Origin of the sequence: Chryseobacterium sp. AG363 (genome assembly GCF_003610675.1) — a bacterium.
Classification (GTDB): domain Bacteria; phylum Bacteroidota; class Bacteroidia; order Flavobacteriales; family Weeksellaceae; genus Chryseobacterium; species Chryseobacterium cucumeris.
The window spans coordinates 2,344,585-2,402,255 of sequence record NZ_RAQF01000002.1 but is presented as its reverse complement, the minus strand read 5'-3'; the positions used below and the strand labels follow the sequence as shown (position 1 = coordinate 2,402,255).

Below are 57,671 nucleotides of genomic sequence, written 5' to 3'. Positions count from 1 at the left end.
CTACATAGCTTAGGTTTCTTTCTCTCACAAATGAGTCAAAAAAGTCTTTGCCTTCCTTGTCTTTTAATTTATCGTATAATTTATTTACTTCGTTTATTTTAGCAATGCTCATCACAGCAGATGCTACCGGGTTCTTGAGAAACCCAATTTTATTTAAGCCGGAAGCTTTGATCAGATCGTTTTTCGAAATTAAACTCATGTGTGTTTAGTCGCAATTAATATTATTGTGTTACCATTTGAAGAGTATTCTTGGAGATTTGTTCCAATAATACATTTTTTTCATGGTAAAATTTATCAATGTGATCCTTCTTCGCATTTCTTACTGTGAATAAAGATACATTTTTAATTGCTTCGGTTTTAAAAATTTTTTGAAGCTCTTCGTTGAGCTCATCAATATGATTAAATTTATCCTCAAGGCACAGTGCCAGAGAGATTGCAGAATTCTGCATCAGGGAAACTTTAATTTTGTACTTAGACAAGTATCCAAAAATCAGGCTCATATGATCTTCTGCAATAAAAGAGAAGTCTCTGGTAGAGATTTTCAAAAGATCCTGGTTTTCTTTCAGAATATAAGATTCTTCCTGTTGGTTTTTGTCGGAAGTACCTACTTTTGTTCCTTCTTTGGTAGGGTCTAAGAAAGATTTTACATAAAAAGGAATGTTTTTTTGCTGTAGCGGCTGTAATGTTTTTGGGTGAATAACACTTGCTCCATAATAAGCCATTTCAATTGCTTCTTCATAAGAAATGTTGGAAAGAAGAGTTACATCGTTGAATTTTCTCGGATCTCCGGTCATTACTCCCGGTACATCTTTCCAGATCGTCATTGCTTCTGCATTTAAGCAGTATGCAAAAATAGCAGCAGAGTAGTCAGAACCCTCTCTTCCTAACGTTACGGTAAAATTATTGTCGTCAGATCCAATAAATCCTTGTGTTACATAGCAGATTTCAGGATTTAGATGGGAAATAAACTCTTCTGTTCTTGCCCAGTCTACCGTGCCTTCTCTGTAAGAATTATCAGTTTTTACATAATCTCTGGCATCCAGCCATTGATTCGTAAATTGAATTTCATTCAGATACTCACTCACAATTTTAGTAGAGATCATTTCTCCGCAACTTACCACCTGATCGTATACGAAGTTGTAGTTAGGAGATTTATTTCTTCTTAAAAAAGAATCAATATCATCAAAGAAGAGATTAATTTCAGCAAAAACCGCATGATTTTCAGGAAAAAGTCCTTCCGCAATCTCCATGTGTTTTCGTTTTATCTTTTCGATCTCAGTTTGATAGTTATCTTTTTTGAAATAAAGTTCTACAACTTTTTCCAACTCATTTGTAGTCTTGCCCATTGCTGAAATTACCAGCAAGCATTTGGCAAATCCCTGGCTTTTTAGAACCATGGACACATTTTTTACACTGTCAGCATCTTTTACGGATGCTCCACCAAACTTGAAAATTTTCATTAAATTGTTAAAAATAAAATTGTTAGATAAAAAATTACATGAGTTTTTTACGGACGTCAAAATTATAAATTTACAACGAGATATGAAATAGCCTGGCGCAGAGATAGAATTAAGATTTCCTTAAAATCAACAAATAATGAAATAATTTATTTTTTTGTGGGTTTTAGCAAACAAATTTGGAGGTGTAATTTTTAATAATGACCAGGTGTTATGTTATGTTTTATTTGTATTGTGCTGAAATACAGCACTTAATCTCTTTTTTAATTAAATTTTCTTAATGCAATAAATTTTCCGAAATTTGGGCAAAACGTAAAAAGAAAAATATGTCAAATCAACCATTACAGACTTTAGGAGAATTTCTTATAGATAAACAGGACGATTTTCAGTATTCTACAGGTGAATTCTCTCGTCTTCTAAGTGCAATAAGATTGGCTTCGAAAGTGGTAAACAGAGAAGTAAATAAAGCCGGAATTGTAGATATTACAGGGGCTGCAGGAAACCAAAACGTTCAGGGAGAAGAGCAGCAGAAATTAGACGTTATCGCTAACGAAATTTTTATTACGGCTTTGTCTCAGAGAGAGGTTGTTTGTGGTATTGCTTCTGAAGAAAATGATGACTTTATTGATATTAAATGTGGTGAAAACGGACATTTGAGTAAATATGTTGTATTAATTGATCCTTTGGACGGATCTTCCAATATTGACGTAAATGTTTCCGTAGGAACTATTTTCTCGATCTACAGGAGAGTTACAGAACCTGGAACACCGGTACAGTTGGAAGACTTTTTACAGAAAGGAATCAACCAGATTGCTGCAGGATATGTTATTTACGGTTCATCTACCATGATTGTTTACACAACAGGAAATGGAGTAAACGGATTTACATTAGATCCATCTTTAGGAACATATTATCTTTCTCATCCTAACATGACTTTCCCAAAAACGGGTAAAATCTATTCTATTAACGAAGGTAACTATATCAAATTTCCTCAGGGTGTAAAAAACTACCTTAAATACTGCCAGATGGAAGAAGGTGACCGCCCATATACTTCAAGATATATCGGTTCTTTGGTAGCAGACTTCCACAGAAACATGCTGAAAGGAGGTATTTATATTTATCCTTCTTATTCACAAGCTCCGAATGGTAAATTAAGACTTTTATACGAATGTAATCCAATGGCCTTCCTGGCAGAGCAGGCAGGAGCAAAAGCAACTGATGGATTCAGAAGAATTCTTGAAATAGAGCCTACAGAACTTCACCAAAGAATTCCTTTCTTCTGCGGAAGTATTGAAATGGTAGAAAAAGCTGAAGAATTTATGCGTATCGACAGCGTGAAATAAATGGAAGCAACATACTTACAATATTTATTACAATTTAAACGCCCGAGTGGAACATCTCGCGGCGTTTTGCTTGATAAAGAGACTTTTATTCTGACCATTTCCGAAGATGGAAGAAAAGGAGTAGGGGAATGCGCTATCTTCAGAGGACTGAGTTTTGATGACAGACCCGATTATGAAGAAAAACTGAAGTGGCTTTGTGAGAATATCAATCAGGATACCGACTTTTTGAAAGGAGAACTGAAAGAATTTCCTTCCATCTGGTTTGGATATGAGCAGGCCATTCAGAATTTAAGATATGGAGGCAGCCTATATTTTCCAAGTGAATTTACCGAAGGAAAGTCTGCCATTACCATCAACGGTCTGATATGGATGGGCGACGCAGCGTATATGGAAGAACAGATTCAGGAAAAACTGGAAAAAGGCTTTCACTGTATCAAATTAAAAATTGGTGTCGACTGGAAATCTGAGCATGTTATTCTTCAGAAATTAAGAGAAAAGTTCTCCAAAGAACAACTGGAACTTCGTGTGGATGCCAATGGGGGATTCAGTAAAGAGGAAGCGGTTACTGTTTTACAACAACTTGCTGATCTTCATATTCATTCCATTGAACAGCCTATCAAGGCTGGAAATTGGGATGATATGGCTGAGCTATGTGCAAAAACACCTACTCCGATTGCATTGGATGAAGAACTGATCGGAATTATTGATCCTGAAAAAAAGAAACAACTTTTAGAAAGGATAAATCCTCAATATATTATTCTGAAACCTGCCTTAGTAGGAGGATTTTCTGGTTCAGATGAATGGATTTCTCTGGCAGAAAATCAGAATATAGGTTGGTGGATTACTTCAGCTTTGGAAAGTAATATCGGCTTGAACGCCATTGCTCAGTATACATTTACCAAAAAAAATCCAATGCCTCAAGGTTTAGGCACTGGAGCTTTATTTGTCAATAATTTTGAATCCGATTTAGAACTCAGAAATGAGCTGCTGTGGTTCAAAATATAACTGTTAAAAATTAATTAGCATAATGGTGGAGGAGAATCCGGGCAGGTAGTTTGTCCACAATAGTCAGGAGCCCATGATCTGCAGCACATGGCAACCGGATTCCAACTGTTGCATCCAAGAGGTGGTCTTCCTCCTTTGATGGTTTTTAATTCTCCTCTTTTGATTTTCTTTAGATTTTTCATGTTATTGATTTTATTTGATTGGTAAGTAAATGTCGATAACTATTTTGAATTATACAACATGTGGGGAATTATTTAATATTATTTAACAATTTCCCTGAAATATTTAGATAGTGTTGAATGAATTTGGTTGGTTTCAGTTTTTCACCTGCAATCCCTTCCTGTTCAGAATATTTGAATTTTTTTTAATCCGGTCTGTAGGAGGACCTGGCAGTTATAGATCGAATATTTTGTTGATTTAGAGGTTGTTACTCAATTAAATCACATCTTTTACGAAAATGGCTTTCTTTATATAGTTTAATATATCAGAAAACCTTTTTTTAATCTGTCCCATAATTAAAAATTGTAATTCCCTAACAAATGAATTAGCAATCATTGTGCCATACTGATATTTCTTAGCTGATTTTTAACTTATAATTCATTTTTTGGAGATTATTTTAATTATTTGTTAAGAAAAAATTGTGAAAATGTTTTCATTATCTTTGGATCTGTTGGAAATAAGATTTCTGTCAATTCCATATAAATTTTGGAAAATATCATGCTGTACCTGCGAGCTTGAAAGGTATCCCCAATGATTTCCTACTTCATATTTAAGACTATTGAGAAGATCATCTTTTACAAAGGTACAGTCGATGACAGACACAATATCTTTATATTGATCAATACCGCTCGGACCATTTTTACCCAGCCTTGGAGTGAGAATATTTTTCGTGAACTGAGAAGCCGCCAGAATAATATCCTGTCTGTTTAAGTAAATAGAAATCCTGTTAGCCAGTAAGGGCAGCTTATTAAATGAATCCTCAGCATCTTCAAATACTTTATAGCTCACGTCAGCATTTAACAGGATGACCTGGTCGATAACACGAAGGACATTTTCCCTTTTAAGGCTGTATAACATACTTTGAAGCACTCTGTTTCCCATAGAGTGAGCCACAAGATGTATTCTTTGATTACAGGGAGCAAGATCCCGGTTGGAAAAAATATCTTTTAAAAACTGAGTATAGAAATAGAACAATCTCATCAAAGATGTTCCCGAATTGATGCTGGAAGCTTTATCATCAAAATAACTCAATGGGATTATACTGCCGGAGGCGGGCCAGCTTACAAATAAAATATGCTCCACAGGAGAGGCTGGATTATCAATAAATATTTTTTTCAGATCAAGTATGGCTTTTAATTCATCATCAAAATCATATAAATAACCATGGATGAATATCATGACATCGCTTCTGTCTTTTGTAGAAGACATGTTTTTGTACAATTCATAAAACATTCTTTGGGTGCCACCAAGATTATTGGCTGTAAGAGGGGAGTTTTTAATTCCTTTTTCGCTCAACAGAACGTCTAAAACCTCTTCATACCCCTGTTTTTCAGGCTCAGAAAAAAGTTTGTAATCTAAAATGTTTCTGTTGGTATAGTCTTTTTTCTTTTTGGCCTGTGCAGTAGGTTCCTTATAATTGTCAAAATTGCATTTGGCGATCCTGAAATTGGGAATCGAGTATTCTTCATTGGAAAAAGAGTCTACTCTTTCACCTTTATGCCGGATAATTTTCCGGTTGCTTAAGATATAAACAGCCATAACGGTTAATGGTTAAAATGGTATTAGCTTTCCGAAATTAGTGAAAAATATTGAAATACAACAGGTAAGGCATTTAAATTACCACTTTTACAAAAGCTTATTTTTCCGTAACTTTGTGAAACTTTTTTTGCAAAAAAATAAAAGCTACTTTAATGGAAGAAGAAAAAAAATCACTCAATTTTATTGAGCAAATTATAGAAGATGATCTGGCAAACGGTTTAAGAAGAGATCAGATCCGTTTCCGTTTTCCACCTGAACCCAATGGTTATCTGCATGTAGGGCATACAAAAGCCATCTGCATCAACTTTGGGCTTGGTGAAAAATACAATGCTCCGGTAAACCTTCGTTTCGACGATACGAACCCTGAGAAAGAAGAACAGGAATTCGTAGATTCTATTATGAAAGATGTAGAATGGTTAGGTTTCAAATGGGATAAAGTTTTGTATGCATCCGATTACTTCCAGCAGCTTTATGATTGGGCAGTTCGGTTAATTAAAGAAGGAAAAGCTTACGTAGATGAGCAGCCGTCTGAAGTGATTACTGAGCAAAGAAAAAATCCTGCAGAGCCGGGAATTGAATCCCCATACAGAAATCGTCCTGTTGAAGAGTCTTTAGATTTATTCGAAAGGATGAAAAACGGAGAATTTGAAAGTGGTTCAATGTCTCTTCGTGCAAAAATTGACATGGTTTCGCCTAACATGAATATGCGTGACCCTGTGATGTACAGAATTTTGAATAAACCTCACCACAGAACCGGTACAGCTTGGAAAATTTATCCTATGTACGACTGGGCTCATGGTGAATCCGATTATATAGAACAGGTTTCACATTCCCTTTGTTCTTTGGAGTTTGAAAATCACAGACCTTTGTATAACTGGTATTTAGATCAGGTTTATGAAGAAGGAAATGTTAAAAATAAGCAGAGAGAATTTGCAAGGATGAATGTTTCCTATATGATTACTTCCAAAAGAAAGCTGCAAAGATTGGTAGCTGAAGGAGTAGTAACCGGATGGGATGATCCTAGAATGCCTACTATCTCTGGGATGAGAAGAAAAGGATTTACTCCTACTTCTATCAGAAACTTTATTGAAAAAGTAGGGGTAGCGAAAAGAGAAAACCTTATCGAAATTCAGTTACTGGATTTCTGCGTGCGTGAAGACCTGAATAAGGTTGCCAAGCGTGTAATGGCAGTAGTAGATCCAGTGAAATTAGTGATTGAAAACTATCCGGAAGATAAGGAAGAATGGTTAGAAACTGAGAATAATCCTGAACAGGAAAATGCAGGAACAAGAGAAGTTCCATTCTCAAGAGAAATCTATATTGAACGTGAAGATTTCAAAGAAGAAGCTAACAATAAATTCTTCAGACTCAAATTAGGAGGAGAAGTTCGTTTGAAGTCTGCTTACATCATCAAAGCCGAAAGGGTGGAGAAGGATGAAAATGGTGAGATTACAACGATCTACGCTACGTATGATGAGAAGAGTAAGTCAGGAAGCGGAACAGAGGAAAGTTTAAGAAAAGTAAAGGGAACTTTACATTGGGTATCTGCAAAACATGCTATTCCTGTAGAAGTAAGAATCTACAACCAACTGTTTACAGTGGAACAGCCTGATGCGGAAAAAGATGTAGATTTCTTAAATTTCATCAATCCTGAGTCTGTAACTACAGTGAAAGGATTTGCTGAACCGAGCCTGAAAGAAGTTGCTGTGGGAGAACCATTACAGTTTCAGAGAATCGGATATTTTACGAAAGATCAGGATTCTACAGATGATACATTGGTATTTAACAGAACAGTAACATTGAAAGATTCTTATAAACCTGAATAATTTTAAGGAATAGATCATAAAAACAAAAAGCAGGACTTCAAATGAAGTCCTGCTTTTTGTTGTTTTTGTTGGAATACGCAACGGCGCAAAGAAATTCATTCATTCTGAATATTTTTAAGACGCGAGGAAATCGAAGATTTCCGGCATGTGTTATACTAATTAATTGATAAATGTTCTAAGCTCCAGGGATCAACAAATATCAATTTTATCGTAGATAAAATCTTTGCGTCTTAAAAACGGGTTAAAAAATAAACTTGCGCCTGCGAATTCCAACAGACAAAATTAAATCAGAATTAATCTTAAGAATAATTGATAAGAAAAAATCAGGACTTCAATGCAAGTCCTGATTTATTTTAATAGCTAAAAATCTGAAATTTAAGATTCTACTTCAGAAAATCCTTGTCCTGATAGGCGGGATTTGGATATTTATAAAATCCCTCCCCGGTCAATACTCCCAGTTTTCCTTTATCAATATATTCTTTTTTTAATTTTTCTACAGCTTTTATCTTTAACGGATCCTGAGTTTCTTCAGCTTCCATCTTATTGATATTATAAGCCGTCGTAATTCCTACAATATCCAGAATACCAAAAGGCCCTGCAGGTGCTCCTGTAGCTACCATCCATGTCTTATCAATGGTTTCTATATCTGATACTTCATCAACCCAGAGATTGACTGCAGCGCCAAGCGGCGGAACCAATAATGAATTGACAATATACCCGGGTTGTTCCTTCTGGATAGGTAGTGCTACCATTCCAATCGCTTTCGCAAATCTGATTACAGAATCAAATACCTCCTGAGAAGTTCCCGGATGCCGCATTACCTCTCCGGTATTGTGCTTCCAGATTTCATTGGCAAAATGGAGGGCTACAAATTTCTCCGGTCTTCCTGTATCCTCAGCAAACTGACTTGGAAGAAGAGTAGAAGAATTCGTCGCAAATACTGTTTTTTCCGGGGCAACCTTAGCCAGCTTATGGTAGAATTCTGTTTTAATTGCTGGATCTTCTGGAACTGCTTCTATCAGAAGATCGGCATCTTTAACTGCTTCAGCAAGGTCTGATGAATAATTGATATTTTTAAATGTGGCATCAAGTTGTTCCTTCGTTGCGCCCAGATCTTTTTTGTAAGCTTCACTTAAAGCGGTGAATTTACCTTTGGCTTTTTCCAATACTTCATCATTGATATCATATACGGTAACGTTGAAACCGTGATAGGCCGTCTGGAAAGCGATCTGATATCCTAATACGCCGCTTCCCGCTATCGTTATATTTTTAAAATCCATGAGATTTATTTTTAGTCTTTTACTCCTTTTACCCATTCCTGAAATCTGGTTAAGAAAGATTCATGTTCTTCTTTTTCTTCTGGACGGTTTACCAGAATATGTTCAAAATAACTTCCTTTTAATATTTTTCTTAAAATCCCTTCTCCTAAGAAAGGTTTATAGTCATTCAAAGCCTGGGTAGCTTTTAATAAATGTCGGATGTCATATTGTAACGGATTGATATCCGGCACTTGTTTATTAAGGTTAAGAAGATTGTAAACAGCTATTCTCGCAGTTCTTACAGAGCTTTCCATAGTGAAGACAACATCGTTATTGGTTTCTACAAACTGTCCTACAAGACCTAAGTTGGTACATCCTTCAGGAACCACTCTCGGACGGTCTCCCATCGCTCTCGGCATAAACATAGACGTGATATAAGGCATGAATGCGGTACGTACAATGGTATTTTCTGTGACATTATCCAGCTGATCTGTTATTCCAAGATGGTAGCACAGCTCAGCAAGAATCTCGTTTCCGGTACACTGAGGCATTGTTTTTTTGATATAATTACCTTCTTTATCCATCAGTAAAGCATATACCCAAACTACAAGGATGTCATCCGGCTGAGTAGGGAAGTGCGGTTGCCTGTTGCAGGTAAAGCTCATTACCCAATTAGAATCTGTAATGGTAATAATACCTCCTGTGGCTGTTCTTCCTGAATAAGGATCATTTACACACAGTTCTTTGAGTTTCTCTGTGAAAGCAGAAGGACGGCAGGTTAAGGTAGCAGACTCCCATGAAGATTTTTCAATGTGGCTACAGAATTTTTCAGGTTTTCCGAATACTTCAGATTTTGCAGCAAGATTTTTCCAAAGCTTCCATCCTGCACTGCTGTTGTCTATCGTAACCTCAGGAACGGTATTGTTGTCACCGTAGAACGTACTTTCTGTCATAGATCCGGTAGTTACAATAACGTAGTCGTCTTTACCAACCGGTATTCTTACTTCTTCGCCATTTTGTTCAGTGATAATTCCTTCTACAGTTTTTCCTTCCGTATTAATATGAATATCAAGATCTTTTACCAAAGTATTAAACTGGATCTGCACCCCTTTTTCCACCAGGAAGTTTTTTAATGGAGTTACATACGTGTCGTACTGGTTATATTTGGGGAATACCAGACATGAGAAGTCTTTCATTCCGTCAATGGCGTGAAGGAATCTGTGCATATACAGTTTCAGTTCCAGTAAGCTGTGCCAGTTTTCGAAGGCAAACATAGAACGCCAGAAGAACCAGAAATTACTGTTGAGGAAAGATGGAGAAAAATAATCTTCAATTGTAAGATCATCCAGTTCTTCTTTTTTCTTAAGCAATAGTTTTACAATCGCCAGCTGATCTTTTTTCTCAAGTCCGAATTTGCTAAAATCCTTGATCTGTCCTTGATTGTGGATCAATCTTGCTTTAGAGTAATTCGGGTCGTTGTCATTAACAAGACGGTATTCATCCAATACACTATAAGGAGCAGGCAGTTCCAAAGCCGGAATATCCTGGAACATATCCCATAGATTTTCATAAGTCATATCCATTTCTCTACCTCCACGGATGATGTAACCGTCTTTTGCGTTACCAGCTCCATCCAAAGATCCGCCTTCCACATTCAGCTGGTCGAGGAAAATAATATTTTTGCCGGGTACACGGCCATCACGGATAAAATAATACGCTGCCGACATGCCGGCAATTCCGCTTCCAACAATATAGATTTTACTGTTTTCGTAAGATTGTAAAGGGATGCCTTTATTACGCTGGTAGTTTCCGATCTGGTCGGAAAAAGGCATCGTCTTTTCAGGAGTGTTAATCTGAACTTCTTTGCTTGAATCCGGTTCGTGGTTTACATTTCCAAACTGCTCAGAGGCATTTAAAACTTTATCGAATTTTGAATTGATCGTACTCATCTTTTATTGTTTTTAATTAACAGTATAAAGGTACCTCTATTCAGAAAGCGATATATATCCCCAAGTTCAGAATTATTATCCCCAAATTCTCATGACTGAATATTTTCTTTAGTTCTGTACTCCGAAGGGGAAAGTGCCGTATGTTTTTTAAAGAAACGGCCGAAAGCTGATGCTGAGTTAAACTGAAGCTCAAAGGCGATCTCCGATATGGTGATCTCAGGATTTCCAAGCATGACATACGCTTCCTTCAGTAATGCTTCATCAATCACTTCATGAGGTGTTTTTCCGCTTGACTTCTTAATGATTTCGATGAGGTATTTATTGGAAACATGAAGTTGATCCGCATAAAACTGAACCGTTCTTTCCCGGGTGATGTTTTCACGGATCAGTTTACTGAATTTGAGATAAAGATCTTTTTTTCCTTCTTCTTTTTCCGGATTTGCAGCATTTTCCTGTTCCATAATCTCAGCAGTCTCCAGCAGAAGATTGAAAATAATGGTACGGATAATCTCCTCTGTAAATTTTCCCTGCTTTTTCGATTTTTTATCGAGGTAATCCAGAAGATTTTGCAGAAGTGAAGAATTGGTTGCCGTAGTTTTTACGATGCTGTATGAACCTTTGGAGAAAAGATTCATTTTCTCAATGATAAAAGGATTGGAAATATTTTTAATCAGAAAGTTCTTGTCGAAGAACAGCAGTTTCATCGTAAAATCATCACTGGTTTTTCCAAATTTCACAATGGTAGAAGGTGCTGCAATAAGAAAGCTGTCAGCATCTACTTTGTATTTCTGACGGTCTATTTCAATATTGATTTCTCCGGCAGTACAGATACATAGTGCATAATAATCCATTCTGAAAGGAGCTTTTGGAAATTCAAAAATGGGTTTTCCGGAAGAAATGTAATAGGATTGGCAGCAGTCAATACTGTAAAAAGATAGCGTATCATGTAAATTTTCGTAGGTTATCATTCTTCAGTATTGGTTAAAATTTTATTATGTTTCTAAGTGAATTCAGTATAAAAGCATCTGTTTTTACTGCAATTTACGATTTTTATAAAAGTTTATTGTTTTTATATAGCAGATAAAACTGTTTTTTCAGATTAAAGTTGATTGTCTGTTGAAGGTTATTGATAAAAATAGGGTTTAAACAAAGACTTTTGGGTTATTTTTATCTAATTTTGCACTGTCAAATTTCCCCAAAATATTATTGTGAGATTAATTAACGTATATACGAGTTCTTTCAAAGGACTCTCGCAGGAGAGTTGGATGCTGGCGTTGGTAATGCTCATCAACAGGGCCGGTTCTATGGTACTTCCGTTTCTGGGAGTTTATATGACGAATCATTTGCATTTCAGTATTGAAAATTCCGGAATTGTACTGAGTTTTTTTGGAATAGGTTCGGTTATCGGATCATGGCTTGGAGGTATGATTACGGATAAAATAGGAGAGTACAGGGTGCAGAGTCTGAGTTTGCTGCTCAGCGTTCCTTTATTCTGCTTGATTCCGCTTTTTACAACAGAAGCCGGATTGGCAGGAATTATTTTAGCCCAAAGTATTGTAAGTGAAACGTTCCGTCCCGCAAACTCGGTGGCGATTACCAAATATGCAAAACCTGAAAATATTACCCGTGCTTTCTCGCTCAATCGTATGGCCGTTAACCTTGGGTTTTCTATTGGTCCTGCACTGGGTGGTATTTTGTCGGCTATTTCTTATGAATTTCTATTTTTCAGCAATGCATTGGCTGCTTTGCTGGCAGGATTGATGTATATCTGGTTCTTTAAAAACCGGGCGCGATTAGCTAAACTGAAAGCAAAAAAAGTAAAAAAAGCTATTATTATTAAAAAAGAAAGTTCACCCTACCGAGACAGTAAATTCCTTATTTATTGTGTATTCTGTATGCTGTTTTCCATATGTTTCTTCCAGCTGTTCAGTACCCTGACGATATTTTATAAGGATACAGCTCATCTAAGCCAGCAGAATATCGGATATATTCTGGGATACAGTGGTTTTCTGATAGTTCTGCTTGAAATGGGGCTGGTACAGATTGCTGAGAAGTATTTTACTTTAGCCTTTACAATGCTGTTCGGGACTTTCCTGTGTGGGATTTCCTATGCCATGCTGGCTTTCGATTACAGTCTGATTACCCTTGTGCTTTCTATGACATTGCTTTGCGTGGGAGAAATTTGGACACTTCCTTTTATGTCAACGATTACGGCATTACGTTCGGGAGAGAACAATAAAGGCGCTTACATGGGACTGAACGGAATGTCATTCTCCATTGCGTTTATTGTAACACCTTATATAGGAACACTGATTGCAGAAAAATTAGGATTCAATATATTATGGATCGGAACCGGGCTGCTTGCAGTATTTATTGCGATTGGTTTTTACTTTATCATTCCATGGATGCTTAAGGATAAAAATAAGGTAAAAAAAGAGATGATATAGCGCTTTTGATTAAATAAAAAGTTTCCGGGCAATTTCGTAGAAATTGCCCGGAAACTTTTACTATATATTAATCGTTTACGATTAAGATTTTGAAAGAATCGAATTAATAATCATATTGGCATGAATCCTTGAATTTTCAATGAACCAAAGGTGAGTATCTTTTCCTCCGCATACCACACCTGCAAGATAGAGATTAGAAATATTGGTTTCCATGGTTTCAGGATTGTAAAATGGATTCAGGCAGTCCCCGTTAAGTTCTATTCCTGAATTTTTCAGAAAATCAAAATCAGGAAGATAGCCTGTCATGGCCAGTACAAAATCATTGTCAATTTCATGAATAGCTCCGTTCTCATCTCTAAAAACAACAGAATTTTCTTTAATCTCGATCATTTCTGCATTAAAATGAGCTTTAATGCTGCCCTCTGCAATTCTGTTTTCAATATCGGGTTTTACCCAATATTTTACACTTTTTGAAATCTCGGCATGACGGACAATCATCGTCACTTCAGCTCCTTTTCTGTAGGTTTCCAGGGCTGCATCTACAGCAGAATTACTGGAGCCTACCACCACAATTTTCTGCTTTGCGTAAGGGTAAGGTTCCGTATAATAATGCTTAACTTTAGGAAGGTCTTCACCGGGAATATTCATCAGGTTAGGAATATCATAAAACCCCGTAGCGATGACTACATTTTTAGCCTGATAATTTGCTTTGGTGGTTTTGATCTCAAATATCTCATCCTTCTTTGAAACGCTCAGAACTTTTTCATACAGGTTAATATTCAGGCTTTTTTGTCTTGCAATGCCCTGATAGTATTCCAGAGCTTCCTGCCTCCCCGGCTTTGGAGCAGTAGAAATAAAGGGAATCTCATCAATTTCCAGCTTTTCAGCAGTGGAGAAAAAACGCATGTACAAAGGATAATTGTACAGTGAATTGACAATGGTTCCTTTTTCTATGATTACATGACTAAGATTGTTTTTTTGAGCTTCAAGGGCGCAGTTTAAACCGATTGGTCCGGCTCCGATAATCAGAATATCCAATATTTCCATCTAACAAATGTACGATGTAATTTTTAAAATGAGAAGCCCGAACCCATCAACTCTCATAGTCTTTATCTCTTTACATCATTTACCACTTGGCATCAGTTTTGGTGTTTTTTACCAATTTCAAAATGTAAAATATGAAAAAATTATTGATCGCGGTTTTCGCTCTGAGTATGATTGTAGCCTGCAAAAAAGAAGCCGGAAAACCTGTTCCCAGTGAAATAGATTCTATTGCACAAAATAAAACAGACAGTGCAGGTATTGTTCAGACTCATGCTGATAAAGAAGCCGTTTTAAAGCAGACTAATGATGAGGTTTTGAAAGCACTAAAGACAAAAGATTATACTACTTTTACCTCTTTGATTCATCCCGAAAAAGGAGTTCGTTTTTCAATGTACGCTTTTGTTAATCTGAAGGAAGATAAACATTTTTCTAAAGCAGATTTTGAAAAATATCAGCCTACCAAAACCTTGTTTACCTGGGGAGCACAGGATGGCTCAGGTGATCCTTATAAAGCAACGATCAATGATTATCTAGGAAAATGGGTGTTTTCTAAAGATTTTACAACATCACAATATTCGCTGAATAAATTTATCGGTGGAGGTAATTCCCTGAATAATTTAAAGGAAATTTATCCAAAAGCTGATTTTACAGAAAACTATATCAAAGGAACTGAAAAATCCGGTGAAATGGATTGGAAAACCGTTCGTTTTGTATTTGAAGAATTTCAGGGCAAATATTACCTGGTTGCTGTTGTGAATGACCAGTGGACAATATAGAAGTTAGAAGTTAGAAGTTAGAAGTTAGAAGTTAGAAGTTAGCGACTGGAATAAACTTCCAGCCTCTAACTTCCTTTCTTTTTTATTTCAAAACTTCAGTCAGTTGCTGAGTAAGATTTTTTCTTGAAAACTGTTCAATATGCTGGGTGTTTTCAATAAGGCTGTCATTTTTCCACAGTTCATATTTTTCAAGAATAAACTTTTTAATGTTTTCTATATCCTGATAACTGAAATGTTTTCCTGCCTGCGTCTCTTCCAGAATTTTTGACACATCAGCTTTATCAGGACCGAAAGATAGAATCTGCTTTCCTGAAGCCAGATATTCAAATATTTTTCCAGGAATAATCCCTCTTGAAGACTCATTCGGAAAGTTGGTAATAAGAAGGAGATTGGAATTCTGCATCTCTTCTACGGCTTTTCCATGAGAAAGATATCCAAGGTTCAGAATATGATTTTTCAGACTTGAATTTTCAATGGAGTGGAGGATTTTATCATCTATTCGTCCTACAAATTTCAACTTAAAATCAGCCGTAAATTCAGCATTTTCTTTCACCAGTTCGTCGAGTGCTTTCCAAAGATTTTCAGGGTTTCTCAGCTGTTCCAAAACTCCGATATAGCTTAGCGTAAATGCTTTTTCAATTTGTGAATTTTTATTTTCACCTGCTTTTTTGCTTGAATCGCTTTCATCAAATCCATTCGTAATACAAAATGCATTAGCTCCGGCCTTTCTGAAGTTTTCAGCATCAGTATAACTTGTAGCCAAAGTGATGTCTGCATTCTTAAATACAGCACTTTCCAGCTGCCGGTGTTTTTTATCTGAACTTTTAGTTAATTTCAGATGTTTGTAGTAAGAAATCTCTGTCCATGGATCACGGAAATCAGCAACCCATTTCAGATCCGGCATTTTATTTTTTAGCCCTAAACCAATCAAATGCAGAGAGTGTGGCGGACCGGAAGTAACGATGGTGTCTATTTTATTTTCTTTCAGGTATTTTTCCAGAAATGTAACGGATGGTTTTACCCAAAAAACTCTGGCATCAGGAATGAAAAAATTACCTCTTACCCAAATTGAAAGTTTAGATTTCCAACTTTGGTTTTTGCCTACATCAAATTGTCCGGCTTTGAATTTTTTATTGCTCTTATTCAGTTTTTCAGCAAGCTGATAAGGTTCCCAGATTTTGGTTCTTACCATCTCGATATTTTCCGGAACATCTTTCATCAGTGTTTCGTCCAGCAATGGATAGCTTGGATTTTCCGGAGTATAGATGATAGGTTTCCAACCAAAATCAGGTAGATATTTTGCAAACTTCAGCCATCTTTGAACACCAGGACCTCCCGCAGGAGGCCAGTAATAGGTGATAATCAATATTTTCTTCTGTTCCATTTTTTACTTAATGGTCTTTGTCATTCTGAACCAAGCGTAGCGCAGTGAAGAATCTCATTGCGCAACACTATTTATATTGTTCAAGCATTCTGTTCAGCTACAATCTCTTTTTTCTTGTTCTTATTCATCCAGAAAAGTCCAAATGCAGCCAACAGGATAAATAATCCGAACGAAAGAAGAGAAAGCCATTTTCCTTTTTCAATCACTTCAGGTTCAAAAACCATTCTGATATGGTGGTTTCCTGCCGGAACATGTACGGCACGAAGCAAATAATCTGCTTTGATATAAGGAACTTCTTTCTCGTCTACTAACACTTTCCATCCATGAGGATAATAAACTTCAGAGAATATAGCCAATTGAGGTGTTTTCGACTGAGATTTAAATTCAAGTTCGTTAGGCTGATATTTCGTAAGAGTGATAAATGCTGTAGAATCTGCCTGAACAGTTTTGTTATCAAAATATGATTTGTCAGATGAAGCAATGACAGCTGTTTTCTTGTTGTCAATAGTCCCGATCGCTTTTATTTCCTGATTAGGAGTATCTACAAATTTTAAATCGCTTACAAACCATGCATTGCCATTAGCTTTAGGATTAGGAACAACCTGTGGCTGCTCAGGACCTCCGAAAACCATGTATTTAGCATTCAGTAAATTTAATACATTAGGTGTTTTTACACTGTCAATACTATTGATGTATTCATTCAGTACATCGTCATATCTTCTTAATTTTACAGCGTGATAACCGCCGATGGAAGCCTTAAAATAAGAGGTATTGGTTTCGCTGGTAACTCCTAATGTCTGGTTGTAAATTCTGTAGTGTGTTTTGTCTTTCTCAGCAATAGTTTCCAATGTTTTGTTGATGTTAACATTGGATAAAATAGATTCCAGGTTTGGATTTCCCTGTACTTTTTCAGCCAACAGGTCTGAACTTTCTGTCTGGAAAGGATTTTCAGCAAAGATTTTATCTACATAGTTTTCATCGTTTAAGTAACGCTTGTTTACCGTCCAAAGGTCAAATAAACTTACAAGCCCAATCACTACCAAAGCAATATTCTGATTAAGCTTTTTCTTTAAAGTTAAGAATAGAGCTGCCGCAGTAATCGCTACATAAATGAATGCTTTTATGGCATCTATTCTGAATAGTTTATATCTTTCATCTACAAGATAATCAAGCAGGAAAGGAGGGAAGTAGGTTTTTTCGTTTTCTGTAGCAAAACCTAACAATGATTTTCCAAAGATTAAAAGAATCAATAAAAATCCTAACGTTCCACCTCCTACATACATCAGAATTTTCTGCTTATATTCTTCAGTCAACTTTTCATCTGTAAAGAATCTGTATAATCCCAAAATGGCAATTAATGGGAATAATAACTCTACTACCACTAAGATTGAAGAAGGAGCTCTGAATTTATTATAGAACGGTACATAATCGATAAAGAAATCCGATAATGGCATAAAGTTACTTCCCCATGCCAGTAAAATGGTCAGGATGGAAGCTCCCAAAATCCAGTAACGGTATTTTTTTGAAGCAAAAAAGAATCCTAATAAGGCAAGGAAACATACGATAGCTCCCTGATAAGCAGGTCCTGATGTTCCCGGCTGGTCTCCCCAGTAGGTTACTCCGCTGAAACCTTTGGAAATTCTATCCATTTCAGCCTGTGAACCTACATTTTCCTGAACCAGTTCCTGAACTCTGTTCATGATTTCTTTTCCTTCAGGTTCCTGGCTTCCTCCACCCATTAATCTTGGAATGAAAAGGTTTAAAGTTTCCAGCTGCCCATAGCTCCACATCAGCATACTCTCTTTGTCCATTCCGGATTTTCCTGAAGTATGGCTGTCGTTATTTAAAATCTGCTTTCCACGAACTGTTTCTTTTACATATTCAGAATTGGCCATGATTCTTTGTGAATTCATTCCTACTCCAATAACACATGCTGCTGCGATAATCCCTGATGAAATAAGGAAGTGCTTCATCGGTGTCTTTTTCTGGATGGCTCTGATCAGTTCAGAAAGGAATAAGAATCCTAACGCAATGAACAGATAATAGGTCATTTGTGGGTGGTTTGCAGCAATTTGAAGACCCATAAAAAGGGTAGTGACAATGAACCCCCAGATGTATTGTTTCCTGATATACACCAGTAAAATTCCGGCTAGCAACGGGGCAAAATACTCAATGGTATTGACTTTACCATTATGTCCGGCTGCAATAATAATATAAAAATAGGTTGAAAGCCCGAAGAAAGTGGCTCCTAAAAGAGCATATTTCCAATTTCTGACCACTACCATTCCCAAAAGGAAAAAACCTGCAAATAGCAGGAAGAGATAATTAACCGGCCTTGGCAGGAAATTCAGATTGCTGTCTATTTTTTTGATGATATCACCTTTAAACTGGCTTCCCATCTGATAAGTCGGCATTCCCCCAAACATGGAGTCACTCCAATAGGTTTCATTTCCGGTATTGGCTCTGTAGTCAAGCAGTTCTTTTGCTCCTCCTCTGTACTGTACAATATCATGCTGGAAAAGCTGTTTTCCTGAAAATACAGGAGTGGAATATAAAAATGCTAAAACTATAAATACTACTAATGAAACTGCAATATAAATTAAGTTTTTATTTTTTGCCATGCTGGTTATTATCTTTTATTTCTTGGAATTTTTACCTTTTGTCATTACTCTCTTTCACCTCTTCGTAGTCTACCGTTTCTGCATCCCACTTAAGGTTCTTTTTGTTATTCTTATTCGAGTTGTTGATGTCCTGCTGCCCGTTGTTTTGATTATTGTTATTAAAACGGTAACTATAGAATGTCTTAAAGAAAATTCTTTTCAGAATATTCCAGACAAAGAATATAATAATGGCAGTGAGTACTAACTCAAGAATGTACTTCATAATTTTTTTGTTTAAAGTTCAGGGTTTAACATGCAAACTTTAAACCCTGAATGTTTATTCAAGTTATTTAGCAGATGGGTTGACCATTACCGAAGAATTGGAAACGCTTTTCATAGATTGAGACTGTTTTCCATCTGAAATGGTTTCTATCTGAGTTGTTTTTACGTTGATATTCTGGTTGGTTATCCAGCCTGTGCTTTCATCAAACTTAATGGTTCCGTTCTGAACAAGCTCACTGCTCAGGCTGTGTGTGATAGGTCCCTGAGTTTTCTTTTCTGTTTTCTTGGGAATACCTCCGGTTACTGCAATTTCTGCAGCTCCGTTTCCTAAGCTTTTCATTACATAATTGGAGGTTACTTTAACAGCTCCGCTGGCGTCAGCATTTTCAGAAGTTGACCATTTTTCTCCGATTTTAACTCCTTTTTTAGGAATAATCATAAGGTTTTTATGGAACTGATCTTTCAGTACTTTTTCGTTGAATGACTGCTTAAGACTTGCTACTACGCTTGCTTTTTCATTGGCATCTTTGATAAGTGTACCAACTGCGTTACCTACTTTTGTGTAAACAGCATCAAATCCTGTAATAGAAATCACATTCCCTTTTGTATCCATCTTCATCTGAAGTTTGTTTCCGGTAAGCGCTTTGTTGACATTCCAGATCATTTTTAGATCATCTTCTTTTGGAAGTGGAAGTTTGGTGTCTACTACTACCGTTTTTCCCTGTGCAGATTGAGAGCTTCTCTTTGCTACAAGATTAAGGGTCATCTCATATACATTTCCTTTGATATCATCCACTACAAAATTCATTTCATCTGTAGATTCGCTTGTTGCAGTGATAGATTTCCCTTGAGGATCTGTCATTGTTTTTACATCTCTCTGATAAGTGGTAAGAGGATATGTTTTACCTTTTTCAAGCTTAAAAGTTTGGGTGATAACTCCTGCAGAATCTTTGATAGCCGGGTTTTCTGCAACTTTCGCTACAGAATCAGCAGGAACTTCTACAGTTACTGTCTTTCCGGTTTTAGGATCTACTTTTGTTATTTTTGCCGTTTCTTTTTTACAAGACACAAGGGCTATTGATGATATAAGCGCAAGCGCTGCAATATTCTTCATTTGATTTTTTTAACTTTATTTTTTACTACTGTTTCTTAATATATTATCTGCAATGTCGTGCAGTTTCCCCTGAGACTCTCCATCAGATTCATTGGAAAGCACTACCACTCCCATGTTTTTTGAAGGATAAATCTGAAGTACGCTTGAAAATCCAAATGTACCTCCTGTATGATAAACGGTTTGAGTTCCATCTTCATATGTATGTAATCTCCAGTACAGTCCAATGGCATCTCCTTCACCTTTTACAAAAGGTGTATGAGATGTTTTCACATATTTATTGTTCTTATCCAGATGATACTGCATGTATTTCACAAGATCTCCTGTAGTAGAAATGATTCCTCCTGCGGGAGCAAAAATGGTTGTGAAATTTCTGGGCATTATCTTTCCTTTTTCGTTATAACGAGTCAATAGCTGTGCAGAATTCGTACCAATAATAGTATGATTCATTTTCAGAGGCTTTGTAATATACTCTGAAAGCAGGTTTTCATAGCTTGTATGATATACTTTTTCCAAGATATCCCCGGCAATCTGTGTTCCTACATTGGAATATTTATATTCTGTTCCGGGTACAAAATCCACTTTAGCCTGATGAAGATCCTCATAAAAATTCTTTTTTGAATAGTTTTTATAAAAATCCGACAATGCCAGGGCAACAGAGTCCATCGGTTTTTTGAACGTTTCAGACTGATCCGGTAAAAACTGAGGCAATCCTGATGAATGATTGGTTAGATTACCGATTGTTATCGGGTGCTTTTCAAATTCAAGATTAGGATAATTTCCTATATATTTCCGGATATCATCATCCATTTTGATTTTACCATCTACTAAAGCATGAGCCAGAAGTGTTCCGGTAAAGGTCTTGGTGATGGATGCAATCTCATATGGACTTTGGGAGGTTGGAAGCTCTGATTTCCCTATTTCTGTTGTCCCATAATTATAGAAATAACTTTTACCATCTTTAAAAATGCCTATTGAAATTCCTACACGTGCAGGATCCTGCATATAAGCAACAGCTTCTTTCTGAACCATCTTATCAAGATCAGTGGCAAGACGGTTGTCTGTTGCTATTTTTTTTGTCTGGGCATTAAAAGCCAACGGGACAAAAAATAAAGGTAAAAGTGATTGTATTTTCATGGTTATGGATTAGGTATCACGGACATTTTCTGTCTTACCGCTTCATACAAAATCGCTCCACATGCTACAGAAACATTCAGAGACTGGGTTTTTCCTTCGATAGGAAGTTTTATTTTTTCATCAGCATGATGCAGTACTTCTTTAGAAATTCCGGTTTCCTCATTTCCCATCACGATAGCACATGGCTCAGTCATATTTACATCATAGATTAACTTCTGAGCTTTTTCGCTGGCTGCATATACGGAAATTCCGCTTTGCTGAAGGAAGTCTACCGTGTGGGCAAGATTGTTTTCCTTACATATTTTGATATTATAGATCGCTCCGGCAGAAGTTTTTATCGCATCGGAATTGATAGGAGCAGCTCCTTTTTCAGGAATAATAACTGCATCTATTCCTACGCATTCCGCTGTTCTGCAGATGGCTCCAAAGTTTCTTACATCGGTAAGTCTGTCCAGAATTAAAAGGAAAGGTGTTTTTCCCTGTTCGAATAATTGTGGAACAATATCCTCCACTTTATGAAACGGTACATCCGAAATAAAAGCTACCACACCCTGGTGGTTTTTTCTTGTAAAACGGTTCAGTTTTTCAACCGGAACATAATTGGGACGGATTTTATTTTTCGCTAAAATGGCTTTTAATTCAGCATAAATAGGACCCTGAAGTGCATTCTGCACAAAGATCTTGTCAATCGTTTTTCCCGCTTCAATTGCTTCAATCACGGGACGTAGCCCGAAAATAAAATCGTCTTTCATTGAAAATGTATTATATAGTTATAGAGTGAATGGTCAATCGTGAATTTTACTTTGTAAGTCAATTGGTTGGATGCCTATTCACTTCTGACCATTGACTTGCGTAGCAAGGTTCATTATCTCCCTTTCTCTCCTAAAATTGCTCTTTTCTGTGCCATCACGTACCCGTAATGAAGGCTTTCATGCATATTGTTGAAGATAATAGCATCCTGAATGCTTTTCAGATCCATGCCGAAACTTGTGGTGTAGGGAGTGTAATCTGAGAAGAAATCACTGTCATAATCCTTCATTAAAATCTTTGAAGTTTCAGTAAGTAAAAATTCTAAATCTTCCACTTCTGATTTCTGAACATTTAAGTTGGGTAAAGTTCCTTTTTTGTAGGTTTCAATCCAATACTTGTCAATACGGAAAGGATTTCCGCTCAGGTAATAGTGCAGTAGCTGTTGTGTAGCAACAGTATGTGCAATATTCCAGTAAATATTGTTGTTGAAACCATCCGGAATCAGGATCAGATCTTCATGAGATGTGTTCTGAAGGATATCTAAAAGGTTCTTTCTTACCTGTCTGTGTGCTTGAAAATGATAATTCATTTTGCAAAATTTTTAATCACCAAAAATAGTTTAATAAACTGGAAATGACAATTTTTTTGACTAGAGGATTAAAGTTAAAATTTTTTAACTATTTTGAAAAAGAGTGAAGTAAGGTTCATCTTTTGATTAGTTTTTATTGATATCAGAATGTTTTTTACAGTTAATTTTACATGATGATCAATAGAAAAACCCTCTTGAGTGGAGTTTCAGAGAGGGTTTTGTTATTTTGTTTTTAAAAGATGTGTTAAAGTTACTTTTTTATGATTTTGTGTTTAAAGGCAGTTCCGTCTTTTAAAACAATATGTAAAAAATAAACTCCTGTGCTGTATGAGGAAAGATCTATTCTGTTCTCTTTATAAGTTTCGGAAAGTTTTCTTCCTTCCATATTGAAAAGGCTTATTGAGCTGACCTCTACTTTTGATTTTACATTCACAAAGTCAGCAGTAGGGTTGGGGTAAATATTCACATCTACTGTTTTGATCTCTTTTACATTCAAAGCTGTATTGCTTTTCCCCTGCATATAAACGGATAGCATGACATATCCCTGCTGTTGGTTGAAAACTGCAGTTGGAATTGTGTGTTTCAAAGTATGATTACCTGCAGTTAAGTTGGGTAATGTAAATTCTCTGATGGGAACAGAATTTCCGGGACACCAGTTATTCCATGAAGTCCAGTCAGCAAAAGTTTTAGGAGTAGAACCATAGATTCCGTTTCCTTGAGTATTGTATACACGGTACGGTTCACATGAAATACCCCCGGGAGTATAGGTGAGTACTTGTACGTCATCTATATAGGTGTAATTTTGTCTTCTGATATATTCTTCACCACTACTGTTAGCACCATGAGGAGTTGATATTACGAAGAAGCGGGCATTGGTAACAGGGTCTGGAAGATTAAAAGTGACAATTCTAACGGTTTCCCCGGTAACATCAGTGTTGTTATAGTTGTTAAGGGTGTTATAACTTAATATAGGTACAATGCTGTTGGTGTCTGTAGGAGTGGCTCCTGTATCCGTTGAGAAAAAGGTAAGAGTTCCTGAAAAAACATCAATTCTGTTTGCACAGCCTGAAACCTGCGTTTGTGCTGCATAGGGAACCCCGAAAACATCCAGTTCCATATAGAGATCATACATGCTGCGCAATGTTGTGTCATGGAATATGCTGTATAAATTGCTGACATCATAAGTGTAAGGAACTTCAGAAGGAGTCCTGTTTTTATTCATGAAAGGAGTAATATATCTGCCTATTTCAATTCTTTTGACATTAGTGTCATTGATTGTATAAGTAGCTTGATTTTTAGGAACCATTGCTAAGAAGACTTCTCCAAGACGGTCATAATTGTCACATAAAGGAGCAATGGTTACACGCATAGCAATTTTAGCTTTAAAAGCATCTAGTTCTACATCAGTAAGTTTTCTGGTATACCTGGCATTCGTCAGCCTTGTCAAACCGGCAGGTACAGGGTTGGATACCATAGTAGCATAGCCATCGTAGTATACTGCATCTGAAATTATATTGGTCATTGTCGTTTGGGCGAAAACGAGGTGGGTAATCAAAAAACTGGAAAAGAATAGCTTTTTATACATGTTATTGATGTTTAGTGTAAATATATGAAATATGTATTGAAATTGCTTTTAATTTATTTTATTTTTATGTCTTGTTATTGTTTTGTTATTAAATGTGTATTGTTTTTAATATCGGATGTATTTTTGTTTAAATTTTTTTTGCGTTGAATTAAATAATGAAATATTTTTTTTATTGCTATAATCATAGTATTTATTATTAAATTAGCATGGTATACCAGATTAATGTTATTAATAATGAAAAGATTTTTACTTTTAGGTTTGTTTTTTGTAGTGGTGGTGATTAACGCCCAAATCAATATCAATATTGGGAGTCCAAATGTTGGTGTTGCTCCTGTAAGCAGTTTTTTTTCCTATTCTTATGTACAGCAGATATATCCTAAGCAGGAAATTAACGCCAATGCTGCAGGCAATATTACAGGGCTTACATTTTATGTGGATCCTTCCTCTACAATTACTGAATCTTCAAACTGGACGGTATATCTCGGACATACGTCAAAAACAGCCTTTGCTTCCGGTACAGACTGGATTCCTGCAGCACAGTTGACTCAGGTGTTCACAGGAGCCGTAAGCAAGAATAATAATAAAGTTGAAGTTGTTTTTACAACACCATTTACTTATAATAATGTTGATAACCTGGTTGTTGCAGCAAAAGAGAATTCTCCGAATATCGATATCAATAATTTTGATGAAGCATTTCATGTTTATTCACATATCCCTTACTCAACGCTGTATTATAAAGGAGATCGTGCAGTAGTGGATATTGCATCTCCTCCCGGAGGAATAAGGGCGGATTATAAATCGTCAGTTACCATTTCAGGCCTTATACCAAGTACCGGACCGGCATGTCCTTTTGTCGTTTATCCGGTAAATAATAGTCAGAATATTTCTTTAACTCCCAATTTCAGCTGGCTTTCGGCTTCAGGGGCTACATCCTACAAAGTTTCGTTAGGAACGAGTTCAGGAAGCTCTGATATTATTAATCAGCAAACAGTTTCAGGAAGTAGCTTTACCCCTTCCACAGCGCTTACAGCCGGAACAACTTATTATTTAAAAGTAACATCAGTGTCAGGGAGTACAGAATCCTCAGGATGTTCTGAACTTGTTTTTAAGACTGTTCCTCCAATACCTGTAAACGATGCATGTACTGGAGCATTGCAGGCATTGGTATTTCCTTATTCTTATACTCAGAATGATGCTGTATCGACCACTAATAATGCCGGAAATATAAGCGTATGTACAAGTAATGGAGACACAGGAATGAACGATGGGACATGGTTTAAACTGACTGGTGATGGCAGTCAGTATACTATTAAAGTGACTATGCCTTCAGGCAGCAGCTATGATCCGCAGATAGGTGTATATAGTGGCAGCTGTAGTAATTTGTCATGTACAGGAACTGTAGACAATGGTGGCGGAGGTGCTGCGGAAACTCTTACGATTACCACAGTATCAGGAACAGAATATTTTGTAAATGTCGGAGCGTATGAAGATACTACTGATGCTCCTGAAAATATATTCACCATTACAATAAACAAGCTTTAAAACTAAATAATCAAGTTTCTGATTAAAAATAAAAATGTTGCAAAAGTGATTTTGTGACATTTTTTTATGGATAATGAGAAGAAAAAACGGGATGATTTTATGGAGGGAATTTGAATTTCTGGATTTATTTATAGATAAGAAATTCAACATTATAGCATTGAATATCTCGTCAATGCCGGAATTTTTAACAAACTTTAACTCAAAAATGGCATTTATTATGTTGATTAATGCAAGTATTTATCAGAAATTTACCACTTATTTTAAATCAAGCTATGTCAGAGATATATCAAGCTGAAGATATCCGCCAATTGACGGAAAAAGTAAAAGAAAAAAACTACTTATTTTCTCTTCTGAGACAGGAAATCAACAAAGTTATTATTGGACAGGAATACATGGTAGACCGTCTTTTGGTAGGGCTTTTGGGAAATGGACACGTTCTTCTTGAAGGAGTTCCCGGTCTGGCTAAAACCTTAGCGATAAAAACACTGGCTGATGCTGTTCATGGAGATTTCTCAAGGATTCAGTTTACTCCGGATTTACTTCCTGCAGATGTAGTGGGAACCATGATTTATAATATCAAAGACAATGATTTCTCTATAAAAAAAGGACCTGTATTTGCGAACTTTGTTTTGGCAGATGAGATCAACCGTGCGCCGGCAAAAGTACAGTCAGCGCTTCTGGAGGTCATGCAGGAAAAACAGGTGACAATTGGTGACGAAACCATGAAGCTTCCAAAACCATTCCTGGTACTGGCGACACAAAACCCGATTGATCAGGAGGGAACTTACCTGCTGCCTGAAGCTCAAAGCGACCGTTTTATGCTGAAGTGTACCATCGATTATCCTGCTTTTGAAGATGAAAGACAGGTGATGAGAATGGTTTCAACCTCACACCAGCCAACGGTGAAGCCTGTAATCTCCCTTCAGGATATTGTAGATGCAAAAGAACTGATCAACCAGATCTATCTCGACGAAAAAATTGAAAAATATATCCTGGATATGGTGTTTGCAACACGTTATCCGGAAAATTATGGGCTTTCTGAACTTAAAAATTATATCAGTTTCGGAGCTTCTCCAAGAGCATCCATTAATCTTGCTATCGCCTCAAGAGCTTACGCTTTCTTAAAAGGAAGAGCATTTGTCATTCCGGAAGATGTAAAAGCATTGGCAAAAGATGTATTGAGACACAGAATGGGATTGACCTTTGAAGCAGAAGCAGAAGAAATCACAACTGAGGAAATTATCAATAGAATTTTAGCAAAAATCCAGGCACCATAATGAGTGATGTAGTTGTAAGAAAAGCTGTTCTGGAAGACTGTTCTTCCATGCTTGATTTAAAGAACTAGCGGAATATGAAAAAGCACTGCATGAAGTAACAGTGACTTTGGATGATTTTATTCAGGATGGTTTCGGAACTTCTCCTGTATGGGGAGCTTTCGTGGCAGAATATGAAGGAGAAATAGTTGGAATATCCCTGTATTATGACAGGTATTCAACCTGGAAAGGAAGAAGGCTGTATCTTGAAGATCTTGTAGTAACTGAAAAGCTAAGAGGAAAGCAGATTGGAAAAAAATTATTTGATGCAACACTGGAATATGGTCAAACCAATAATTACAGTGGAATGGTATTTCAGGTATTGAACTGGAATGAACCAGCCATCAATTTTTATAAAAAGTATAATACAAAGTTTGACAATGAGTGGTCGAACGTATCCATTGAGTTTATAGACTAACCCAAAACCCGGATCCCGACACCAACATTAAACTTTGAATGTTAAACCTTGAATTTTGAATTCGTCTATGCAGATAAAAGATATTGTAAAAAAAGTAAAGCAGATTGAAATCCGTACCAGAAAAAAGACGGAGGCTGCTTTAATGGGGCAATATCACAGCGCCTTTAAAGGGCAGGGGATGACTTTCTCGGAAGTTCGACCGTATCAGTTTGGAGATGAAATCAGAAGAATCGACTGGAATAAAACCGCACGTTTCCGTGAGCCATTTGTAAAAGTAATGGAAGAAGAAAGGGAATTGACAATGATGATTCTCGTAGACATTTCCGCTTCTATGGATTATGGAACAAAGGTTCAACTGAAAAGAGAATATGTAGCCGAAATTGCAGCCAGCTTAGGATTTTCAGCCGCTGGCAATAATGATAAAGTAGGCTTGATTTTGTTTGCAGATAAAGTATATAAAGTTATTCCTCCTCAAAAAGGAAGAAAACACATTCTTTCCATTATCAGTAATATTCTCACTGCAGATTATGTTCCGGCAGAATCTAAAATAGATAAAGCAATGGAATATATGATGGGGATTTTCAAAAGGAAATCTCTGGTATTTTTGTTTTCAGATTTTGAAGATGCCTATGATTCCAAAATGCTGAGAGTGGCCTCAAAGAAACATCAGTTGCTGGGAATGAGGATTTATGATGAAAAAGATAATGAGATTCCTGATGTAGGCTATGCCCGTTTACTTGATGTGGAAACCGGAAAAGAAATATGGGCCAATACTTCCAGTGCAAGATGGCGATATACCTTTGCGGAAGCTCAAAAACAAAAGCTGAGAGCTCTGGAAGAAGATTTTGCCAACAGCTCTGCCAGTCTTATGAATATCAGTACCGGCTCAGATTATTCAAAATTATTGTATAATTACTTTCAGAAAAAATAACATCGGGCTTAGCTCGTAACTAAAAAACAGAAGGCATTTTGCCTTTATTATTTTAACATTGAGAAAAATACTTTTAATATTATCTTTTCTGATCTGTGCAAATGCTTTTTCACAGATATTATCCTCTAACGTAGAAAAGAAAACCCTTGCTCTGGGAGAAATCAATCATCTTACCATAAAGATTGACAATCTTAATGAGCAACAGGTTACTTCAGCAGCTAAGAATGAGCTGTTGCCTTTTCATTTTGAAGAAACCAAAGACAGTATCGGGCAAACGGCTAACACCTATGAAAGAAAGATCGAATTTGCTGTTTTTGAAGAAGGAAAATTTACCATTCCTGAACTGGAATTCAAAGTAGGAGATAAAATACTTAAAACAATCCCTTACGAAATAGATGTCATTAATACGGCTCAAAAAGCAGATCAGATCAATGACATCATGAATAATAAGCAGGTGAAACTTGAACCCAAAGATTATTGGGAGCTTTATAAGTTTTATATTCTTGCAGCATTGGCTGGTATTGCACTGGTTATTGCCATTATTATGTTTGTAAAATGGGGAAGAAAATCAAAGAGCTCTCCTGTAGTGGCTACCAATCAGACCTTAAAAGAGCTTGATTCTCTTAAAAAGAAAAAATATATTGAAGGAGGAAACTTCCGTTCGTTTTATGTGGAACTGATTGATATTTCCAGAACCTTCATTACAAAACAATATCGCCTTCCGGCAGATGTACTTCTTACTGATGATCTTATAGATGTCATGAAAAAAAATAATACAATCTCGCAGGACAACGAAAAAATAATAGAAGATGTTTTCCTTAGGGGAGACCTGGTGAAATTTGCAAAAACCTTCCCGGACCAGGAAACAATGGAAAGAGATTTTGTCAATATCAGAGATTTTGTGAAAAGATCATCCAAAGATTTAGAATTCGAAAACTTAAGAAAGGATGTTTAATTTTGAGTTTTACAGCCCATGGTTTTTGCTGCTTTTTCTGCTGTTTATTCCACTTTTAATTAAAGATATTGGAAGAAGTAAAAGAAAAGGTATAAAAGTTCCTACCATAAAGAATATGGATCACAGCGGGAGTATCCAGGGTGTACTTTTTTTGCTGAAAATATCAAAATATATCATTCTTTCTGCGTTGATTATTGCGATGGCAAGGCCGAGAACGTTTACCATTTCTCAGGACAGAGATGATACAAAGGGAGTGGATATTATGTTATCTATTGATGTTTCTCTAAGTATGCTGGCGAAGGATTTGACCCCGGACCGAATTACTGCCCTAAAAGATATTGCCGTAAAATTTGTTCAGAAGCGTCCGAATGACAGGATAGGGGTGGTAGCATATGCTGCAGAAGCTTTTACTAAAGTTCCGGTTACCTCAGATCATCAAGTGGTTATTGATGAAATTAAAAATCTGAATTCTGCAGGTCTTGAACCTGGAACAGCCATTGGGGAAGGCCTTTCTGTAGCAGTGAATCATTTGATTAAAAGCAAGGCCAAAAGTAAAGTGGTCATACTGATGACGGATGGAGTAAGCAATATTCAGAATGCGATTCCTCCACAGCTTGCCGCTGAACTGGCAAAGAATAATAATATAAAAGTATATTCAATCGGAATCGGGACCAATGGTTATGCGCTGATGCCTACATCGCAGGACATTTTTGGAGAGCTTATCTTTACCGAAACAGAGGTTACTATTGATGAAAATACCTTGAGAGAAATAGCACAGACTACGGGAGGCAAATATTTCAGAGCTACCTCAAACAGTAGTCTGGAAGAAGTATACAATGAAATCAACCAACTGGAAAAATCTGATGTGAAGGTTTCCAAGCTGTACAATTATGAAGAATATTTCAAAATATTCCTTTGGATTGCACTGGCTATGTTGGTGTTGGATGCATTGTTGAGATGGGTGTTTTATAAAATTTTAAGCTGATGAGTTGGTCTTTAGGAAATTATTGGTATTTATTTTTACTGTTGCTTCTGCCGCTGTTAGCTACGTTTTTGATCCGTTTTCTACAATGGAGAAATAAAAAGAGAGAAATTTTTGCTGCGAGCCAGTTTCATGAGAATTTATTTGAAAAAAGATCAGGATTTACAAAGTTTTTTCCTGCATTATATTTATTGGGAACATTATTTCTGATATTCTCTATCATTGACCTTTTGAACGGTTCAGAAGAAGTGAAAAGTACCCAGAAGCTGAACAATGTAATCTTTATGCTGGATGTATCCAATTCTATGAATGCTGAGGATATAGAACCAAGCCGTCTGACGGAAGCCAAAAATCTGATGCTGGCTACCATGAAGAAAATGAATAATGATAAGGTAGGTATTGTGATTTTTGCAGGGAATGGAATGTCTATTATGCCTCTGACAACTGATTATAATTCTGCGGAAACTTATATCAGCGGTATTGAAACCAGTTCTATGCAGATTCAGGGAACGGATTTTCTGAAAGGAATGCAGGCTGCTGCTGAAAAATTTAAAAACGTAAGCAAAGGATCCAGAAAAGTGATTCTGCTGAGTGATGGTGAAGATAATGAAGGAAATGATAACGCTGCCATCAGATTAGCTAATAAAGAAGGAATAAGTATTACTTCCGTAGGAGTGGGTACAGATGAAGGTGCTCCGGTTCCGGAATATGTGTTCGGACAATTAATGGGATATAAAACCGATGCCAACGGTAGTACGGTGATTTCAAAAAGACAGACCGAAGCATTAAAGAAAATGGCTGAATCTACAGACGGAACTTATATTGATGGAAATAATATCAATGAAGCTCCGGACAGAATTGTAGATGCAGTTAATAAAAAATCGGCAGGTGCAGAGACAATGGTGAAATCGCAGAATGCCAATCATTATTATCAATATTTTCTTGCGGTATCTCTTCTGTTTTTCTTTTTAATTTATATTTTTAATCCTAAAAAAGATTTTAATGTGTAGAATTCCTTTATTTATAGAAGAAATTCTACAAGTACTTTAACCGAATTTTAACAAATAAAACTCTGTTTCTTAACATATAAAGGAATAATTTTGCAAGTGATGAATACTAAAATCATATTTTTATCGTTTATTGTTGCCATTTCATTCTCAGGCTTCATGTTTGGGCAGGAAAGCTATAGGAATTTAGTATATGAAGGCAATCAGAAATTTGACGGTAAAGATTATGATGGAGCCTCCTCCAAATATATGGAAGCGATAAAATCCAATGATAAAGATTTTACCGCTCATTACAATATGGGGAATGCGTTGTATAAAAGTAAAAAATACGAAGAGGCAAAAGCAGAGTTTGAAAAAGCAGAAAAACTTTCACAAACTCTTCCCGATAAAACGGCTGCTCTTCATAATTTAGGGAATGCTTACATGCAGATGAATCAGCCTGAAAAAGCTGCTGAATATTATAAGAAAGCTTTGAAGCAGGATCCCCACAGCGAGGTAACTCGAAAAAATTATGAGATTGCCAAACTGAAAGAGAAAGAAAAACAACAGCAAAAAAACGAACAGAATAATTCAGGAAAAGGTGGCGGCGGAAATGATCAGAACAAAGGGGATGATCAGAAAGGCGACAAAGACAAAAAACAGGATCAGGGTAACGGCCCGCAAAACGAAGGCAAAAGTGACCAGGGTGACAATCCTAAGCAGAATCAAAATAATGAAGGCAGAATGCCCAAAAATCTTGAAAATGCGATCTTAGATAAAATAAACGAAAAAGAAAAAGAAACCGCCAGAAGAATTTTAAACAAAAATTCTTATTCGATGCCTGAAAGCAACGAGAAAGATTGGTGATGCAGCACAAATTGATTTACATATTGCTTACTCTTGCATCCGTAATTACTTACGGACAGGTAAATCTGTCTATGGATGCAGATAAAACAGAGTATGCAGGTAAGGATATTATCAATCTGACCATTGTTCTTGAACTTAACGGAAGTGATCTTGTACAGCAGACAGGTTTTCAGCTTCCGGATCTTTCAAAATTTAATATCATAGGAAGTGGATCTGTAACCAATACCGTGATTGATCCTGCTACCAATACTTTAATTACCCAGAAAGTTTCCAGAATTGCCCTTGAGCCTAAGAAAAAAGGGAAAATAAAAATCGGTTCCGTTCTTGTTACCGTAAACAACAGAATCTATAAAACCGAACCTTTTGATGTCAATATCCGTGATATTGTCGACAGAAGATCATTGGCAGCGAATACCTCCAATGATGTTTATCTGAATATGGAAATTGATGATCGGGATGTCTATCAGGATCAGCCTACGGTAGCCGTTCTGAGAGTGTATTCAAGAAATATGGATAATCTGAGAAAGGTGAAAAATATTCATCTTCCGAAACAGGATAATATCAACGTACATCCTATCAATTTTGATAAGTCTGAGATAGATCCTTCAGGATACGGCAACATGCCTTCACAGGTTCTGGCTATGTTTATGGTTTTTCCGAATGAAGCAGGGTATGTGGAAGTTCCCGGAGTATCTGCTTCAGTAAGTACCTATTCAAATAAAACAAAAATTGTTTCCAATAAAGTTAAAATCAACGTAAGAAAGCTTCCTGAAGGAGCTCCTGAATGTTTTAAAAATGCTGTTGGGAACTTTAATGTCAACGTATATAATGCTTCCAAGGAAAAACCGGAAGCGAAAAAACCTCTGAATGTGGTAGTAAAAGTTTCAGGTGAAGGTAATTTACCGGATATGGAACTTCCTAAAATTGCCGCCTCTCCGGATTATGAAGTTTTTGCCCCGAAAATTACCTCTAAAGTAGCTCCTGGAACTTCAGGAATGAAAGGAGAGATCCTGGCTAATTATGTGATTATTCCTAAAAAATCGGGTGTCATTTCAATTAAAACAGAAGAATTCGCTTTCTTTGATCCTGCGAGTAAAGAATATGTAGATCTTGGACAGAAAACACTGGATCTGAATGCATTTTCTCACGATCAGATTCTTGAGGCACGCTCTACTGTAGAAAAAGTAAACGAATACACCAATAATCTTCTGGAGACGGTAAATACTCCCGTATTAAAAACCACTTCATTCAAAGTAAAAGAAAAAAACAAATTCCACTGGAATATTCTTTTGACCAATATAGCTATTCTGATAAGCTTATTTGTTGGATATCTGTTATTTAAAAATTGGCAAAAAAAACGTACATTAGTTAGGGAAACTATACCGTCAAAACCTTTAGGTTCAGTGGCCGAAACAGAAAAAGAGATCAGAGAATTAATGAAAACTGATATCAATGATTATTTCGGATATCTGGAAAATCTTAAAGATAACGGAGAGTATGAAAAGTTCTTTGCAACTCTTGAAGAGTTGGATGAAGAAGTAAGAGGACAGTATTTTCAGGCGTCTATCCCGGAGTTTAGGGATTTTCTTGAAAAGCACAAAGGTTCTTCGGTTGCAGAAGAATACAGTAAACTGCAGCAGAAAGTTCAGATGGAAAAATACAATCCTGTGAAATCTGCTGAAGCTTTGGAAGAACTTTTGAAAACTATTGTTAATTTATATTCACAAATTAGCAAATAATCAGTTTATTTTCATATTTTTGCGAAATTTTTAATTACAAAGAGATGGAAATTTTTGATGGTTTTTCTTTTAAAGAGATTGTTACCAGCTTTATGGTTCTTTTTGCCGTGATCGATATCATTGGCTCAGTTCCTATTATTGTAAGCCTTCAGCAGAAGTTCGGACAGATTGAAGCTGGAAAGGCAGCCATTACTGCCGGAGCTATTATGATTGTTTTCCTGTTCGTAGGAAATAAGATTCTTAAGCTTATCGGAGTGGATGTAAATTCCTTTGCTATTGCCGGAGCTTTTGTGATTTTTGTCATAGCGCTGGAAATGATTTTAGGAATTGAAATTAATAAAACCACTGAGGCAAAGGCTGCATCCATTGTACCCATCGCATTTCCATTGGTTGCCGGAGCTGGAACATTAACAACTGCACTCTCTCTTAGAGCTGAATTTCATGATATTAATATTATCTGCGGAATTATTCTTAATACAATTTTCGTATATTTGGTGCTGAAATCAGCGAAATGGCTGGAGAAGAAAATTGGGGATGCTACTTTGATGATCCTTCAGAAAGTTTTCGGAATTATCCTTTTGGCAATTTCAATTAAATTATTCACCGCAAATTTTGCCCAGTTGGTGCAGAATTATATTAATTTTTAAGAGTCATGAAGAAGTTTTATAAAGTATTTTTAGTACTGTTCATTGTATTCATCACCATTAATCTTTATGCTATTAACTGGCAGGCGACAGATATCTTAGGAGATGAAGATAACGTTAGATTTGCATTCTCAGCTGGAGCTGCTGCAATAGGTCTTATCCTGCTTTTCGTAATGGATACATGGAGTAGAATCGGTTTAAAGAAATAAATTGAATATTTCAATATAGATATAGCCTCTTTCTTTTTGAAGGAGGTTTTTTAATGGGGTTATAGATTACAGCTTTCAGATAAAAGGTAGCATGAATCAGGGATTAGGTTTAGTATAAATATCCATATCTGCTTTTCCTATTCAATAGGGACGGGCTTTAGCCTGTTCAGGAAAAAGGATAAAGAGACCAATTGGTTTTAGCCTAAACCTATATAAGGCAAAGTCCGCGAAGGACGATAAATCGTTCTCAAAGACGTTTACTTAGCATAATACAGGTTTCTGTAGAATCTGTGGGCAAATCTAAAAATATTAGGAAACAATCAGGTTTTTCAATATCGCCTCAGACTTCAGTTCTGTTTCTCTCCATTCTTTTTCCGGATCACTTTGAGCTGTTATTCCGCCTCCTACAAAAACATGTACGGAGTCTTTATAAAGTCTTGCACAACGCAGATTGACAAAATACAGGATACTCTCATCCGTTTCAACCTTGATATAACCTGCATAAAATTCACGGGGAAATTTTTCATATTTACGGATATTCTCATTGCAAAAATCTTTTGGAATACCACAGACTGCAGGGGTAGGGTGCAGATCCTGAATAATTTTATCAAGATCTTCAGGTTGTATACTGGTTTTAAAATCTGTTCGTAAATGTTTGATATTACCGGAAATATGGTCATAGGTTTCTGACTGATCTATATTGTCAGAATAATTTGCCAGAATATTCTGAATATAATTGGTAACCGGCTTTTGTTCTTCAATTTCTTTTTCGGACCACTCCTCAGATACCGGAAGAGTTCCGGCAAGGGCCATGGTTTCAAATTCGTGCGTAGTTTTATTAAACTTCCCTAATACTTCCGAGAAAGCTCCCATCCATGCATTTTTTCCATTATTAAAAAGATATCTGAAAGCATTGGGATATGATTTACATAAGTTTTTAAAACTCTCTGTATAATTGACTGTATGAAAATTTGTAAATATTTTCCTTCTTGAATAAACAAGTTTTGGCAAATTGTTTTCTTTGATGACTTTAATTACTTGCTGTAAAGTGTGGCAGTATTCTTCTTTGGTTTCAGCGTAATAATTTGTGGTATCATCATTCAAAACTTCATTGGTAATCAATTTTTGATCAACTTCATTGGGGGGTATTTCAGAAATATCTCCGCTGAAGCTAATCTGATCTAAGCCATTATAAGAAAAAAAGTTAACTGCATTTTTAGTGCTTTTTTCATCTGCAGACAATAATCTTTCGTCGAAGGGAAGTTTGAAATAAATCATGAGCTATGAAGGAATTTTGGAAACCAACAGCCGGAAATAATATAGGAAATTCCCAGCGTAACTTTTCTTTTTGCAAAGGTATTACTAGTCTAAAAGATGTCAAAATAAAAAGAGCTTAAATTTAGTTTAAGCTCCTTATTTTTTATGTTGCAGTAAGTATTACCTGTGAATAATATTATTCGTCATTGTGGTATGATTAATTAAAACTCCTTTTTCATCACGAATTTCAATTTCTGATACGTGCATGGTCTTACCTTTTCTGATAAAGCGTGCTGTAGCAGTTACAATACCATCTTTTTTGCTTCTTAAATGGTTAGAATTGATGTTGGTTCCTACTCCGTAATATTTTTCGCCATCGATAAAAATATTAGACAGGCTTGACCCTAAGGTTTCAGCTAAAACACAGCTTGCTCCTCCGTGCATGATTCCAAAGGGTTGGTGAGTTCTTGGCAGAACAGGCATGGTTGCAGTAAGGGTTTCATTTTCGAGATCAATATCAATGAATTTGATTTCAAGTGTTTTGGCAAGAGTTACATCTCCCCAGTTATTGATGAATGCTAATATTTCTTCTTTTGTCTGACCTTTCATTTTAATAATTGATAAATGGTAATTAATTTTGCTTCTAGCTTCTAGCTTCTAGCTTCTAGCTTCTGACTCAGTTCCCATAATATTAGGATTCCAGTTTTCCGGTACTTTAGGAACAATATCATTTTTTACATAATAGTCCTGAATTTCCTGCATGATTTCTGAAAAAGATACGGATGCTATTCTTTCATAAGGTATAGTGTAGCCCAGGTAAACAATTTTTCTTTTAAAATCACCTGCTGCCAGCACAATAGGAACTTTAGCTGCCAAAGCCATGTGATAGAATCCTTTTCTCCATTTCGGTACCCAGCTTCTGGTTCCTTCCGGAGTAATCACAAGACTGAAATCTTCTTTGGAAAACTGGTTGGCTACGAAATTTACAAGATCGTTTTTCTGGCTTCTGTCGATACCAATACCTCCAAGTCCTTTTACAATACTTCCATACCATGCTTTGGTGTGTGCATCTTTAATGATAATTTTTAAAGGTTTTTCCAAAGACCAATAGGCGAAATTTCCTAAAATGTACTCCATATTATGGGTATGTGGTGCTACCACTAGGATACACCTGTTCAGATTGTTGACATCGCCCTGAAGAACGACTTTCCAACCTAATACTTTTAACATTGCTTTGCCTAACAGCTTTTTCATAGATTTCTTGGATTAAAAACAAAAAAGTATAACCAAACTTTGGTTATACTTTACAAATATATTGAAATATTATTGCTCTTAAAACAAACCGCTAATTAAATCTACGATTTTCATTACGAATTCCATTGCAAATTGTATCATGATAAGGCTGTGTTTTTGATTGGTTGGTTATTAAATTTTAGCTTTACGAAATTAAAACTTTTTTTTCACATAAGAAACTAAATATGGTTTTATTTTTACTTTTCTGAGAGAAGAAGGGTGTGAATTTCAAACGGTTGCCATCCACCCACACCTTCTACCACTCTCTGAAGTTAATTATTTAGTTTGTATGGAAATTTCGTTTTTTCCGTCTTTGATTTTGATGTCCATATCTTTATTTGATTTTTTGATAGTAGACACTGCAGAATCAATAACTTTCTTTGCCTGGTTGTTAGGAACTTTTTTACCGTTTACAATGATGCTGTCTTTGTCATCAGAGTTGTATTCGATACTGGAACCGTTTACCGTTATTTTATTTTTTTCAATTCGGACATTGTTATGGTCTTCGTCTCTGTCCTGGTCTTTGTCATTGATACCGTCTCCGTCTAAATCTCCGTCCATGTGGATACGATTTTTATTCATGGATAAAACAACTGCTTTTTGCGGAACCACAAGTTCGTAATCAAGGCTGTAATCTCTGAATCTGTGTTCGTACGGATATTTGATGTAGTTAGGAAGTAATACTTTGTTGTTTACAATTTCTACAGGAACCGTCATCTGGATTGGGAAGTTATATCCTTTTCCTTCTTTTTTAATGATCAGATAAGGTGTTTTAATATCTGGTTTTCTGGTTACATCTACAGAAATATAATCTTCTTCATACACTGTTCTTTTATCAGAATAAATATCATTGTTATACCCTTTGAAATTCTGAGGAATGTTGATCTGTTTTACGTCTACATACACTGTATCTGAAGTGGTGTTGATGGCAACATTTTCTACATCTTCCTTGCTTCCTCTATAGATCATGTCTTTTTTAGCCATACTGATTCCGAAGTAAGTTCCAAGTCCGATCAAAAGAAGGAATAAACCACCTACAACCCATCCGATATTTCTCAGTTTTGTTTTCGGAGAGAAGATCTTGATGCTCAATAAGCTGAAAAGGATTGCCGGGATTAAACTTCCGATCACCATCATCGCAGCCAGTACTTTATCAAGTCCCTGATCGTCCATGTAGAATCTGATTTCATTAGCTCCAGGGAAGTCTGTATCCATTGCGAAAAGGGCAAATAATACAAATACTCCGATAATGCTGCTTACAGCCATTAGTACAAAGAAACCACCTACAATATACTTGAACACATTCCAAACTCCGCTGCTTGCATTGTTGATATAAGGTTTGTTTTCGTTGTAGATTTCTCCGACCCTCTGAGTAGATTCATTAGCAAATTGTACCAATTTATTAGACTCATTCTTAAGATTGTCGAAGTTCATAGGCTTTCCCTGCATTTTCAGGAAATCTGCTGCTGTTTCAGCTTTTGGAAGTACGATCCAAAGGATTACATATAAAAGACCTATTAAAGAAGAGGAAATGGCTGCTGTAAAAATTCCTAGTATGAAGATTCCCAGCCAGATTGCTCTCATGGTAGTAATATCCATTCCTACATATTGAGCTAAACCTGCACAAACCCCTGCTACTTTTTGTTTTTCCGGATCACGGAACAGTTGTTTTTTATCGGTATAATTGGATCCGGAATATTCTTTTCTGGCAGATGTTTTTTCAGAAAAATAAGCTTCTTCCTGTTCTTCGATTTTTTCAGGGCTTCCGATTTGTGCGATTACCTTTTCTACATCGGTGTCGTTAATCACTTCACGTTTTCCTAAAGAATCTTTGAAAATCTCCACCATTCTTATTTCTATGTCATGCATTACTTCATCAGCCTCAGAAGCATCCAGAGAGCTTCTCAGTGCATTCAGGTAATCGCTGAGCTTTATATATGCGTGTTCTTCTATGGTAAAAGAAAAACCTGCGAGTCCTATTGAGAGTGTCTTGTTCATAGCTTTGTTTTTTAATTTTGTTGGGTGATTTGGTTTACTGAGGCTGTCAGTTCATTCCATGTATTGAGTAGTTCATCCAGGAAAAGTTTTCCTTTTTCTGTGATCTGATAATATTTTCTGGGTGGTCCTCCTGTAGATTCTTCCCATCTGTAAGAGAGAAACTCTCCGTTTTTAAGTCTTGTAAGAAGAGGGTAGAGGGTCCCTTCCACTACATCCAGTTTTCCTTTTTTCAGTTCGTCAATAAGATCAGAAACATACATTTCACGGTTATTGATGAGACTTAGAATACAGAATTCCAGAATTCCTTTTCGCATTTGCGCTTTGGTATTTTCGGTATTCATCTTTGATAAGTTTTGTTAATTAGTTATATTTTTAGAAAAATGCCCCTAGCTAGTTGAGCCTATTCTAATTTTACATTACAAAGATATGTAAATAAAATGGTATTATGCAATACAAAGTAGTGAAGTTTTTAAAATAAATTGTTTAAAATATTGAAAATCAATTAAATAAATTTTATCTTGAATTTTACGTAAAATGAATTTTAACAGAAAATAGCTCAGAAATCTTTAATTTTTAAATAAAATTGATAGAAAAAATGATCTTTTATTAATTATTACCCATTACTCATTACAGATTACTCATGTCATAGCCCCGATAGCAGCGGTTACCCCACAGCAGCTATGGCTTTAGGCAGGAGCGAGGAGTATGAGCGGATAGCGGGAAACAGCTTCTTATCTATGAATACACTTTTATTGAAAGGGTAATTCTGACAGATAATGAGACCGGGATTTTGAGATCGCTATTATGATTCGTATTTTTGTTAGCAATAAAAACACCTAAATCATTTACTATTACCATGAATATTTTGAATAAGTACTGGCACTTATCGGCATTTCTTTTATTAGGTCCCTTATGTTTCGGGCAATATCAGTTTGATGTTAAAAATGTATCAAAAAGTTATGATGCTGTCATCCATGTAGAAAATTGTTATGATGACAGATGCGGAGGAAAGGGAACGGTGGAATTGTTTGATCATAAAAACAGCAAAGTACAGACTTTTGTTTCAAAGGATCTGGTTTTATATACAGAACAAGGTCAAAAACCGATCCAGGGGAAATTGATCCCCCTTTTAAAAGATCAGCGTGCCGTAATTATAGATGACTTTAATTTCGATGGAACGGAAGATGTTGCCATAAGGAACGGAAATATGGGAAATTATAGCGGGGCATCTTATGATGTATATGTCTTCAACAAGACAAGATTAGGGTTTGTAAAAAGTGATGAACTTACAGAGCTGGGTTCAAACGGTCTGGATATTTTTGATATTGATGCCAAGCGTAAACGTCTAATTTCTTATGGAAAGTCCGGCTGCTGTGATATTTTTACATCAGAATATGTTGTAATTCCGAATAAAGGACTTGATAAAGTCTTTGAAAAAGAAGAGGATATGAGCATTGAAGGTAGTGTAAAAGTGACCACTAAAGAAAAGATAAATAATAAATGGATTACCAAAACAAAGGTATATCCGTCTGATCAATATAACAGAAATAAGAAGTAAGATGAAAATTCAGAAAGAGATCGATTTTATTCTGGCAGTAGATGCACTTAAAAATGTACAGCGAAGAAATTATAATGCAGACGATTCCCGGAGAGAGAATACAGCGGAACACTCATGGCAGATTATTATTCTGGCTCAGATCCTTTATCCGTATGCTAAAAACCGTGCAGATATTGATTTGTTAAGAGTGATAAGAATGCTTTCCATTCATGATCTTGTGGAGATTGAAGCCGGAGACACTTTTATTTTTGATGAAAAGGCAATGGTAGGAAAGTTCGAAAGAGAGAAAGCTTCTGCTCAGAAAATCTTTGGAATTCTGGATGAACCTTTACGTACAGAATTCTTTAATTTATGGCTTGAGTTTGAAGATGAGAAAACTCCGGATGCTATCTTTGCATGTGGAATTGACAGAATCATGCCGTTTATCTTAAATTCTCATACTTCCGGAAAAAGCTGGACTGAAGCTGGAGTGACAGAAAGACAAATTCGAAATATGCTTGAAAATGCAATCAGCAGAGCATCTGATGAAATGGGAGAGGCTTTTGAGTTTTTGCTGAACAGAAGTCTGGAAACAGAAAAAGTACTGAAATAATTGAAAAAAGAAGACCCTGCCCGTTTATTGGGCAGGGTCTTTTTATAGATCATCTGAAATGTTTTAAGAGGCTAGTAATAAGTAATTGTCGGGATTTAATAAAATTCCCTTCTTTGAATAAAATCCAGCCATACTGTTATGTACATAAAATCCCAGTACAAAATTTTTATAAGAAGTATCCAGGCTGAATTTCACTTCTTTCCCGTCTTTAGACCAGACCGGATTTTTAACGATAATGATGGTATTGCGGGTTTCTTTTCCATCAATGTATTCATATAATTTGAGCTGAAGAGTCTTTGTTTTTTTCATAGGCTCTGTGAATTGTACCACGATATTATTGAGATCAGTTTTCTCAAAGTCTTTATTATTGGAATTGACAACGGAAGGCTGGGAAATTTTGTTTCCTGTTTTCTTCGTCCACTTTAATAATGGAATATATAATTTTTCCAGATTCTTTTCCTTTTTATAAAGCTCTATAAGCTTCTCCGAGAATAAATTCTGAGCAATAAAACCGCGTCGGATATTCACTTTATGATAAATCGCCGAAAGACTGTCTGTTTTTTCTTCTGGAAATTTTTCGTTGATGAACAAATCGTAAACTGCCCATGTCATATATTCATTGAATGAATTTATTCCCGGGTATCCTGATTTTTTATCCCAATTCGTAAGGTTGAAGCTTTCCGTTATCTCCTTTGAGTACTGATCTGAAATAGGATTTACATACCCATGATCGATTTCTGAAAATACGGTGTGATTATCAAGAATCCTTCTTGCGAGATTACCTTTTAAATTTCCAAGGATAAGATCTTCTCCGATATTTGGAAAGTCTACAGTTAAGGAGCTATTGATATCCCTGTGGCAATTCTGTCCGCCTACCAAAGGAGATATGGCAATAATGTATTTCTTATCTGTTTCATTGGCTGGTCTTTTTGCTATTTTATCCAAAAAAGTATAAGTATCATTGATGTAATAATACTCTTTGTAATTGGCAATTAAAGTATTGTAAAACGACTGATGATTTTTATAAAAGGTTCTGTAATTTGATTTCTTTACAAAATCATTGATGAGCTCCAGATTTTCATCTACTTCTTTAGGACCAAAGGAATTGAAAGGAAAATCTCTTTTAAGTAAGCCTTTTTCATCAAAAGAAAATGCATAGAAATCAGTTCGGAAGCCTAAGAATTTTTTCCAATCTTTTCTTGAATAATTTACTTTTTTTAGTAAAGGATGATCTTTTACAGGCTCAAAATACGTAATGATTTCATCATAATACGGTGGGATTTTCTGTACGTCATAAGGATCTGTTCTGCCATATTCAGTGAGGGCCAGAATAATATTTCCTAATTCGTAACTTTCTGAAAGTTCAATTTTAACGTCTTTTTGTGCTCTTAATGTAATGGATAGGATAAGGGTAATGATTACAATAATCTTTTTCATGAAATATCGGTTCTTCTATAGTTTTTAGTGACAGCAATGTAAAAATAATTTTTTTGCCATGCTAAAAGTAAATATAAAAACAAATGAACTCCAATTATTCTTTGGTTGAGATATACTATGTTGTGTTGAATGGAAAAGTTTCGGGCGGCCAGAGGCCGCCCGAAACTTTATTGTTTATAGTATTTGGATTGGTTTCTTGAATTCGTCAATCGCTACAAAAGTAAAATCACCAATAATTGCTTTTTCTCTTTCATAGGAATACATCTGCTCGGTGTAAATTTCAACGTTTACTTTCATACTGGTTTTTCCCACGTATGAAACTTTCCCGATCAGCTCAACGATGGTTCCGGCAGGAATAGGTTTTTTAAAATCGATCTTGTCACTGCTTACCGTTACCACTCTTTTTCTGGCAAAACGGGTTGCTGTGATAAAAGCTACCTCATCCATCAGCTGCATCGCTGTACCTCCAAAAAGGGTATCATAGTGATTGGTTGTGTTAGGGAAAACCGCTTTAAAGATTCTGGTTTCGGATGCTTCAATTCTTTCTTCTGTAGTCATATATCATTATTAATTAAAGCGATAGGAAATGATTGGAAACAACAGAATAATAACAGGAACTTATAGAATTCCTGAAACAATCCATCAGATCAATACAACTTCAAATCGCGAAAGTTACATGTTTAAGAAAAAGGCAGGTCTCCTGACTTGTAACATCATTTATCTCCTTCCCATGCCTCGCACAGTGGATCTTTGATAAAGACTTCAGTTACTTACAGTTGCGCGACAGTCCGTGATTTTCACACGGTTCCCTTTTAATCTGCAGTGATGCAGAACCAATTTCTGTGATGAATAAGCGTAAAAACTTTTCGAATGCAAAAATAATGAATTTATTCCGGATTATGGTAAATAATCTGGCTGATTACTCTTCCTTTCTTAATCGTCCAGAGAGTAGTGTATCTGTTTTCCCCTGAACCGTTTATCATATAAAGAAAAATATTATCGTTGTCAAGTGAGGTTACTCCAACGTTTTCAAAATCCATGGTAGGCTGGAACATATTTTTGATGGCTTCTCTTACAAAAACAGATCCTCTTCCGGGCTGCTGTACTCTGATGGATTTGATTTCGGTCATACCTTCCGGAAGGTCATTTCCAATTCCCCATGGTTTTACTTTATCAATGGTAAGAATTTTTCCTTCGGCATCTTTTTCCTTTTTACGGTATCCTGCATTGGAAGGATAAATATCAATCACCACTTTGCTTCTTTGTGCAGTAGGAACCTTAGGATCAGAATTGTCAGTAAAAATAAGAGATCTTCCGTTTTTAGATTTAGATGGAGTGTAGGCAGGAAGCTGGTCTACATAAGCAATACGCCCTTTATTTACCATTCCTTCTTTATCCAGAGTTTCATACCGTACAAAAGGTTTGTCGTCATCCTGTTTCTCCGGATATTTGATCCAGATCCATTCTGTTTCTCCGGGAGCAGGTTTTACATAAACAAATACATCTCCTTTACGCATACGGATCTTGTCTACAATTTTTCGGTAATCGTCTTTATGTACACGTACGTTGGCATATCCTTCTTCAGCTTTTACAACTCCAAAAGGAACTTTAGTCTGCCCTTTTACAAAAGCAATAGATAAAATACTGAAAGCGGATAAATAGAATGCTTTATTTATGAAAGTCATCATGAAAATTTTTTGATCCCTCAAATATATAAATTAAATGCTTTTCGGAAGATAATTATACCGCTGCAGTTCTTTTAAATCTTGTATTTGTTTTAGATAACCTTCACGCAGAAGAAATATTTGGTGTGAAATATCAAGAACTTCCTGATAATTATGATCAGAAATAATGAATCCCTTATACGCAGACTGTTCAATGATTGCAGTTTTCAATGCTGCAGAAATTTTTGGAGAAAGGCTATGGAAGGGTTCGTCCAGTAAAACAAAATCAGCTTCAGAATAAATTATCATTAAAGCTTCAATGACTCTCTGCTCACCTCTGGAAAGATTTTTAGGTTTTTCTGATAAAAAAGGACGGATCAGATCTGAAGTCAATAACAGATCTGTATTTTTCTTATTGCAAAAAAGAGGAATTAAGGTTTTAATGGTATTGTATTTCGGTAAGAAAATATCCTGTGGCAGATAAGCAATTCTGTTTTTTCTATCGGAAAGGCTTTTCAGAATTTTGTCATTGTATCTTATGAACTGGGTATCACTACTGACAGTTCCAAAAATAATTTTTAATAATGTTGATTTGCCAACACCATTTCTGCCCAGAATTCCAATAATCTGCCCGGTTTCACATCCTAAATAAATATCCCGAAGGATATTATTATCTTTAAAAGACTTGGTTATGCTGTCAATATGAAGCTTGCTCATAAAATTCCTGTTATTATTTTGACAATCACACAGACAGCTACCGTGAATCCCCAAAGGAAACTTCTGGAAAACCCTAAATTGGCATAAAAGTAATATTCATTTTTAAACCGGAGTTCATATATAAAATAATGAAGAACAGGAGATATTAAAAGAAAACTCAATCCAAAGTTCTCAATATTGAAAGAGGATAAACAAGAAGCTAATAAAGAAAATATCAAGGTGGGAATTATTATTTTTTTATAAAAAATCCAGAGAGTAGAAATACTTTTGAACATATATTAAAGCATAGAGTTTCTGTGTGTTTTACACTTTATTGTCAAAAATATTAAAAAATACAATGCTATATGGAGAAAGTATAAGCTATATTTGAAAAAATACCCTATTTTTCAAGGAAATTTTAAAACTGATAAACATGACCAAAAAACTACTTTTTGTATTCTCTTTTATGTTGGGAATTTCAAGCCTTCAGGCAACCCACAAAATAGAAGAAGAACCTCAATCTTTATTGTACTGTGATACCAATGCTCCAACAGGAGTTCAGATGTCGAATATAACACTTACTTCTGGAACAGTTACCTGGACTGCAGATCCTAATAGTCCGGATAATATGATAAGATATAGAATACCAGGAACAACTTTCTGGATGACGGGTACACCCGTATCGGGTCAAAACTCTTTCACAATTACAGGTTTGCAACCTTGTACAACGTATGAAGTACAGGTAGTGAAAGTGTGTACAACACAGGGATTATGGTCTGATCCTATATTTTTTACCACTACCATTAATTATTGTGCAAGTGCTTCTACAGATACCACGATGATGCATATTTCCAATGTGACCGTAAATTCTACAGGAGTTACCTCTCCAATGGTAAGCGATTCCGGACCTTCCAATTATATAGATTACAGAAGTGACCTAAGCCGTAGAGTTAAGTTTTTTATTGGAACTACAGGAAATAAGCTTTCAGTAACCAATACCTGGACGGGAACTCCAGGCACAACAACAGTAACGGCGTGGATAGATTTTAATGCAAACGGAATTTTTGAATCCAACGAAAGAGTGATGGTGGCCAATAATGTTACTCAGGCTGCTCCGGCTGTATCTGTATTTACGATTCCAAGTTTGGCAGCAGTGACACTATGCGGCGTTACCATGAGAGTTATCTCCAGTCAAACAATACCTTTAGATGCCTGCAGTACATTTACCTATGGGGAAGTTGAAGATTATGGAGTAGATTTAATCAATCTCACCCTTGGATTGGAAGAATCAGGAAAGTCTGTAAAACCTGAAATTTATCCTAACCCTGCCTCTGATGTCTTAAATATTTCAGGGATTTCAGAAGCCGCCGATTATGAAATTTATAATATTGCAGGACAGAAAATTGACGAAGGAAAAGTTTCAAATCACCATGTAAACCTTAACCATTTATCAAAAGGAGTTTATTTTATCCAGTTGAAAGATAAAGAAAAAGTAACCCGATTAAAATTCATTAAGAAGTAAAAATAAAAAAGAGAGAGTACCTTCTGGTGCTCTCTCTTTATATTTGCGTTAATTTAATTTCTTATTCATTAAATTCTTTCAAGTTCATCTGCATCAATCGTAGTTTTGAAAGTTCCGTAATTGACAATCACTTTATTTCTGGAAATTTTTTCAATGGTTCCTACACTGGTGCTTCCGGTAATACGAACACGCTGTCCGATTTTCATCCACACAGCACGGTCGGTTTTGCGTTTCTCTTCCAGTTTTTCATTGGTTTCAGCAATTTTTTCAATAACCTCTTCCTTTTTCAGCTGTTGAGTGATTTTTCTCTTAACAACCTGAAGGCGTTTGGTTTCATCCTTATCACTGCCCAGTTTTCTGAATTTCTCCTGTTCAAGAAGTTTTACAAAATCTTTTACCACATCCTTTCTGGATTTTCCTTTGGTATAGCTGTCAATGAATGTTTCAATCTTATTCCCGAACTGTAGTTTTCGGTGTTCCTCCTCATAAAGTTTCTGGAAATTGAACAGTTTCTGCTGAAGCTGCTCATTTAGTTTCTGAAGATTATCACGTTTATCTTCTACAGATTCTTTTCTTTCTGCAAGATCAGATTTCAGTTTTTCTACCTCAAATTTTTCCTGTTGCAGTTTTACAATCGTTTTGTCAAGATTCACAATATCATGTTCTACTTTTTTCTTCGCAGAATGGATAATGAATCTTGGAATCTTATTCTTTTCCGCAACTTCAAAAGTAAATGAACTTCCTGCCTGTCCCACTTCCAGCTTATACATCGGTTCCAATGTTTCTTCATTGAAAAGCATGGCTGCATTCTGGGCATTGGGAAGCTGTTCTATTACCAGTTTAATATTGGTATAGTGCGTCGTAATGATGGCGAAACTCTTTTTGTCATAGAAAAACTCCATGAAACTTTCTGCCAGCGCACCTCCAAGCTCCGGATCAGAACCTGTACCGAACTCATCAATAAGCAGAAGCGTATTGGCATCAGCCTCACGAATGATCCCGGACATTTTCTTCAACCTCGATGAATAGGTAGATAAATGGTTTTCAATGGACTGGTTGTCCCCAATATCAGTCATGATTTTCTCAAAGAAAAACATTTCAGACTTAGGATGAACCGGAACCAGGATACCACTCTGAATCATCAGCTGCAATAATCCGACTGTTTTCAGGGTAATTGATTTTCCACCGGCATTAGGACCGGAAATACAGATGATCCTGTTATGTTCTGTTAAGGTAAGTGTTTGAGGGTGAATGGTTTTGTTTTCAACTCTGTTTCTTAACCATAAAAGAGGATGGTAAGCATCTTTTAATCTCAGCGTTTTATGATGGTTGATTTTCGGAAGAACTCCGTTGATCACTTCACCAAACTTCGCTTTAGCTCTCGTAAGGTCAAGGTCAAAAATATACACCTGATATCTCCATAGCTGAGGTTGAAATTCGGCCAATTCGGCAGTAAGTTTACGGAGAACTTTATCAATTTCTTTTTTCTCTTCCTCTTCATTTTCACGCAGTTTGAAATAGTGCTTTACCACACTGTCCGGCTGAATATACGTGATGGAACCTGTTTTGGAAATTCCTAATGTTCTTCCGGCAACCCTTTTTTTGAATCCTGATTTTACGGCCAGAACCCTTTGGTCGTCAATAATCGTTTCCCGGATATCATCCAGAAAGTCACTCTGTCCATACGTGGTAAGCGCACGGTTGAAGTTTTCCTGAATCGCCTTTTTAGCCAGCTGAATTTCAGTTCTTATCCCTTTCAGAGCTGGAGAAGCTTCATTTTTTACTTCACCAAAACGGTTAAAAACCTTATCTACCTTCTCAATAATCTCTTTTCTGAATTCCAGTACAGAAACCTCTTCTAACAAAGTAGGAAACGTTTCCGGCATGGTAGGGAAGAATTTCTGAAGTCTTCCGATTTGTTCCGTGATGGTTTTTATTTTGATGAAAGCAGCATTTTCCAGACGGTAGTTCTCAATCAGCATCAATTTCAGCTCACTTTCAATATCTTCATATTCATCAAACGGAATCGCGTTTGAACTTTCAAAACTCGACAGATATTCTGAGGTTTTTTTTAATGAAAGTTCCGCCTCGTCAATTTCCATCGGACGAAGTTGAAGAATTTTTTCTCTTGTTTTTGGAGAATACGCAAATGGGGAGATTTCCGCGAGCAATTGCGGAAACTCTAATTCGTCTAAATCTTCTTTATCTATATACACAATGCAAATTTAGTGAGAATTTTGATTATTACGTATATCTGAGAGATTTACAGAATAAATTAACGGCGAGTTTAATGGTTATAGGGGTGCTTTTTTCTCGAAAATTTTAAAACTTCAAAAAAGATCAATTTTTTTACACGCAAAGTTTTTTATTACTAAACCTTATCTCTTTAAGGATGCAAAGAGTGAAATCAATACATTGGTTCTTTCTAAGCGATTCGCCCATTCTTCCACTTCATCAGCGATTTAGTCGTATTTCTTTGCTTACTTAAAATGAGTAATAGAATGCAATAACCTTTGCATTTATATAAATTGATGCTATTCTTTTTATTACATTTGAGATGTGAAACTAGAAACATCAAGATTGATTTTAAAAGGAATCAATGAAAATAATACAGAAGACATTTTAAAAATCCGAGGCAATCCGGAAGTCAATAAATTTGTGAAAAGAGTTTCACCAAAGACCAACTATGACGCGCTTCAGTTTATTTTAACAATTAAGCAAAGAACTCAAAATAATCAAACGGTCTATTGGGGAATTTCTTTAAAAGATCAGTCCCATCTTATCGGAACCATTTGTCTTTGGAATTTTTCTGAAGACCGGAAGACAGCAGAAGTCGGCTATGAACTGTTGCCAGAGTACCACAGAAAAGGAATTATGTCTGAAGCTTTAAATGCCGTTGTAGAGTATGGATTTAACGAGCTCCATTTACAGGAAATTTTGGCCATTACCAGTACATTCAATGAAAATTCAAAAGGACTTCTTTTAAAACATCATTTTATTTTGCAGGAAGGAAAAAAAGATGAAGGTTTTCCGGATAATATTATTTTTAGTTTGAAAAGGCTATCGGGTGATCGTCTGTAAGAAATCTAAAAGGTTTTTCTCTATCTTTATCACCGATTGAAATTACATATGAAAAATGAAATAAAATCTTTAACGGGACTTAGAGGGATTGTTGCATTATGGGTAGCGTTTTTTCATTTTAGTTTTTTTAGGAATGAATTCATTCAGGATATAGTAGGAAAAGGGTATGTAGCGGTTGATATCTTTTTTGTGCTGAGTGCTTTCTTACTGACAGTTTCTTACTCCGATAAATTTAGAAATCTGAACTATAAAGCAATAGAGGTTTTTTATAAAAAGAGAGTTAACAGAATTTATCCTGTCTATATTATATCAGTTGTTTTTATTGCCTTGTTTTTAATGAAAACTTCTGTAGCAGGATTTCTGATTAATGCAAGCTTATTACAATGTTTTTTTAATCCTGATTATCTGCTGAATGTGGTCTATTGGTCACTCAGTACAGAATGGGTTTGTTATTTGATATTTCCTTTTATGCTATGGCTTGTTCTGCATTATAAAATACGCAGCGAAATTTTAATTATTGCCAGTCTGGTTTTGAGGTTTGCACTTCCATATATTCCCGATCATTTATATATAGGTTCTGAACATCCAATGCAAGTAGGGGAATCACCAAGATATCTTGATCTTCCTTACGGACTGGTTTCTCTGCTAAGAACGGTTTCTTCCTATTTTCTTGGAATTGGAATTGCCCTTCTGCCACCATTTAAAACGAAGAAGGAAAACCTGTTCCTTTATATCATTCTCCTATTGTTTGGGTTTATGCTTTTTGTGGAAAAAGGGCTCTTGTTTATCCCTTTATTATCAGCATTGATGATCAAATATCTGTATGAAGGAAATTCAAATTATCTGAAAGCATTTTTAGAAACTAAAGCGGTGTATTTTTTAGGAAATATTTCCTATTCGTTATACATTATCCATTATATGGTGAAGAAACAGAATTTCATTATTGTAAATTCTTATCATCTTAATAATCTGTTATTAATCTCCTTTTCATTATTGCTGTCCTATTTTTCGTATATGCTGATTGAAAGAAAAGTGAAGATATTTAAAGTATAATGGAGGCTCTTATTTTATTTTAATATTATTATTTTTGCACTATGACCTGGACAGAAATTTTAGCCCCGATAAAAAGTACGGAATACTTTACCACCCTTTGGGAGAAAGTGAAGAATGAATATGCAACAACCAAAGTTTTTCCACCCAAAAATCAGATTTTCAGAGCATTGGAACTTACAGCTTTTGATGATGTGGAAGTAGTGATTATTGGCCAGGATCCTTATCATAACGATTATCAGGCGAATGGATTGTGTTTCTCTGTTTCTGAGCAGGTTGCAGCACCGCCATCCCTGAAAAATATTTTTATAGAGCTAAAAGATGATCTGGGAGTGGTAAGAACTTCTAAAGAACTTGATGATTGGGGAAGACAAGGCGTTTTACTGTTGAATGCTACCTTAACGGTTCGTGCGCATTCGCCCAATTCTCATAAAGATTTAGGCTGGGAAAAATTTACCAACTTTATCATTAAGGAAATTTCAGATAAAAAGGAGAATGTGGTTTTTGTTTTATGGGGCGCTTTTGCACAAAAAAAAGCCGAACTCATAGATCCGGCTAAACATTTTATTATTAAATCGGCACATCCTTCACCTTTTTCTGTGTACAGAGGTTTTTTTGGAAGCAAGCCTTTCTCAAAAATTAATGAATATCTTGTTTCCAAAGGGAAGAAGCCTATTTCCTGGTAGAATCAGCAGATTGATCTGCTTTTTTTATTGTAATTCCGATTTTATATTTTCCGGCTAATGCTTTTGTCCCATCCTGCGATTTTGGATGAGGAGCAATGTCTTGTAATGTGATAGTATATCCGTTAAATTCTGTCGACTGATGATAATTTCTTGCCGGGTAATCTGCGCTTGCAAGGTTCAGGGTCATCGGTCGGGTAGAAGTTCCCATTACTTCCACCTGAGCAAGAGCAACACCAGCCCATATACATTGAGCTCCTTCAGGACAACGGCTGTCTTCAGAAACTCCTTTGAATGTCACATTCATCTGATATTCTCGTAAAAACTTATTTTCTCCTTCAGTCAGATAAATAACACCGTCTTTCTGATGATCAGAACTTGTTGTTTTTGTACCTGTGGACATTTCAGTAGATTTTGTATTAATTCTGGATTTCTTTTGGGCATCGCATCCTGTTAATGCAAATATTCCCAGACTGAGTATGACAATTTTATGGAACATAGTTTCTTATATTTAATTAAATGACGTTAAACATATTAAGTAATACTACCAAAAACATTGCCACTCCTACCACAAAACTGAATCCGGTTCCATAAATGAATCCAATCAGCGCTCCTTTGGTTGATCGTAAGGCTTTATTCATATCCTTACTGTCGTGAAGTAACTCACCAATAAATACCCCTGCAAACATTCCTATCAGAAATCCCAACGGAATAGGAATAAATATCCCAACAATAGTTCCAATCACAGAGCCAATGCTTCCCCAGCGGGTACCGCCATATTTTCTGTTGGTCTTTGCCGGAATTACATAACTTAACACTACAGAAGCAAGTGTAAGAATTCCGAATGCCCAGATATAAATCATAGAAAGATCAGCATCCGTCCCGAATTTATAGATCAAAAGTCCACAGATACTGAGCAAAAGACCAGGTAATACCGGAAGAAAAGTTCCCAATATTCCTATAAATAACAGAATAAGGCAGAAAATATTAATAATCGTTGTATCCATTCTTTTAAAAAATATACATGCAATATAAAAAAAGTGGCCTTATAAAAAGCCACTTTGAGAACTGAGTTATAAAATTTTATTACAAATTTAAGATTACGTATTCCAGAATCGGTCCTGCTTTGCCGATATTTCCACTTGCATGATTATGGAATGTGGTATAATAAATATTTCCACTGCTTGTCGTTCCTGAACATGATCCCATATAATCGCCATGCGCCTGATGAGCATTCCATGCATTCTGATTAATGGTAATGGTAACTGTGTTGCCGTTTGCCGTATGATGGCAGATCGTCATGTGATTATTGTTTAAAGACGTTCCCACAGTGGTTTTAGGAGCCGTTTTATCCACGTACTTATTGGTTCTTATCATCAGTGGTTCGTTATCTTTCTGTACCAATACTTCCCAGAATAAAGGATCATAATACTGGATTTTTTGCCACAGAGACATATCATACTGGATATCTAATGTACTAAACCCTAATGCTGAAGCCATAGCAGTATTGGAAACAGTACAGTTGTTATACATACTTGCATTTCCATTGATATTAAAACAGATCTTCGTAAAATCCAGAAAGCCTCCGGCTATACCGCAGGATTGCGCATTTTGATTTCCGCCTACCAGATACGCAGCAGCCCAGTCTGAGCTGTAAATGCTTCCGCCGTTTGTGATAAAAGTAGAGAGATTACTGAAAACGGAAAGGTCGTTACCAGGTGAGCTGGTTCCCGTCTGTGCAAGATTACGTGAACCGCAGTTCAGGAAAATAATATCATACTGAGAAATGGTGTTGAAGTTTTTTAAATCCTGATAGCTGATTTCTGTTGCGGTGTACCCAAGATTTGTAATAATAGCCTCTATTTCGTCATAACTGCCTTCTACATAAGCTATTTTTGCAATCTGGTTCAGTTTGGAATCTTTGCTGGGAACACTAGTTGTTTCATTTTTGTTAATGGTAACAGGAATTTCAGTTCTGAAATTAAGGCCATTACCGGTCTGAATGTGAAGGGTTGTTTTTCCTTCAGGTGCAGTTAGACTGAAGGAACCATCGGCATTGGAGTAAGTGTGATAAACCTGATTTTTGCTGTCAATAGTAAACACCGTGGCACCACCAATGGGTTTTGTTCCGTTTTTAGCAAATACTTTACCTTCTATAGTTCCAGTGGGTAAAGTTTTGGAATCTTCCGGATTCACTGAGTCATCACCTCCTTTACAGTTTACTAAGAGCACAAGGCTGCATAGTACGATGAACAAGTAATTTTGTCTCATATTTAATTGATTTTGATGGGTTTAGTTTTAACCAAATTTAATAAATTTTTAATATTGAAACAATTAAATTGTAATTTATTTTAATATTTTTTACTTAAATAGGTTATTTGTAGTTAATTTTTCATTTATAATTAAAGGTTGTAGAGGATTTGATATTTTACAGCTGAGTTCACGGATTTTTTTATATCAAATTTCCGGATAATACTTTTTGGGATGAAAATTGATTATGAATAGTAAAATGATGATTCTTAATTTCATAAATTTGCTGTAATGAATGACCAGTTACAAGAAACCAAAAACTTTATACAGGAGCTGAGCGAACGGCTTTACATTTATATTACCCAGATATCACCCTCCGGGCTGGATTGGGTTTTTCATATTATTGTAAAACTGAGTTTACTTCTTGTCCTGTTTTTTATTACTGATTTTGTTTTTAAGTTCATTATCAATTCTGTATTCAGGTTATTTCATAATGAACAGAAGTTTCCCATTTTAAAATCTATTTATCAGTCGAAAATCACCAATTCTGTAGCGCATTTTGCAGCTTTGATTGTTGTGGACGGTATTCAGGGTTCCATATTTCCGGAAAATGCACTGCCGAAGACCACCATTTTTATCATAAGATGTATCAATCTGGGATTAGTATTGATATTAGCAGGAATGCTCTACAGATCGCTGACAGCTTTCAGAAACTATTTTAGTATCAAACAGGATTTCTATAAAATAATGGCACTCAATGCCATTTCAGAAACTGTAAAAATTTTAGGGCTTTTTATATTTACTGTAGTAGGCCTTTGTGTGATTTTCGGAATCAAAGGAACAACAATTGTAGGAAGTCTGGGAGCTATTACAGCTGTTCTGGTATTGGTTTTCAGAGATACTATCCTGGGGTTTGTAACAGGTCTTCACGTGGCAACCTCCAAAAATCTGAAAGTAGGAGATTGGGTAAGTATTCCCAAATACAGCATCGAAGGTAATATTACAGAGATCAACCTTTTAACCACCAAAATTACCAATTTTGATAAAACAGTTTCAACGATTCCCACTTATGATCTGATGACCACCGAGATCAAGAATATGCAGGTGATGTCTGAGTCAAACACCCGAAGAATAAAAAAATCAATTTACTTTAACATTAATTCTTTCAAGTTTCTTACTGATGAAGATGTGGAGCGTTTAAAGGAAATTAACCTGATTTCGGATTATCTGGAAGAAAGAACTTCAGAGATCAAAAAAGAAAAGGAAAGCTTGGAGCATAAAGATAAAATTGTGAATGGAAGACAGCTTACCAATATTGGTGTTTTCAGATATTATGCACAGAAATATATTGAAAATGATCCCGATATAGATAAAAACGGAACCAGAATGGTTCGTCAGCTGGAGATTACCCCACAAGGATTACCTCTTGAAGTATATTGTTTTGCCAATGATTCCAAATGGGAACGTTTTGAGCAGATACAGGCAGATATTTTTGACCATTTATTAGTGGCTTCAAAAGAATTTGAACTTCAGGTAATGCAGGTAAGCGTGAAAGTGTAAAAGCTGGAAAACAGAGAAGGGAAACTGTAAGTTTCAGCCTTTTCAAAAAAACTTTAAATTAAACTTTTAAATGATCATGAATGTGGAAGTACTAATAGAAGTACAATGCCTGGATTTGCCTCCAGCCCCAAGCCTCTAGCTTCTCACATCTCATATCTAACATCTAAAATAAAATGACAAAACTAAGCGTAAACATTAATAAAATTGCGACGTTAAGAAATGCAAGAGGAGGTGAGACCCCAAGTGTTACAGAAGCTGCTGTAAAAATTCAGGAATTTGGCGGGCAGGGAATTACCATCCATCCAAGACCTGATGAAAGGCATATCACAAGAAAAGATGTCTATGATCTGAAGCCGTTGGTTACGACTGAGTTTAATATTGAAGGAAATCCTCATCAGGATTTTATTGATATGGTATTGGAAGTAAAACCTGAGCAGGTAACGCTGGTGCCGGATGCTGATGATGCCATTACCTCCAATGCAGGCTGGGATACAAAAAAACATCTTGATTACCTTACAGAGATTATTGCAGAATTTAAAAAAGCTGGAATCCGTACTTCTGTTTTCCTGGATCCTTTACCGGAACTTGTAGAATATGCAGCAAAAACAGGAGCAGATAGAATTGAGCTGTACACAGAAGCTTACGCAAAAAATTATCTTATTAATAAAGAACAAGCCATAAAACCTTATTATGATACTGCGGTTGAAGCTACCAATTTCGGATTGGGAATTAATGCAGGTCATGATTTGAGCTTAGAAAATCTGAAATATTTTGCAGATACCATTCCGAATCTGTTGGAAGTATCTATCGGACATGCTTTGGTTTCAGAAGCTCTTTATATGGGATTGGAAAATACAGTTCAGGCTTATCTGAAGAGACTTGCAAAATGGTAAATATAAGAAACCAGAAGTTAGAAATTAGAAGTTAGTACAACTTTCTTTTGATTTCTAACTTCTGATTTTTCACATCTAACTTCTAAAATATGGAAATTTTAAACTCAAAAATATTCGGCGAAAATGTGACCAATACGCCGCTTCTTGTATTTCACGGATTATTCGGAATGCTTGACAACTGGGGAAGTTTCGGAAAGGATCTGGGAGAATATCTTCCGGTACACCTGATCGATCTTAGAAACCATGGGAGAAGCTTTCATTCAGACAGCATGTCTCATGATGACCTTGCAGATGATATTGCCCGTTATATGGATCATTATGGAATTCAAAAAGCTCATGTTTTAGGGCATTCTCTGGGAGGAAAAGCGGTGATGCAGTTTGCCATAAAATACCCTGAACGTGTTGAAAAACTGATTGTTGTAGATATTTCACCTAAAGCATATCCACCGCATCATCAGGGAATTATCAAAGCACTGGAAACCGTTGATTTCAATACGGTAACTTCAAGAAATGAAGTGGAAGCTGTCCTGAATCAATATATTCCGGAAAGATCTACTGTACAGTTTCTGACGAAAAACCTGTATTGGGATGATAATAAAAAACTGGGCTGGAGATTCAATCTTAAGACATTATCTGAAAAATATACTGAATTTGTTTCCAATGCAATTAAATTTGGGGTTTTTGAAGGAGAAACTTTGTTTATAGCAGGGGCAAAATCCAATTATATCCTGCCACAGGACGAATTTGGAATCAAGCAGCAATTCCCTAAAGCTAAAATAGTGACGGTGAAGAATGCAGGACATTGGGTACAAGCGGAAAATCCTGTTGATTTTGCAAATGTTGTTAAGAAGTTTCTTGGTTTAAATTAATTTTATACTTTGATTTTCAATATTGTGTTAAAATTTTATTAAAAACATATATTATTTCTCCATGAGTTGAAATTTTTGTACTTTGGATTTTCAAAAAACAATAAAAATATTAACTTATGGAAAACAAAAATTCAAAAAAGAAGCCGTTTTTTGCATCATTCTTAGAAAAACAGGTTAAAGATCCTGAAACAGTAAAAGGAGGAGGTATTACTTCTGTACTTGCTGATCAGATTACATCAGTAATCAAAGATCATATCACGACTACAGCACTTGAAGACAGTGTTACAAAGCCTGACAATGACAATGTAACAATGAAATATCCTTCTGACGGTGATGAGGATGTTTTAGAAGCATAAGAAATATACTAAAGCTTAAGCTCA

The 57,671-nt window shown here is 35.9% G+C and carries 55 protein-coding genes and 1 riboswitch (1 of these 56 running past the window's edge); of the genes, 26 read left to right on the top strand and 29 right to left on the bottom strand.

Annotation, left to right across the window (positions count from 1 at the left end; genetic code table 11):
* Together DEU39_RS10910 and DEU39_RS10905 are read right to left on the bottom strand one after the other, a co-directional pair.
* On the bottom strand, positions 1–199 hold the 5' end (the start) of the coding sequence (locus tag DEU39_RS10910; RefSeq protein ID WP_062674365.1) for a lysophospholipid acyltransferase family protein. Its footprint begins 1,643 nt before the window's first position; the window shows 199 of its 1,842 coding nt (coding positions 1–199); the start codon lies at positions 197–199; its stop codon lies beyond the left edge, outside the window.
* A gap of 22 nt (positions 200–221) precedes the next feature.
* A complete protein-coding gene (locus DEU39_RS10905) occupies positions 222–1,460 on the bottom strand; it encodes an aspartate kinase (protein WP_120231949.1) in 1,239 nt (412 codons plus the stop codon).
* A gap of 323 nt (positions 1,461–1,783) precedes the next feature.
* Here DEU39_RS10905 and fbp point away from each other — a divergent pair, with 323 nt between their 5' ends.
* Both fbp and DEU39_RS10895 read left to right on the top strand, forming a co-directional pair.
* On the top strand, positions 1,784–2,800 hold the full coding sequence (gene fbp, locus DEU39_RS10900; RefSeq protein ID WP_034695188.1) for a class 1 fructose-bisphosphatase: 1,017 nt from the start codon (positions 1,784–1,786) through the stop codon (positions 2,798–2,800).
* Positions 2,801–3,805, top strand: a complete 1,005-nt coding sequence (locus DEU39_RS10895) for an o-succinylbenzoate synthase (RefSeq protein WP_120231948.1) — start codon at positions 2,801–2,803, stop codon at positions 3,803–3,805.
* A 14-nt stretch (positions 3,806–3,819) separates the two neighbouring features.
* Here DEU39_RS10895 and DEU39_RS24385 read toward each other — a convergent pair whose 3' ends face one another.
* Together DEU39_RS24385 and DEU39_RS10890 are read right to left on the bottom strand one after the other, a co-directional pair.
* The gene (locus tag DEU39_RS24385) at positions 3,820–3,987 is read right to left on the bottom strand and encodes a bacteriocin-like protein (protein ID WP_156121559.1); all 168 of its coding nucleotides are present in this window, start codon (positions 3,985–3,987) and stop codon (positions 3,820–3,822) included.
* Between the two features lie 445 nt (positions 3,988–4,432).
* Entirely contained in the window at positions 4,433–5,563 is a 1,131-nt protein-coding gene (locus DEU39_RS10890; RefSeq protein WP_120231947.1) for an alpha/beta hydrolase, read from the bottom strand.
* Between the two features lie 152 nt (positions 5,564–5,715).
* Between DEU39_RS10890 and DEU39_RS10885 the strand changes: the two genes are divergently transcribed.
* Positions 5,716–7,389: a glutamine--tRNA ligase/YqeY domain fusion protein gene (locus DEU39_RS10885; RefSeq protein ID WP_062674372.1), complete on the top strand. Its 1,674-nt coding sequence runs from the start codon at positions 5,716–5,718 to the stop codon at positions 7,387–7,389.
* 383 nt (positions 7,390–7,772) lie between these two features.
* Here the strand turns inward: DEU39_RS10885 and DEU39_RS10880 are convergent, their stop codons facing one another.
* The 3 genes from DEU39_RS10880 to DEU39_RS10870 all read right to left on the bottom strand — a co-directional run bounded on the left by DEU39_RS10880 (position 7,773) and on the right by DEU39_RS10870 (position 11,565).
* Positions 7,773–8,669, bottom strand: coding sequence for a 3-hydroxyacyl-CoA dehydrogenase (locus DEU39_RS10880; protein WP_120232235.1), 897 nt, complete (start codon positions 8,667–8,669; stop codon positions 7,773–7,775).
* 11 nt (positions 8,670–8,680) lie between these two features.
* A complete protein-coding gene (locus DEU39_RS10875) occupies positions 8,681–10,597 on the bottom strand; it encodes an oleate hydratase (protein ID WP_120231946.1) in 1,917 nt (638 codons plus the stop codon).
* Between the two features lie 89 nt (positions 10,598–10,686).
* Positions 10,687–11,565 carry an AraC family transcriptional regulator gene (locus DEU39_RS10870; RefSeq protein WP_120231945.1) on the bottom strand — a complete coding sequence of 293 codons (879 nt, stop codon included), beginning with the start codon at positions 11,563–11,565 and terminating at the stop codon, positions 10,687–10,689.
* Between the two features lie 297 nt (positions 11,566–11,862).
* On the opposite strand from DEU39_RS10870, the gene DEU39_RS10865 reads away from it, so the two are divergent.
* Positions 11,863–13,044, top strand: a complete 1,182-nt coding sequence (locus DEU39_RS10865) for an MFS transporter (protein ID WP_120232234.1) — start codon at positions 11,863–11,865, stop codon at positions 13,042–13,044.
* 81 nt (positions 13,045–13,125) lie between these two features.
* On the opposite strand, the gene DEU39_RS10860 is transcribed toward DEU39_RS10865, so the two are convergent.
* On the bottom strand, positions 13,126–14,091 hold the full coding sequence (locus tag DEU39_RS10860; RefSeq protein WP_120231944.1) for a YpdA family putative bacillithiol disulfide reductase: 966 nt from the start codon (positions 14,089–14,091) through the stop codon (positions 13,126–13,128).
* Between the two features lie 131 nt (positions 14,092–14,222).
* Between DEU39_RS10860 and DEU39_RS10855 the strand changes: the two genes are divergently transcribed.
* Entirely contained in the window at positions 14,223–14,864 is a 642-nt protein-coding gene (locus tag DEU39_RS10855) for a hypothetical protein (protein ID WP_120231943.1), read from the top strand.
* 82 nt (positions 14,865–14,946) lie between these two features.
* Here DEU39_RS10855 and DEU39_RS10850 read toward each other — a convergent pair whose 3' ends face one another.
* The 8 genes from DEU39_RS10850 to DEU39_RS10815 all read right to left on the bottom strand — a co-directional run bounded on the left by DEU39_RS10850 (position 14,947) and on the right by DEU39_RS10815 (position 24,302).
* Positions 14,947–16,248, bottom strand: a complete 1,302-nt coding sequence (locus DEU39_RS10850; RefSeq protein WP_120231942.1) for a glycosyl transferase family 1 — start codon at positions 16,246–16,248, stop codon at positions 14,947–14,949.
* An 80-nt stretch (positions 16,249–16,328) separates the two neighbouring features.
* A complete protein-coding gene (locus DEU39_RS10845; protein ID WP_120231941.1) occupies positions 16,329–18,869 on the bottom strand; it encodes a YfhO family protein in 2,541 nt (846 codons plus the stop codon).
* A 31-nt stretch (positions 18,870–18,900) separates the two neighbouring features.
* Complete coding sequence (locus tag DEU39_RS10840) at positions 18,901–19,131, bottom strand: hypothetical protein (protein ID WP_110010142.1); 231 nt, start codon at positions 19,129–19,131, stop codon at positions 18,901–18,903.
* Positions 19,132–19,194: 63 nt separating this feature from the next.
* The gene (locus DEU39_RS10835) at positions 19,195–20,244 is read right to left on the bottom strand and encodes a DUF6263 family protein (RefSeq protein ID WP_062674392.1); all 1,050 of its coding nucleotides are present in this window, start codon (positions 20,242–20,244) and stop codon (positions 19,195–19,197) included.
* Positions 20,245–20,259: 15 nt separating this feature from the next.
* Positions 20,260–21,378 carry a serine hydrolase domain-containing protein gene (locus DEU39_RS10830; RefSeq protein ID WP_120231940.1) on the bottom strand — a complete coding sequence of 373 codons (1,119 nt, stop codon included), beginning with the start codon at positions 21,376–21,378 and terminating at the stop codon, positions 20,260–20,262.
* Positions 21,379–21,380: 2 nt separating this feature from the next.
* Positions 21,381–22,130, bottom strand: a complete 750-nt coding sequence (rlmB, locus tag DEU39_RS10825) for a 23S rRNA (guanosine(2251)-2'-O)-methyltransferase RlmB (protein ID WP_062674398.1) — start codon at positions 22,128–22,130, stop codon at positions 21,381–21,383.
* Between the two features lie 113 nt (positions 22,131–22,243).
* On the bottom strand, positions 22,244–22,717 hold the full coding sequence (locus DEU39_RS10820; protein ID WP_047434092.1) for a DinB family protein: 474 nt from the start codon (positions 22,715–22,717) through the stop codon (positions 22,244–22,246).
* Between the two features lie 250 nt (positions 22,718–22,967).
* Positions 22,968–24,302 (bottom strand): peptide-N-glycosidase F-related protein, encoded by a 1,335-nt coding sequence (locus tag DEU39_RS10815; RefSeq protein ID WP_120231939.1) that lies wholly within the window; start codon positions 24,300–24,302, stop codon positions 22,968–22,970.
* Positions 24,303–24,536: 234 nt separating this feature from the next.
* On the opposite strand from DEU39_RS10815, the gene DEU39_RS10810 reads away from it, so the two are divergent.
* From DEU39_RS10810 to DEU39_RS10755, 11 genes are all read left to right on the top strand, one after another.
* The gene (locus tag DEU39_RS10810; RefSeq protein ID WP_120231938.1) at positions 24,537–25,844 is read left to right on the top strand and encodes a hypothetical protein; all 1,308 of its coding nucleotides are present in this window, start codon (positions 24,537–24,539) and stop codon (positions 25,842–25,844) included.
* Positions 25,845–26,116: 272 nt separating this feature from the next.
* Positions 26,117–27,121: an AAA family ATPase gene (locus DEU39_RS10800; protein ID WP_034695238.1), complete on the top strand. Its 1,005-nt coding sequence runs from the start codon at positions 26,117–26,119 to the stop codon at positions 27,119–27,121.
* 106 nt (positions 27,122–27,227) lie between these two features.
* The gene (locus DEU39_RS10795) at positions 27,228–27,575 is read left to right on the top strand and encodes a GNAT family N-acetyltransferase (RefSeq protein WP_228436739.1); all 348 of its coding nucleotides are present in this window, start codon (positions 27,228–27,230) and stop codon (positions 27,573–27,575) included.
* 67 nt (positions 27,576–27,642) lie between these two features.
* Positions 27,643–28,506 (top strand): DUF58 domain-containing protein, encoded by an 864-nt coding sequence (locus DEU39_RS10790; RefSeq protein WP_062674404.1) that lies wholly within the window; start codon positions 27,643–27,645, stop codon positions 28,504–28,506.
* Between the two features lie 58 nt (positions 28,507–28,564).
* Complete coding sequence (locus DEU39_RS10785; RefSeq protein ID WP_120231936.1) at positions 28,565–29,461, top strand: BatD family protein; 897 nt, start codon at positions 28,565–28,567, stop codon at positions 29,459–29,461.
* Positions 29,454–30,446: a VWA domain-containing protein gene (locus tag DEU39_RS10780; RefSeq protein ID WP_062674408.1), complete on the top strand. Its 993-nt coding sequence runs from the start codon at positions 29,454–29,456 to the stop codon at positions 30,444–30,446. The genes DEU39_RS10785 and DEU39_RS10780 overlap by 8 nt, the downstream gene beginning before the upstream one ends.
* Entirely contained in the window at positions 30,446–31,453 is a 1,008-nt protein-coding gene (locus DEU39_RS10775; protein WP_062674410.1) for a vWA domain-containing protein, read from the top strand. Before DEU39_RS10780 ends, DEU39_RS10775 begins: the two co-directional genes overlap by 1 nt.
* A 99-nt stretch (positions 31,454–31,552) precedes the next feature.
* A complete protein-coding gene (locus DEU39_RS10770; protein WP_120231935.1) occupies positions 31,553–32,296 on the top strand; it encodes a tetratricopeptide repeat protein in 744 nt (247 codons plus the stop codon).
* On the top strand, positions 32,296–34,035 hold the full coding sequence (locus tag DEU39_RS10765; RefSeq protein ID WP_120231934.1) for a BatD family protein: 1,740 nt from the start codon (positions 32,296–32,298) through the stop codon (positions 34,033–34,035). Before DEU39_RS10770 ends, DEU39_RS10765 begins: the two co-directional genes overlap by 1 nt.
* 44 nt (positions 34,036–34,079) lie before the next feature.
* The gene (locus DEU39_RS10760) at positions 34,080–34,682 is read left to right on the top strand and encodes a MarC family protein (RefSeq protein WP_062674416.1); all 603 of its coding nucleotides are present in this window, start codon (positions 34,080–34,082) and stop codon (positions 34,680–34,682) included.
* Positions 34,683–34,687: 5 nt separating this feature from the next.
* On the top strand, positions 34,688–34,888 hold the full coding sequence (locus DEU39_RS10755; protein WP_047378522.1) for a hypothetical protein: 201 nt from the start codon (positions 34,688–34,690) through the stop codon (positions 34,886–34,888).
* A gap of 309 nt (positions 34,889–35,197) precedes the next feature.
* Here DEU39_RS10755 and DEU39_RS10750 read toward each other — a convergent pair whose 3' ends face one another.
* The 5 genes from DEU39_RS10750 to DEU39_RS10730 form a co-directional block, all read right to left on the bottom strand.
* Positions 35,198–36,166 (bottom strand): chorismate-binding protein, encoded by a 969-nt coding sequence (locus tag DEU39_RS10750; RefSeq protein WP_120231933.1) that lies wholly within the window; start codon positions 36,164–36,166, stop codon positions 35,198–35,200.
* A gap of 159 nt (positions 36,167–36,325) precedes the next feature.
* Positions 36,326–36,754, bottom strand: coding sequence for a PaaI family thioesterase (locus tag DEU39_RS10745; protein WP_002977570.1), 429 nt, complete (start codon positions 36,752–36,754; stop codon positions 36,326–36,328).
* A gap of 48 nt (positions 36,755–36,802) precedes the next feature.
* Entirely contained in the window at positions 36,803–37,399 is a 597-nt protein-coding gene (locus DEU39_RS10740; RefSeq protein WP_120231932.1) for a 1-acyl-sn-glycerol-3-phosphate acyltransferase, read from the bottom strand.
* A gap of 315 nt (positions 37,400–37,714) precedes the next feature.
* A complete protein-coding gene (locus DEU39_RS10735) occupies positions 37,715–39,436 on the bottom strand; it encodes a PspC domain-containing protein (RefSeq protein WP_120231931.1) in 1,722 nt (573 codons plus the stop codon).
* 11 nt (positions 39,437–39,447) lie between these two features.
* Positions 39,448–39,777 (bottom strand): PadR family transcriptional regulator, encoded by a 330-nt coding sequence (locus DEU39_RS10730; protein WP_002977573.1) that lies wholly within the window; start codon positions 39,775–39,777, stop codon positions 39,448–39,450.
* 515 nt (positions 39,778–40,292) lie between these two features.
* Here DEU39_RS10730 and DEU39_RS10725 point away from each other — a divergent pair.
* Together DEU39_RS10725 and DEU39_RS10720 are read left to right on the top strand one after the other, a co-directional pair.
* Positions 40,293–40,994: an XAC2610-related protein gene (locus DEU39_RS10725; RefSeq protein ID WP_120231930.1), complete on the top strand. Its 702-nt coding sequence runs from the start codon at positions 40,293–40,295 to the stop codon at positions 40,992–40,994.
* Position 40,995: 1 nt separating this feature from the next.
* Positions 40,996–41,586 carry an HD domain-containing protein gene (locus DEU39_RS10720; RefSeq protein WP_062674425.1) on the top strand — a complete coding sequence of 197 codons (591 nt, stop codon included), beginning with the start codon at positions 40,996–40,998 and terminating at the stop codon, positions 41,584–41,586.
* A 63-nt stretch (positions 41,587–41,649) separates the two neighbouring features.
* Here DEU39_RS10720 and DEU39_RS10715 read toward each other — a convergent pair whose 3' ends face one another.
* The 4 genes from DEU39_RS10715 to DEU39_RS10700 form a co-directional block, all read right to left on the bottom strand.
* A complete protein-coding gene (locus DEU39_RS10715) occupies positions 41,650–43,023 on the bottom strand; it encodes a DUF4932 domain-containing protein (protein ID WP_062674427.1) in 1,374 nt (457 codons plus the stop codon).
* Between the two features lie 174 nt (positions 43,024–43,197).
* Positions 43,198–43,581 (bottom strand): acyl-CoA thioesterase, encoded by a 384-nt coding sequence (locus DEU39_RS10710; RefSeq protein WP_034699813.1) that lies wholly within the window; start codon positions 43,579–43,581, stop codon positions 43,198–43,200.
* Between the two features lie 114 nt (positions 43,582–43,695).
* A riboswitch (cobalamin riboswitch) is annotated at positions 43,696–43,876 on the bottom strand.
* Between the two features lie 34 nt (positions 43,877–43,910).
* Positions 43,911–44,711: a hypothetical protein gene (locus DEU39_RS10705; protein ID WP_062674429.1), complete on the bottom strand. Its 801-nt coding sequence runs from the start codon at positions 44,709–44,711 to the stop codon at positions 43,911–43,913.
* 30 nt (positions 44,712–44,741) lie between these two features.
* The gene (locus DEU39_RS10700; protein WP_120231929.1) at positions 44,742–45,404 is read right to left on the bottom strand and encodes an ATP-binding cassette domain-containing protein; all 663 of its coding nucleotides are present in this window, start codon (positions 45,402–45,404) and stop codon (positions 44,742–44,744) included.
* Positions 45,405–45,816: 412 nt separating this feature from the next.
* Between DEU39_RS10700 and DEU39_RS10690 the strand changes: the two genes are divergently transcribed.
* Positions 45,817–46,905 (top strand): GEVED domain-containing protein, encoded by a 1,089-nt coding sequence (locus DEU39_RS10690; RefSeq protein ID WP_120231927.1) that lies wholly within the window; start codon positions 45,817–45,819, stop codon positions 46,903–46,905.
* Between the two features lie 68 nt (positions 46,906–46,973).
* Here the strand turns inward: DEU39_RS10690 and DEU39_RS10685 are convergent, their stop codons facing one another.
* A complete protein-coding gene (locus tag DEU39_RS10685) occupies positions 46,974–49,121 on the bottom strand; it encodes an endonuclease MutS2 (RefSeq protein WP_062674442.1) in 2,148 nt (715 codons plus the stop codon).
* 343 nt (positions 49,122–49,464) lie between these two features.
* On the opposite strand from DEU39_RS10685, the gene DEU39_RS10680 reads away from it, so the two are divergent.
* From DEU39_RS10680 to DEU39_RS10670, 3 genes are read left to right on the top strand one after another with little or no spacing between them, the layout of a single operon-like run.
* On the top strand, positions 49,465–49,986 hold the full coding sequence (locus tag DEU39_RS10680; protein WP_120231926.1) for a GNAT family N-acetyltransferase: 522 nt from the start codon (positions 49,465–49,467) through the stop codon (positions 49,984–49,986).
* Positions 49,987–50,034: 48 nt separating this feature from the next.
* On the top strand, positions 50,035–51,039 hold the full coding sequence (locus DEU39_RS10675; RefSeq protein ID WP_120231925.1) for an acyltransferase family protein: 1,005 nt from the start codon (positions 50,035–50,037) through the stop codon (positions 51,037–51,039).
* A gap of 41 nt (positions 51,040–51,080) precedes the next feature.
* Complete coding sequence (locus DEU39_RS10670) at positions 51,081–51,722, top strand: uracil-DNA glycosylase (protein ID WP_062674448.1); 642 nt, start codon at positions 51,081–51,083, stop codon at positions 51,720–51,722.
* On the opposite strand, the gene DEU39_RS10665 is transcribed toward DEU39_RS10670, so the two are convergent.
* The 3 genes from DEU39_RS10665 to DEU39_RS10655 all read right to left on the bottom strand — a co-directional run bounded on the left by DEU39_RS10665 (position 51,709) and on the right by DEU39_RS10655 (position 53,990).
* Entirely contained in the window at positions 51,709–52,218 is a 510-nt protein-coding gene (locus DEU39_RS10665; RefSeq protein ID WP_062674450.1) for a hypothetical protein, read from the bottom strand. The genes DEU39_RS10670 and DEU39_RS10665 overlap by 14 nt on opposite strands.
* A 16-nt stretch (positions 52,219–52,234) precedes the next feature.
* Positions 52,235–52,726, bottom strand: coding sequence for a DUF456 domain-containing protein (locus DEU39_RS10660; protein WP_062674452.1), 492 nt, complete (start codon positions 52,724–52,726; stop codon positions 52,235–52,237).
* 79 nt (positions 52,727–52,805) lie between these two features.
* Positions 52,806–53,990 carry a carboxypeptidase-like regulatory domain-containing protein gene (locus tag DEU39_RS10655; protein ID WP_062674457.1) on the bottom strand — a complete coding sequence of 395 codons (1,185 nt, stop codon included), beginning with the start codon at positions 53,988–53,990 and terminating at the stop codon, positions 52,806–52,808.
* A 270-nt stretch (positions 53,991–54,260) separates the two neighbouring features.
* Here DEU39_RS10655 and DEU39_RS10650 point away from each other — a divergent pair, with 270 nt between their 5' ends.
* From DEU39_RS10650 to DEU39_RS10635, 4 genes are all read left to right on the top strand, one after another.
* A complete protein-coding gene (locus tag DEU39_RS10650) occupies positions 54,261–55,529 on the top strand; it encodes a mechanosensitive ion channel family protein (RefSeq protein WP_120231924.1) in 1,269 nt (422 codons plus the stop codon).
* A gap of 173 nt (positions 55,530–55,702) precedes the next feature.
* On the top strand, positions 55,703–56,422 hold the full coding sequence (locus DEU39_RS10645) for a pyridoxine 5'-phosphate synthase (RefSeq protein WP_062674459.1): 720 nt from the start codon (positions 55,703–55,705) through the stop codon (positions 56,420–56,422).
* Positions 56,423–56,511: 89 nt separating this feature from the next.
* Positions 56,512–57,291 (top strand): alpha/beta fold hydrolase, encoded by a 780-nt coding sequence (locus DEU39_RS10640; protein WP_120231923.1) that lies wholly within the window; start codon positions 56,512–56,514, stop codon positions 57,289–57,291.
* A gap of 116 nt (positions 57,292–57,407) precedes the next feature.
* Positions 57,408–57,647 (top strand): microviridin/marinostatin family tricyclic proteinase inhibitor, encoded by a 240-nt coding sequence (locus tag DEU39_RS10635; protein ID WP_062674464.1) that lies wholly within the window; start codon positions 57,408–57,410, stop codon positions 57,645–57,647.
* The last annotated feature ends 24 nt before the right edge of the window (positions 57,648–57,671 follow it).

Coding starts and splice junctions, on each gene's coding strand:
- DEU39_RS10665 (WP_062674450.1), bottom strand. CDS start 52,218: ATGTTCCATAAAATTGTCATACTCAGTCTGGGAATATTTGCATTAACA.
- DEU39_RS10800 (WP_034695238.1), top strand. CDS start 26,117: ATGTCAGAGATATATCAAGCTGAAGATATCCGCCAATTGACGGAAAAA.
- DEU39_RS10820 (WP_047434092.1), bottom strand. CDS start 22,717: ATGAATTATCATTTTCAAGCACACAGACAGGTAAGAAAGAACCTTTTA.
- DEU39_RS10645 (WP_062674459.1), top strand. CDS start 55,703: ATGACAAAACTAAGCGTAAACATTAATAAAATTGCGACGTTAAGAAAT.
- DEU39_RS10750 (WP_120231933.1), bottom strand. CDS start 36,166: ATGATTTATTTCAAACTTCCCTTCGACGAAAGATTATTGTCTGCAGAT.
- DEU39_RS10850 (WP_120231942.1), bottom strand. CDS start 16,248: ATGGAACAGAAGAAAATATTGATTATCACCTATTACTGGCCTCCTGCG.
- DEU39_RS10885 (WP_062674372.1), top strand. CDS start 5,716: ATGGAAGAAGAAAAAAAATCACTCAATTTTATTGAGCAAATTATAGAA.
- DEU39_RS10715 (WP_062674427.1), bottom strand. CDS start 43,023: ATGAAAAAGATTATTGTAATCATTACCCTTATCCTATCCATTACATTA.
- DEU39_RS10670 (WP_062674448.1), top strand. CDS start 51,081: ATGACCTGGACAGAAATTTTAGCCCCGATAAAAAGTACGGAATACTTT.
- DEU39_RS10650 (WP_120231924.1), top strand. CDS start 54,261: ATGAATGACCAGTTACAAGAAACCAAAAACTTTATACAGGAGCTGAGC.
- DEU39_RS10880 (WP_120232235.1), bottom strand. CDS start 8,669: ATGGATTTTAAAAATATAACGATAGCGGGAAGCGGCGTATTAGGATAT.
- DEU39_RS10735 (WP_120231931.1), bottom strand. CDS start 39,436: ATGAACAAGACACTCTCAATAGGACTCGCAGGTTTTTCTTTTACCATA.
- DEU39_RS10705 (WP_062674429.1), bottom strand. CDS start 44,711: ATGATGACTTTCATAAATAAAGCATTCTATTTATCCGCTTTCAGTATT.
- DEU39_RS10810 (WP_120231938.1), top strand. CDS start 24,537: ATGAAAAGATTTTTACTTTTAGGTTTGTTTTTTGTAGTGGTGGTGATT.
- DEU39_RS10660 (WP_062674452.1), bottom strand. CDS start 52,726: ATGGATACAACGATTATTAATATTTTCTGCCTTATTCTGTTATTTATA.
- DEU39_RS24385 (WP_156121559.1), bottom strand. CDS start 3,987: ATGAAAAATCTAAAGAAAATCAAAAGAGGAGAATTAAAAACCATCAAA.
- DEU39_RS10690 (WP_120231927.1), top strand. CDS start 45,817: ATGACCAAAAAACTACTTTTTGTATTCTCTTTTATGTTGGGAATTTCA.
- DEU39_RS10720 (WP_062674425.1), top strand. CDS start 40,996: ATGAAAATTCAGAAAGAGATCGATTTTATTCTGGCAGTAGATGCACTT.
- DEU39_RS10835 (WP_062674392.1), bottom strand. CDS start 20,244: ATGAAGAATATTGCAGCGCTTGCGCTTATATCATCAATAGCCCTTGTG.
- DEU39_RS10635 (WP_062674464.1), top strand. CDS start 57,408: ATGGAAAACAAAAATTCAAAAAAGAAGCCGTTTTTTGCATCATTCTTA.
- DEU39_RS10710 (WP_034699813.1), bottom strand. CDS start 43,581: ATGACTACAGAAGAAAGAATTGAAGCATCCGAAACCAGAATCTTTAAA.
- DEU39_RS10905 (WP_120231949.1), bottom strand. CDS start 1,460: ATGAAAATTTTCAAGTTTGGTGGAGCATCCGTAAAAGATGCTGACAGT.
- DEU39_RS10895 (WP_120231948.1), top strand. CDS start 2,801: ATGGAAGCAACATACTTACAATATTTATTACAATTTAAACGCCCGAGT.
- DEU39_RS10790 (WP_062674404.1), top strand. CDS start 27,643: ATGCAGATAAAAGATATTGTAAAAAAAGTAAAGCAGATTGAAATCCGT.
- DEU39_RS10855 (WP_120231943.1), top strand. CDS start 14,223: ATGAAAAAATTATTGATCGCGGTTTTCGCTCTGAGTATGATTGTAGCC.
- DEU39_RS10760 (WP_062674416.1), top strand. CDS start 34,080: ATGGAAATTTTTGATGGTTTTTCTTTTAAAGAGATTGTTACCAGCTTT.
- DEU39_RS10675 (WP_120231925.1), top strand. CDS start 50,035: ATGAAAAATGAAATAAAATCTTTAACGGGACTTAGAGGGATTGTTGCA.
- fbp (WP_034695188.1), top strand. CDS start 1,784: ATGTCAAATCAACCATTACAGACTTTAGGAGAATTTCTTATAGATAAA.
- DEU39_RS10865 (WP_120232234.1), top strand. CDS start 11,863: ATGCTGGCGTTGGTAATGCTCATCAACAGGGCCGGTTCTATGGTACTT.
- DEU39_RS10725 (WP_120231930.1), top strand. CDS start 40,293: ATGAATATTTTGAATAAGTACTGGCACTTATCGGCATTTCTTTTATTA.
- DEU39_RS10765 (WP_120231934.1), top strand. CDS start 32,296: ATGCAGCACAAATTGATTTACATATTGCTTACTCTTGCATCCGTAATT.
- DEU39_RS10640 (WP_120231923.1), top strand. CDS start 56,512: ATGGAAATTTTAAACTCAAAAATATTCGGCGAAAATGTGACCAATACG.
- DEU39_RS10775 (WP_062674410.1), top strand. CDS start 30,446: ATGAGTTGGTCTTTAGGAAATTATTGGTATTTATTTTTACTGTTGCTT.
- rlmB (WP_062674398.1), bottom strand. CDS start 22,130: ATGAAAGACGATTTTATTTTCGGGCTACGTCCCGTGATTGAAGCAATT.
- DEU39_RS10755 (WP_047378522.1), top strand. CDS start 34,688: ATGAAGAAGTTTTATAAAGTATTTTTAGTACTGTTCATTGTATTCATC.
- DEU39_RS10830 (WP_120231940.1), bottom strand. CDS start 21,378: ATGAAAATACAATCACTTTTACCTTTATTTTTTGTCCCGTTGGCTTTT.
- DEU39_RS10860 (WP_120231944.1), bottom strand. CDS start 14,091: ATGGAAATATTGGATATTCTGATTATCGGAGCCGGACCAATCGGTTTA.
- DEU39_RS10870 (WP_120231945.1), bottom strand. CDS start 11,565: ATGATAACCTACGAAAATTTACATGATACGCTATCTTTTTACAGTATT.
- DEU39_RS10875 (WP_120231946.1), bottom strand. CDS start 10,597: ATGAGTACGATCAATTCAAAATTCGATAAAGTTTTAAATGCCTCTGAG.
- DEU39_RS10840 (WP_110010142.1), bottom strand. CDS start 19,131: ATGAAGTACATTCTTGAGTTAGTACTCACTGCCATTATTATATTCTTT.
- DEU39_RS10730 (WP_002977573.1), bottom strand. CDS start 39,777: ATGAATACCGAAAATACCAAAGCGCAAATGCGAAAAGGAATTCTGGAA.
- DEU39_RS10655 (WP_062674457.1), bottom strand. CDS start 53,990: ATGAGACAAAATTACTTGTTCATCGTACTATGCAGCCTTGTGCTCTTA.
- DEU39_RS10700 (WP_120231929.1), bottom strand. CDS start 45,404: ATGAGCAAGCTTCATATTGACAGCATAACCAAGTCTTTTAAAGATAAT.
- DEU39_RS10780 (WP_062674408.1), top strand. CDS start 29,454: ATGTTTAATTTTGAGTTTTACAGCCCATGGTTTTTGCTGCTTTTTCTG.
- DEU39_RS10890 (WP_120231947.1), bottom strand. CDS start 5,563: ATGGCTGTTTATATCTTAAGCAACCGGAAAATTATCCGGCATAAAGGT.
- DEU39_RS10770 (WP_120231935.1), top strand. CDS start 31,553: ATGAATACTAAAATCATATTTTTATCGTTTATTGTTGCCATTTCATTC.
- DEU39_RS10740 (WP_120231932.1), bottom strand. CDS start 37,399: ATGAAAAAGCTGTTAGGCAAAGCAATGTTAAAAGTATTAGGTTGGAAA.
- DEU39_RS10745 (WP_002977570.1), bottom strand. CDS start 36,754: ATGAAAGGTCAGACAAAAGAAGAAATATTAGCATTCATCAATAACTGG.
- DEU39_RS10815 (WP_120231939.1), bottom strand. CDS start 24,302: ATGTATAAAAAGCTATTCTTTTCCAGTTTTTTGATTACCCACCTCGTT.
- DEU39_RS10845 (WP_120231941.1), bottom strand. CDS start 18,869: ATGGCAAAAAATAAAAACTTAATTTATATTGCAGTTTCATTAGTAGTA.